We start from the raw sequence: 47865 nt of genomic DNA on the forward strand, positions 1-47865 counted from the left end.
ACAAATGCAGTTTGTAACAACCCTATCCGCCCCGGTGGGTAACTTTGCCCATTTGGACGCAGCCGACTCCACGCACGTAACTGGTGCCCCGATACTCAACTTTTGTAATACCCGTTCTAACGTGGGGAATATCGTAATCAAAGGGGCTAATGCGTACTTAAAACAAGTAAATGTGCAAAACGGAACCACATTAGGCAGTACGAATACGCCCGAATACCGTTTGAGTGAAAAACTGACTATTGAAAACGGTGGAACAGTAAACGCCGGGCGCATAATGGCCAATAATGTTGCTTTTAAAGACACGAATTTCCACCAAAGTAACGTAACCAACACGATTTACGGTAATGACATCCCCGTAATGGGTGGCAAGGCGGACAATATGGATATTTCCGGTACCGCCAAAATTAACAAAAGTGCGCAAAATTCCGCGAACCTTGGGGAAGAACTATGGTGGGATAACCAATACGCGAGTGATTATGACGCTTCCGGGAATAAAAAGACAAATGGCAAAACTTATACCTCGTTTTTACTCAAAAGCAAAACGGCCGGGTGCGACAATTCCGGCGAGTCTGCTTGTGTGAATAGTCAAGGTACTTGGGATAGTTCTTCCTGCGAGTGTATCTGCCCTAGCAATATGGTACTTAAAAACGGGGTTTGCTTGGGCACTTTTAAGGCCAAAGTTATTGATGTGGGGGTCTTGGTTAATTGTCATTATTCGCCCCACTCTGGAAATTTAACAGCAGGCAGAAAAGATTGTTCGGCAGCAGATGCTGACCCTAATGATTGCTACAAGACTGAGGAAGCCCATTATGAACCAGTTTGTTTTGGGGGCGAGCGTTGCTGTGTACACACTTATGAATTTTTTCAGGGAGGTTCTTTGGTTAAATCACCCAAGACTGGTTCAACACAAGAACGCTGGTTATTCTGGGAGGGGGGTACTCGCATTGGCGGACAACAAAATGGACAATATTATTCTGGTGGCTCTATGAAATCTTGCTCTGTCAGCGATTACGATGCCCTTTGTAATTCTAATTGTAAGTTGGGAAGTGAATCTTGTTCCTATAAGTGCTTGATATCAAAAGCCGTGCCCAATGGTTGCCCAAATGGTACTTATAAATATTCAAGTGGAACCTCTTGTAACAACGCCTCTGGTACAGGTAAAGTGCTTACTTGCGTAGCCAATAATTAAGCGTTGTCCATAATTGTCAAAACCCCCGGTTTAGTCCGGGGGTTTTGCGTTCCTAAGGGTCTGCCGTGTGCTGCTTTTGCCCACGTTTCGGCCTTCGGTTGCGTTGCTTTAGTTGAAGCCTTAATGATTAATTAAGGTTAATTTATTATAACTAATTTAAACTAAAACAGCAAATAATATTTTTTACCCGCTTTTTATAGGGCATTTTTGCTTGGGCGCGCGTGCAGGAACGGGTATAAATTAGTAGAATACAATATATGGAAGTAATTATCTTTATACCCATTTTATTTTTATCTATCATCCTGCACGAATTTGCACACGGCTGGGTAGCGCACCGTATGGGCGACGACACGGCCTATCACTCCGGCCGCCTAACCTTAAACCCGCTTAAACACATTGACCCCGTCGGCACGCTCTTGGTGCCTGCGGTGTGTTACTTTTTGCATTTTCCGTTGTTTGGCTGGGCCAAGCCCGTGCCCGTAAATCCGATGCGCTTTCCGCGCCCGCGTAAAGATATGGGCAAGGTGGCGGTGGCAGGCCCGGCGTGTAACTTGCTTTTGGCCCTTATCTGCGTGCTGGTTATGAAGATTTTTCTTTTGGCGCAGAACCATTTTACCGTGCAGACCTTGGAGCAGGTTTTTGTATTTTTACAATATGGGATGTTTATTAACGTATTTTTAGCCGTATTTAATTTAATTCCTATCCCGCCCTTGGACGGCGGGCGCGTGGTGGCGGCCTTGCTTCCGATGCGGGCGGCCTTTAAGTACGAACTGTTTTTCAGCCGCTTTGGGATGTGGGTGGTTTTCGCCCTTATTTTAACGGGTGCGGTGCAATTTATTTTACTGCCGCCCACCCGGATAATCGTCGGATTGTTAGGCAAAATTTTAACCTTGTAGGTTTGCGGAGCGTAAATGATTAACCCTGCGCCGATTAATGTGCATATCAATGTGTTTGAAGGCCCGATGGACCTGTTATTGCACTTAATTAAAAAAGATAACTTGGACATTTGCGACATTAACATCGCCGAAATCACCAAGCAGTACCTGGATTATTTAAACGTAATGAAGGAACTGAACTTGGAGGTGGCCGGGGAGTTTTTGGTAATGGCCAGTACGCTGATGCAAATCAAGGCCAAAACCTTGTTGCCCTCGCAGGCGCCGACGACCGAGGACGAGGGCCCCAACCCCGTAAAGGAACTTATCGCCAAGTTGGTGGAGTACCAAAAATACAAGGAAGCCAGCAAATTTTTGGAAAAAAAGTTTGAGGAAAACAAGGACAATTTTTACCGCTCCGCTCCCATTTTTGACGACGGGGAAAAAATCATTAACCTGCAACTGTTTGATTTGTTATCCGCCGTCAAGCGCGCCTTTGAACGGTTAGACGAGCGCAAACGCATTGAACTTTTAAACGTGGAAGAATTTCCGATTGAAATGAAAATGCAAAAGGTGGTGGATATGTTCAAAAAGCACGAGTGGGTGCTGTTGGACGATATCTTTGTGGGGGAAACCAAAAAGCGCGGCGTGATTACCTGCTTTATGGCACTGTTGGAACTGATGAAGATTAAAAAAATTATTGCCCGGCAGGATGAGCAGCAAGGGCAAATCCGTATTTATTTAAACCCGGAAAACAAAGATAAAGATTTTAAAACCCTTATGCACGGCGACGCTAATTAGCCGCCCGGAGGACTTATGCCAACCGAAGAAAACGTAACACCTGTTCAAGCCGCGGCGCAAACAACGCCCGCGACCGAAAAGCCGGCGGACGAACGGCCCTTTGAACTGGTGCCCACGAGTGAATTTAAGCAGATTGTGGAAACCCTTTTGTTTATTACCGACCGCCCAATAAAACCCTCCCGCATTGCAGACGTAATTGACGGTGTGGATGCGCGGCGCGTGCGCGAGATGATTTTGGAAATCCAAGAAGACTACGCCCAACGCCAAAGCGCTATCCGCGTGGTGGAAATCGGCGGCGGGTTCCAAATGTCCACCAAGCCGGAATTTGGCCGCTGGGTGCGACGCTTGTATAACGAAAAAATGACGACCAAACTTTCCAACGCCGCGTTGGAAACCTTGGCCATCATCGCCTACAAACAGCCGCTTACCCGTGCGGAAATGGAAGCCATCCGCGGCGTGGATGTAGCGGGACCGTTGGAACGCTTGTTGGAGCGCGGGCTCGTGCGCGTGGTGGGCAAAAAAGATACCATTGGCCGCCCAATGGTCTATGGTACGACGGATGAATTTTTACGCATTTTTGGGCTGAACAAAATTTCCGAACTGCCCGACTTGCAGGAGTTTGCTTCCAAAACCTTGCGCGAAAAGCAAGAGGAACTTCCGTTCGGCGAGCCCTTGCCGCCGCTTAAAGAGCCGGCCATTATCCCGCTGGAAGAATTGGAAGGCGAGGAAAAATTGCAGGCGCTGGACGCCTCGTCCGCCGACCCGTTCTTTACGCGCAACAGTTACAACCGCGGGGATATTTTTACCAATGACGCCGCCCCTGAACTTTTAAAGCAGGCCGCCTTGTCCGCCGAGGAAAAAGCCCCGGTGGAGTCTGTCGGCGTGGTTTCAACGGAGCCCGCGCAGGACACGGACCCCGCCTTAAAGGTAAACGAGCAGGTAACCGCGCCCGATAATGCGTTGGCCTCTTTGCAGTCCCGGCGGAAAGAGACGGATAGCAACCCCGCCGACGCGCAACCTGCGCAAGAAAACCAGGAGGATAAATAACTATGAATATTGTTTTGGCCGCCAGCGAGGCGTTTCCGTTTTGCAAAACCGGGGGGCTTGCCGATGTGGTGGGCGCGCTCTGCCAGCAGTTTTCTATGCGCAAGGGCAACAAGGTGCTTTTGTTCCTGCCACACTACCGCAATATTGTGCGGGTATCCTCTTTAAAGGTGGTTCCCGGCGTGTATTTAATCCCGATAGGGGACAGAATAGAGCAGGTTTCGCTTTCTTATATTAACTGGGGCAATGTGTTGGTGTTTTTTGTGGGCAACCGCAAATATTTTGACCGTCCCGAACTCTACCGTACCAAAATGGGCGAATACCCCGACAACGATGAGCGCTTTATTTTGTTTAGCCGCGCGGTGCTGGAAGGGTGTAAGTTTATCGGCTTCCGCCCCGATATCATCCATTGCCACGACTGGCAGACGGGCTTAATTCCCGCCTATTTAAAAACGGTGTATAAGTTGGACGCCTTCTACACCCGCACCCGCAGTTTATATACAATTCATAACATTGCCTACCAAGGGCACTATCCGTATTCCTCGTTCCGCAAGGCGGGCTTCCACCCGGTGGATTACACGCCCGATAAATTTGAATATTACGGGGGAATTAGTTTCTTAAAGAGCGGTATTGTGTTTGCCGATAATATTAATACCGTCAGCCCCAACTACGCGCGCGAAGTTCAAACCGACCCCGCTATGGGTTTTGGATTGGAGGGGCTTTTGCGCTACCGCAGTAAAAACTTTTGCGGTATTGTAAACGGGATTGATACCGATATTTGGGACCCGGAATTGGACCCCGTGTTGCCCATTGGCTACGACGTAAGCGAAGTGGTAAAGGGCAAATTGGCCGCCAAACTGGCCTTGCAGCAGCAATGCAAACTCCCGCAGGAAGCCGACAAGCCGCTTATCGGCATAGTGTCGCGCTTGGATTATCAAAAGGGGTTGGATGTGGTCGTCAATTTGATTGGACGCTTAAAAGACCGCGCGCAGTTTGTGGTGCTGGGTATGGGCGACCCAATGCTGGAAAAGGCGTACCAAAGTTTGGCGCGCAATAATCCCACGTCCGTCAGTTATAACGGCCGCTTGGATGAAGATTTGGCCCACCGTATTTATGCGGGCGCGGACTTGTTCTTAATGCCGTCGCGCTTTGAGCCGTGCGGCCTTTCACAGTTAATTGCTATGCAATACGGTACCTTGCCCGTCGTGTCCAAAGTGGGTGGGCTAGTGGATACCGTAAAGGGCTATGAACCCGGCAAAGAGGATACGGCCACGGGCTTCTTTATTAACAACTTTACCGAAAACGGTATTTACGCCACCTTGGAGGGAGCGCTGGCCCTGTACCAGCACAACCGCCCGGTGTGGACGAAACTCGTCCGCAACGCAATGCGGCAGGATTTATCGTGGGACAAATCGGCCCAGGCCTATTTGGATTTGTACCGCAAAACAATGATTTAGGAGATAAAATGAAGAATATGCGTCGTGTTTTATTTGTACTTTTGGCTTTCGTACTGCTGTCGGTCCCTGCCTTAGCCGGGAACGTAAAGAATCTTATTTGGGTAATTGGGGACGGTATGGGCCCGGAGGCTATCGGCTTTTTTACCGAAGGCGTCCGCTATGCGAACTTGCCGGATTATCCCGAAAAAACCTCCAACTTGGAGCGGATGTTAAATGGCGGTACGTGGGGGCTGTTCTTTAATAACACCTATGATACCTTGGTAACCGATTCCGCCGCCGCGGCTACGCAAATGGCTACGGGCCAACTTTCCCGCCCTGGCGTAATCGGCGAGGATTACAACGGCGCGGCCGCCAAAACCTTACTGGAAATGGCGCGCGAAAAAGGGATGTCCGTCGGCGTGGTTACGGACGTATATGTTACCGACGCCACCCCTGCGGCCTTTACCTCCCACACACAAAACCGCCGCCAGAAAATGGAGATTGCCCGTCAAATGATTGATTTCGGCCCGGAAGTGATTATGGGCGGCGGCCTTAAATATTTTTCCACCGGGGAAAATAAAAAACTTTTAAAACAGGCTAAAAAGAAAGGTTATCATATTGCCACCAACAAAAAGGAACTGGCCAAAATCAAATCTGGTAAAGTGCTGGGGCTGTTTGCCGAGCAAGCTCTGCCGATGACGGTAGAAATGTATATGCACCCGCAAATCCCCACACTTACCGAGCAAACGCAAAAAGCGGTGGAAATTTTGAGCCAGAACCCCAATGGTTTTATTTTAATGGTGGAAGCCGGAAAAATTGACTGGGCCGCCCACGGCAACGACGCGGGCGCGTGGTTTAAGGAAATGCAAAACTTGGATACCTTACTGGGCTATGTGTTGCCTTATGCCGACAAAACGCCCGATACCTTGGTCTATTTAAATGCGGACCACGACACGGGCCTCGGCGCGTTTACCTACCGCCACTTGGGGCAGCAAAAAGTAATGGAAAAAAACGCCCAGGGCGAAGTGCTCTATGACGGCAATGTGGACTACGCTTCCTTTAAAACGTATCACCAGTTTTTACTCCAAAAGCGCAGTTTGTACAATTTAAAGGAGGAGTTGAAAAAACTGTCGCCTGAAAAACGGACCCCGGCCTTATTGCAGGAGCAATTAACCGCCGCTATGGGTTATCCGGTGGATATTTCCGCCTTTAAAAACCCGGAGGATTTGGACGGTCTTTTTAAACAGTTGGACGAAGATCGCGGTATCGTATGGGCTACGCCGTCCCACTCGTCTTTGCCGTTGTTAAGCGTGGCCTATGGCGAGGACGCCGGCGAGTTTTCCGGCCTGTACCACAATACGGACATTTTGCCGCGTATGAAAGCGGCGTTAGGGTGGTAATTTATGGAAGAATTTTTGGAAGAGCCCAAAACGGTTAAAGCCCCCAAACACGTGTTTCACTTGCACCGCAGACTCTTTTTACTGGTGTTTGCGGTGGCGGTTTTGTTGCAAACGGCGGTGTTTGTAAATATGCGGCTGGATACATATTACCAGGAGTTAAACCGCTCGTTTAAAATGATTTTAACCGTAAACGGTACGCCGGACAATGCAAAACTGGCGGAAACGGGCGAATCTTTAAACCAAAAAGAGGACATTGCCGAAGTTCGTCTGTTTTCCCCGCAGGACGCGCTGGAAGCCGTCCGCCGACAAAACCCGCAACTGGCCGATGCTATGCTTTTAATGGGCAAGAATAAAATGCCTGCGTATTACGAACTGCATTTAAATTACAAGGCCATTAACAATATCCGCCCGTTTGCGGATAATTTGTCGGCGGAATATCCGTTCTTAACGCCGCATTATAATTTACAGCACGCGCAACTGCTTTTTTATGTGGGGCTGTGCGCCAAACTGTTAAATTTGGCTGTTGTGTTTGCGCTCTTGTTGTTTTTGGCCTTTATGTTTTTGGTGGAGGCCTATCCGTCGGCCGGGCCGCGTGCACACTTTTTTAGCGGGGCTGTTTCCGGCGTTTTGGCCGGGCTGGCTTCCTGCCTGTTTTTTGCGGTGCTCGTGTATCCTACGGGCTTTTTGGCCGAAGCCGTCAGCCAGTTTACCTCGCTTGGGCGGCAGTTGTTATTATTAGCCTTTTGCGGGCTTTTTGGGTGGACGTTATCTAAATGGCAAAAATTTTAAGCGTTTTATTGGCTCTGTTGGTGTTCGCCTCGCCGCTCTATTGCGACGAGGCCGCCAAGCGTAAGCAGGAGTTGGAAAAACTAAAAAATGCTGCGGCTGAAAAAGAGCGGGAATTGCAAAAATACCGCAAACAGGCGCAGCAGATTTCGCAGGAAATTTCCGCCTTGGAAAACCAAAAAGCGCGCGCCGAACAGCGCAAAAACAAAGTAGAGTCCGACATTACCTATGTAGAGCAAAATTTGCTGTCTATTGAGGATAAACGCGCCGCGTTGGAGCGCAGTATGCCGATGTGGCAGGGGGTGGTGCAAGAGGAATTAACCCAATATTATTTTACGCCCTCTTGCGCGGCTTGCCCGGGCGGGTACAGTTTGGAGCAGGAAATTTTTGTGGACCGTATGGTTACGCACAAGGCCGCCTTTGCCGCTGAACTTAAAAAAGAAAATAAAGAAGCCAAAGAGCGCTTGCACTCGTTTGAGGAGCGCAACAAAAAATTAATGGCGCAGAGTTCCCAAATCAAGCAGGAACAGGCTGTCATTTCGCAATCGTTTAATAAAAAGAAGAAGGATTTGGACGTTACCCAGCGCAAGGCCGACGCCGTGCGCAAGGAAATCAATGAACTGAATAAATCGGCTGCGGAACTTAACAATTTGCTCGCCTCATTTGAGCGAAAACGCAAGGCGGCGGACGCCAAAAAGGCCGCCGCTTCCAAGACCCCGGTCAAAAAATCCACCACGGGCCCGCGCATAGATGCACAGCGCCACTCGTTACCGTGGCCGGTGGCGGGAACGGTTATCAGCAAATTCGGCAAGGAATACCGTGCTGACTTGAATACTTGGATTTTCCGCGACGGGATTAAAATTTCCGCCAAGGCGGGCGAACCTGTCCGCACGGCGGCTGAGGGCAGCGTGATTTACGCCGGGCCCTTCCGCTCGTATGGCAATGTGGTAATTGTGGACCACAATAAAGGGTTCTTTACCATTTACGGATTTTTGAAGGAAATCAGCGCCTCGGTGGGGGATAAACTCCCGGTGCAGGGCGTAATCGGCACGGCGGGGCAGGACACGCAGTCCTCCTCCGGCACGGGCAAGAGTGCGGTATATTTTGAAATCCGCCAAGGTACTACCGCGGTGGACCCGCAGGAGTGGCTGAAATAACTATTTAGAGGATGATATGAAATCAAAAAAATTAAGTCGTTACGCCGTGTTGGCGGCAGTATTGTTTTTTATGGGGACGCTGTTTCCGTACGCGTATGCGGCGGCGGATAACAGTTTAAAGCAACTGCGCACCTTGGTAGATGTGTTGGAATACGTCAAGGAAAACTATGTAGAAGTTACCGATACGGATAAACTCGTTTCCGGCGCGATAAAGGGCGTAGTGGGGGAACTGGACGATTTTTCGCAATATTTGGACCCCAAGGACTATAAGGAACTCAAAAACGACACCCGCGGCGACTTTGGCGGTTTGGGTATCCGCTTGCAGGCGGTGGACGGCTTTATTACGGTAATGACGCCTATGCCGGGCACGCCCGCCTTTAAGGCCGGGGTAATGCCGGGCGACCGCATTGTGGCGGTGGACGATAAGGACGTAAAAAATATGCCCTTGGATGAAGCCGTGGAATTAATGCGTGGCCCCGTGGGCAGTAAAGTAAAAATTACCATTAGCCGCAAGGATGATAAAGGCGAATACAAGAATTTGCCGGACTTTAAATTTAAGCGCGAAAAAATCGTGCCCGAGGTGGTCTATTCCCGTATGCTCCCGGGCAAAGTCGGGTATGTGTATTTGGTGGACTTTTCGGGCCACAGCACCGAAGCCATTAAAAAAGCGTTAAAGGATTTGCAAAAACAAGGGATGACCTCTCTTGTGTTGGATTTGCGCTTTAACCCCGGTGGCTTATTAACGGGTGCGGTGGATATCGCTAAACTCTTTTTGGCGCCGGATGAAATGATTGTCTATACCCAAGGGCGCAAACCCGAGTATTACCAAGAATTTAAAACCTCCGCGCAGCCGGATTACCCGGATATCCCGATGGCGTTGCTCGTCAACCAAGGTTCCGCCAGCGCGAGCGAAATCGTTTCGGGTGCCCTGCAAGACAACGGCCGTGCGTTTATCGTGGGGCAGCGGACCTTTGGCAAAGCCAGCGTACAGCAGGTGATGCCGCTTTCCGGCGGGGCGGGCTTGCGCCTGACGATTGCACATTATTACACGCCGTCCGGTCGTTTAATCCAGCGCGACTACCGCGACAAATCCAAAGCCGACGAGGGCGGTATTGTACCGGATGTGGAAGTTATCTTCCCGGCGGACAAGGAAGCCAAGGTGTTTATGCAGTATAATAATATTGTGCATACGCCCGGTCAAAAAACGCCTGATATGAAGTTTACCGTAGAGGACCCGGTGCTGGATAAAGCCGTGGAAATTCTGACGGGTAAAGTAAGCCTGGAAGATGCCAAAGCCGCTTCTAAAAAGGCGGCCGAAGAGCGCAAAGCCCAAAAGGCGGACAAAAAAAATACCGCTAAAACGGATGATAAAAAAGCCGGGAAAAAGGAAGCCTCTAAATGAAGAAAGATTTTACGATTTTAGGTATTGAATCCACTTGCGATGAAACCTCTGCCGCCCTTTTAAAGGGGGGCAAAGAGATTTTGTCTAATGTTATTTATTCCCAAATTGACGAGCATAAAAAATACCACGGAGTGGTGCCGGAGTTAGCCAGCCGTGCCCACGCCGCCAAAATTGCCACCGTCATCGGCGAGGCCTTAAAGGACCAGCCGATTGATTACGTTGCCTTTGCCAGCGGCCCCGGCTTGCCCGGCGGCTTAATGGTGGGGCGTGTGGCGGCGGAAACGCTTGCAAAATTCAAAAAAGTGCCTATAATAGGAGTAAACCACTTGGAAGGGCATATTTTTGCGTGCGATTTTGAAGGCAACGAAGCCAAAAACAAATTGCAATTTCCGTTGGTGGCATTAGTGGTGTCCGGCGGGCATACGGAATTGTGGTACGTTAGAAACTATGGCGATTATAAAGTATTGGGTAAAACGCGCGACGACGCCGCGGGCGAAGCCTTTGATAAGGTGGCCAAGTTGTTGGGGCTGGCTTATCCGGGCGGGCCGCAGGTATCCAAGCAGGCGCTTTTGGGCAAGCGGGACGCTATCCATTTTCCGCGCCCGCTGTTGCCGGGAACGTGGGAATTTTCGTTCAGCGGTATCAAAACCGCGGTCAGTTACTACCTGCGCGACCATAAAGATTTTTCTATCCCCGATGTCTGCGCCAGTTTTGAAGAAGCAATGGTGGAAACCTTGGTAACCAAAACCCTGTTGGCCGCCAAAAAATATAAGGTAAAACACATTGCCGTAGGCGGCGGGGTGGCAGCGAACTCGCTCCTGCGCGAAAAAATGCAGGAAGCGGCCCAGCAAGCGGGCATAGAGGTCCACTTTGTGGAGCGCAAATTGTCCTCGGATAACGCCGCTATGATTGCCTTGGCCGCTTATAAAAAATTGGAACACGCCGAAAAGACCGGCAAGCCGGTTAAAAAGAATATAGACATTAACCCCAATATGAAGGTACGCAGTTGGGATTAGTGTAAGGAGTCCAAATGATTTTGTGGGTGATGCCCGACGCGGGCGATAAAAGTAAAGACGTTTACGCTTCGTTTATTTCTCTTTTTAAAAAGGAAAATCCGTCCATAGACGTTACCATACGCGTTTTTACGCGCAATGTGCTTTGGCGGCGTATGTTTACCATAAAGCACCCCACACACGAGGAAGAAGTGCCGGATTTGATTCAAATCCCGCACTACTGGACCGCCCTGTTGGTGCGCGAGGGCGTGGCGGAAAACTTGTCGGAACTGGATCCCGGGCTATCCTTAGCCAACTGCTTGGTTCCGCTTAAAGCGCATTGTTACCAGCCGGGTACGAAGGATATTTATTCTTATCCGTGGTGGTTTGATTTAAGCGCGCTGCACTACCGGGCCGACCATTTAAAATTGGTAACCTCCAAGCCTGAGCAGGACCTGGCCACTTGGGACGGGCTTTTGCACACCTGCGAAGCCCTGCGTGAACAATTTAAAGATGTTCCGGGCTATTACCCAATGCAAAACAGCGATTGGCGCGGCTCGCTTTCTATGCGCAACGCCTTGCCGTGTGTATGGGGGCGCGGTTCGGACCTCTTGTCCGCTGACCGCGGCACTACCCTAGTAGGCACAAAGGCGTTTAAAGAAGGTATCCGCGATTATATCAATTTGGCCCTTAAAAACTATATGCCCATTTTGCGCGAGCGCGGTTCGCTGGGGACGGTTGTTTCCGGCAAGGCCAGTATGATGATTTCCCGCAAACAGGGCGTAAGCACCTTTAACGCGCGGCGCGGTATCCGCGTGCGCACGCTCCCGGTGCCGACGACGGGCGATATGTATTTTTCCTATCTGTCCGGGATGAATTTGTTTATCAATACCCAGTCGCAGGAAAAAAAGAACGCCTTAAAATTTATTAAATTCTGCGCCCGCCCGGATATACAACTGCATTATGCTTCTATGATTGACGCCTTCCCGGCGTTTGAAGACGCCTTTGAGCAATTTATTTTCTCCTCTACTCAGCGGCTCAGCACATACAGCAATATTTTGTCCTCTGCGCGTACCTTGCCCAATATCACCATTACGGGCACGATTATGGAGATTTTAAAGCGCGTGCTGGCCGTGTGCGCCACGCAGATTGTAGAGGGCCGTTTCAGCCAAGCCTCCTTGGACAGGGACTTGGACTTAACCGCCAAAGAAATAGAATATTTGTTGTCCATTTACGAGGCCTAGCGTTATGTTTGATAAAAAATCTTATACGCTCTATAAATTTCACAAACAGTTGAACCAGTCGTTCCAAAACAAGCGGGAACTGTTGGAGTGCGCCTTGCCCGCCTTGCGCAATTTGTTTAAGTTGGACCGCGTGTACTTTTTTGACTGGCAGCAGGAGCGCGCGCTGTTATCCCTGCGTATGATGTGCAAAAAGGAATACTGTATGGATATGCAGGAGGATATTTCTGTTTTAAACGAGCCCGTCTTCTTAAAGCAACTGCTGCAAAACGGCGAGGCCGAAACGACCGATTTAAGTTATCCCGCCATTTATGTATTGGTAAAATGGCAGCGCCCGAGTGTGGAATTAAAGGCGGGCGAGGTACACAGTTTTATGCAGGAAAAGGTGGGCGTACTGCGCTTGGAGCGCTTCCGCAAAAACCGCGGTTTTACGCCCGAGGAAAAGGAATTAATCAAGGCCTTGGGACAGGAAATTTCCCACAATTTACGCAATACGGAAATTGACCAGGCCAAAAACCAGCGTTTAAATGTTTCCACCGCGCTGAACGATTTATCTACTATTTTTGCCTCGTCCTTGCGTTTAAACGACGGCCTGGAACTTATTTTAAAGGGTGTGCAAAAATACTTTCGCTTTGACCGTGTCCGCCTGTATTTAACTGACGGAGAGGGCAACAAAATTAAGTCCGTGTTGGGGGTGGATATTTCCGGCCAGGTAACCCACCAGGACGGCGCTTCCTTGCCGCCCGCCGAACAAAATTTACTCAAAGAAGTGTTTGATTCCTCCGCCACTTACCGCTCTACCCGCAGCGTGATTTATATTCCGCTTAAAGTCCAGCGCACGAAAGTCGGTTTTTTGGCGTTTGACAATATTTTGTCGCGCCGCAAGGTGGGGTATTTGGACTTTATTTCCTTACAGCAGTTTGCTACGCAAATGGCGCTGACGATTGACAACGCCCGCCTGTTTGAACGCGTGCAGGAACTTTCCAATTACGACGAACTGACCAAACTTCCGGTGCGCCGCTATTTCAACGAAAAATTTGCGGAAGAAATTTACCGCTCTAAGCGTTTTGATTTAACGATGTGCCTGATTATTATGGATATTGACTGGTTCAAGCAGATTAACGACGGCTACGGACACCAAATCGGCGATTGGGCGTTAAAAGAGGTCAGCCGTGTGATTCGCACCAGCCTGCGCCAGACGGATGTGCCTTGCCGTTTCGGCGGGGACGAAATGGTTATTATGCTTCCGCGTACCAACAGTGAGGAAGCCAAAATTATTGCCAAACGCTTAAAAGAGCGCATTTGCGCCATTACCCTGCCGGACCGTTACACCGACGGAAAGGCCGTGCATTTGAGTATCAGCCAAGGCATTTCCTGCTTTCCGTTTGACGGGGAAACCTCGGAATCCCTTTTGGAAAAGGCCGACAAAGCCCTGTATGTGGTTAAGCAGAACGGGCGCGGCAGTTTTGCGGTGTACCGCGAGGTAGCCGACCAAGTGGCGCAAGCGGGCGACGGCACAGCTAATGCTCGTGGCTCCCAAATGCGGTAAGATTATAAGGACATCTGTGCTTTTCTGTGCCGTCATCCTGGAAAGTCGTAGTCCAGGATCTGTTGTTACAAAAAAAGAAAAATATCAGATACTGGAATGCTCTGCGTCGGCACACCTTCCAATATGGCCCTTATTGACAATTTCTTTTACGCCGTCATCCCCGAGTGTTTTAGTCGGGGATCTGTCGTTTTTTAAGGGAACAACAGCAAAAACAGATTCCCGACTACTACTTTCGGGAATGACGACTGTATTAAAAAAGGAGGTCATCCTGAAACTGGCGGCTTGTAAGGTGCAGCCCTCATTGTTTTCAGGATCTACCGATTGTGTTGTTTAAGGCTGTATTTTTTAAGTGTTTTTATACTGGATTTGCTGTTGATTAAATTAGGGGCTGTTGGTATTTCCCTAATAAGACGGGGAAAAATGCAAAAAACAGTTGACATTTGCCCCAAAAGTTGCAAAAATTTAAGAGTATAGGTTCGGCGTCTGTTTATTTTTATAATCAGCCGCCGTTCCGCGCGCATTGTTTTAAGCGCGGAAAAGATTTGTAAAAAATATAATTTTGAGACGGGAATTAAGTCCCCAAATGGATACATACACAATGAATAGAATCAAAAGTTTATTCCGGGTTTTATCGGGCCGGACGGTGCTTCGCGCCGTTTTGGCTTTGTTGTTAGTCGCGGCTTGCTCGCCGCTGTTTGCCCAACGCGCCGACGTAAGAAAGGCGGGGGTATATTATCAAAATGCAGCCAATACAGATGCGCAGCGCTATTGTGATTGGGGAAACTCGCTTACCACCGAGCGCAGTTTCGTAACGACTCCAAACCCAACCTCCAACCAAAACACTACGGACCCGTGGGTCAGTTCGGCCTTGATTGAATATGACCAGCCCTACCCGTCTGCCGTTGCAAACAACAATTACCCGAACCATTGTTTGGCCTTGTGTATGCAGGTTGTCTGCACCAATAGACCAATGTCTCAGGCTACTTATTCTATTGCATTTCCGTTGCAAAATGTAACTTTTGATATTGTCAAATATTATAATGGCAAAAACATTAAAGATGCGGAAGGCACCCCGGCCATCCGCTCTATTGATTTGTATCCGGATACCAACAGCACCAAATGCGGTTCCTATCACTGCATTGGTTCCAGCGGGGGCAACCCTTGTTCCAGTGCCCAGTATTCTTGTACTGGGAATTTGGCTTGCAGTGCTAAATCTTCTACGGATGCCGCTTGCAAATGGAATAGTGGTAGTGCCAGTTGCACAAAGTTGGACACGAAAGCAACGGGTCATGTTGTGACGGTTAATGTTACGAGTGCTAATGCAGAAAGCATTTGCGGTACCTATGGTGAAAACTGTATGGTATTTAATAACGATGGGGCCGAAGATGGCGACCCTATCACGTTCTGCGCCGCGTGGGACGGCTCTTATGAAATTGCTGGCGAATTTGGTAAGTCCAACGGGGACTTTGCCTTCCGCGCCACTGTGGCTACGGACTTCCCCGGCGATAACGTAGCCGTAGATAAAATTGAATTTAACTCCACGATTGCCTACCCCGGCGAAAACCAAATCCCGATACAGGTGGACGTAACCAACGTACATACCGTGCGCAGTACGCCTACCGTAGTGGGGGATATTACCGCTGTGCCGGCCCAGCCGTACACCTTTGCTTACCGTTTGAGCAAAGATGCGGATGTCCGTATCGCTATTTTGGATGCTTCCAATAGCGACGCTACCAATTATGGTGCCAGCAACACGGCAGATCCCATTACTGGCAATAAACAAATCGTCCGCACCTTGGTGGATTGGCAGCCGCGCGTGGGCGAAGGTATGAAAGGGGTGGAAAGCGATAAGCAAATCGTAGAGTCCGATTCGTGGGACGGCCGCAACGACAGCGGTATGCTCCTGCCTGCGGGCAACTACATTGCGGCTATCCAAGCCAAAACGCAGGACGAATGGCCGGGGATTGATTTCTCCCGCGCCGTTACGCGCCAAGTTTCATTGGATCCCTTGAAATTAACGGATATCACCGTTACGGGCCTTAACAAAAAATCCACCGCGTACGCTTCTATTAATTATGTGCCGACGGAAGCCTCTAAGGTGTATTGGAATATTTACACGCCTGGAACCACCTTTGACGGTACTACCTCCGGCACGAATACGATTAACACCAACTCTTCCCAGCCTACTGGCACGGCTCCGGCGCTTGTAGCCAATACCGGGACCTTGGTGTACAGTTCTGCCGAAGACCGCACCAGCCGTATGAACTTTACCTCTAAATGGGACGGTCTGTGCGGCGTAAAAGATGGTTGTGAGCGCACCTATGCCAAGGGCGAAAAAATGTCCACCGGCGAAACTTGCGGTGAGAATACCTGCACCGAACATTTTGCTAATGGTTCCCCAATGCCGGACGGTAACTATGTATATGTGCTGTGGGCGGAAATCCCGTACAACGGCTGCTATTACAACGCCTTAGGCGGTTCTGGTACGCCGAGTTTTACGGCGGGCGCGGCTTGTACGGCTAATGCGGCTAACAACCATAAACAATTTACGGGCGTAAAGACGCTTAGTTATTACACGGGCCAGGTGGCTATTGAACGCGGCTTTGTGGACATCACTATCCAGCCGGTCAGTTATTCCACTGTGGGTTCCAGCCCGACCGCTTACGGTTTGGACCCGTTCATCTTTAAATATTCTATCGTGCGCGAAGCCAATGTGGTAGCCAAAGTTACCAACTCGGCGGGCGTGGACGTGAAATACTTAACGCCCAAAACGGGTATCACGCAGGTTGCCCAGCAGATGAATACGCTGTCTTGGGACGGTCGCGACGACCAGGGCCGTATGGTAACCCCCGGTACCTATATGTTTGTGGTGGAAAGCAAGGACGCTATGTTCCCCGCGGTAACTAATAAAGCCTCTGCCGTGTTCCCGGTGGATATGTACCGCTTAGTGGACGTGGCCACGACCGACGTGTATGGCGACAGCGACGCCAAGGCCACCATTTCCTATATGTTGTCCAAGGCTATGAACGTACAAATCAACATCTATAATAAAGATGTCGTCATCCCGGCCTACAACACCAAAGGCGGTGATTACAGCGACTTTGTGGTAAATGCCTCTTACTGGGCGACGGGTTACGCCGCCAACTTGGCGAGTGTGCCCGTGTACGAAACGGGTGTAACCACAGCGTATGCTACCTTGACGAATTTATCCGTCGGTACGAATACCACCCTCACGGGTTCGGCTAACCCCTATACCCGCGATACGGTAACGGTGGTGGAAAACCCGAACTATGTGGCGGGTTCCACGGTTACGACGGAACTCCAATACTATGTAACCTTGAAGCGCGAAATCGGTACGCTTTCCACGGGTGTAAACTCTTGGCCGCCCCGTATTTGTAACAAAACGACGGATGCCAATGTATTTACAAATGGTTATGTGGACCCGGCAAAAGTGGCGGCGCAAGATACGAAATGTATCTATGTAAACGACACCACCTTTACCAACTACCCGGCCGATGCCCAAGCGGCGGCCTCGGGCGTGGTGGACGTGCGCTTGCAGCCGGTTAAAACCTTTGACCGCACCTCTACCAAGACGGGCGACGGAATTATGATTACTGAGGAGTGGGATGCGGTATCCTTCTACAACCCGACCTCTACCCAACAGCCCGGCGCGTGCAAAGGCGCTACGAATTTGAAGGACTGCCCGTATGAAACGGTGCCGGACGGACAATATCCGTTCTTTATCTCGGCCCGCTCCAACGAACCGTTTGACCGCTATTATGCGGAATCCGGCGAAAATGATGCGGACGGTAACGCTTATATCGTTGGCGCTCCGTTCAAAACGCCGAACGAAGTAAAACGGGAAGATTTCTGGTACGCTACGGATAAAGTATCCAGCAAAATCAACATTACCCGCGGCTCGGTGTATTTCTTGGACGGCTCTACGGCTGTCTATCCCAATGCGCCGCAGTTGTTCAACGCCTCTACGGGCCCGGTGTTTATCCCACCGTACGAAATTGATTTCTCCGTTTCCCGCGCGGCAACGGTAGAGGTAGCCATTGTGGCCTTGAAGCCCAATATGTGCTACGATACCACTGGTAAGTTGACCTCGCGCAACGCCGCCGCCGGAGCGGTATGCAAATACCTCTCCACGATGACGATTGCCAATACGGGCAACTTTGACCCCAACACCGTGCGCAAAGTGTATTGGGACGGTACGGATAACAACGGTATTTACGTCAAGCCGGGCATCTATGAAGTCCACTTGATTGCCAAAAACTACCCGGACCCGAACCTGTACCAGGAAACGGTTAAGGTCATCCGCTTGAACGCCGACTTGTTAAAAGTGTTTGACTTGTTGGAAGCGGACGGCTATGCGCTCAACCAGCGCAATACCGATATGAAGATTGGCTACCAAATCTCTGTGCCGATGAAGGTGGCTATCCAAATCTTCAAACCCGGTACCACGATTTACGATTACCAAAAGGGTACCTTGCGTAACCCCACCACGGGTACGGAAGTGAAAGATATCCACGAAGTGTTGGTAAAAGCCATTGTGGGTATCCGCCCCGCCACCACGCTTATTGAAGAAGTGTGGGACGGCCGCGACTATGCCCAGCAGGAAGTGCCGGACGGTACTTATCCGTTCCGCTTCGTAACGGCGCTTAACACCGCCGATATTGACAGCGTAACCGGCGAAATTTTGGGTGCGGACGACACCTCCGCCGATGCCGCCAAGTGGAGCATTGAAAAAGTGGCCGATACATACCAGTATCAAAACTTGCACAAGGCCACGGTGGCCATTGGCGACGGGCGCTTCGTATGCGAAGACTGGGAAAAGACGGTTTTCTTCTACCCGAACCCGCTGCGCGTAGCCAGCAAAGGTACGCTGGAAATTACCAAAATGCCGGTGCCCGGTACGGTATCTATTAAATACTTCAACCTGGCGGGCGACTTGGTGCGCGACAGCAACTATACCTGCGTGGACGCCAACAACTACCAGGTAACGATGGGCAGCAGTTTGCAGTTCAACCCGGATAATACGCCGGAAGGCTCTGTAAAACTGGATAACGACGGCTTGGATGCGTTCCCCAACATCCGCAACGCGGCTCTGCGCTGCAAGTGGGATAGAACCAACCAGCACGGCAAAAAGGTGGCCCGCGGCGTGTACTTCGGCCTCGTGGATTTTAGAGCCCAGAACGGCCGCGAACACTGCCAAAAAGTTGTAAAGATTTTGGTTCCGTAACCTAACAGCCCTTGGGGCCAACACCCCAAGGGCCTGCGGACTTTGCGCCGCTGGTGCCGTAAATATATAAAAGGGCCGGAGTACCCGGCAAAAACAGATTTATGAATATAAGAGTAAAAGTTTTAATCGCTTGTTTAACGGTCGGTCTTTTAAGCGCGGGCGCGCAGGCGGAATCTATCAGTTCCAATGCCGGTACCAGCGCCAGCGCGTTCTTAAAGATTGACGCCGGCTCCCCCAGAGCCCAGGCCTTAGGCAATGCCTATGTGTCTATTGCGGACGGCCCGGAAGCCTTGTTTTGGAACCCGGCGGGTGCCGCTTCGGCCACTACGCGCGAACTCCAATTTGCGTACTTGGATTATTTGCAGGGTTATAAAGCGCGTACCTTGGCTTATTTGCAGCCGATTGGCAAAACCATTATCGGCGTAACGCTGAACTATATGGATATGGACGGCTTTGATTTCCGTGGCGAACGTGGGGAATTACAGCCCGAAGTCGGCGTGCCGGTGCAGAACTTTGTGGGCGGTCTTTCTATTGCCCGCGGATTCTTTAACCAAAAACTCCAAATCGGCGGTACGGCCAAATATATTAGCGAAAAACTGGACACCGACCGCTATGATAACGTTGGCTTTGACGTGGGGGCCAAGTTGCGCCTCATCAATTGGTTGGGCCTTGGCGGTGCGCTCGTAAACATTGGCGATAAAGAAGAAATGCCGCGCGGTTTGCGTTTGGGCGCCGACTTAAATACCCGCTATTTTACCGTGTCCGGCGAATATATGAAATACCGCGACGATAAAGCCCGCTATGGTGTGGGGTTGGAAGTCCACATCCCCGAAGATTTGTTGCAGGTGGCCCGCTTTGATTTGCGCGTAGGTTATTATACCCGCACGAATACGGGCACCAACGAAAAGGACTCTTGGGTGGGCGATTTAGGCTTAGCCGAAACCTCCAAGGTGTCCTTCGGGTTCGGTATTTACAGTTCCGAATTGTTTGGTTATGGGGCGTCTATTGATTACGCCGTTACGCCGTTTGGCGCGCTGGGCACCTCGCAGCAGATTGCGTTGGCTATCCAGTTTTAATATATGAAAAACACCTATGAAAGAAAAACTTTTTTAAACAAAAAGGGCCAAACTGCGGTAGAATATATCGTAACGGCGGCCGGGCTTTTAACGGCTCTTATTTCTTTCTATGTGTTGTATTCCCATTTGGTGCCGCAGCAGTTTGACCAAGGGGCAAAAATAATTTTGTCGGATTATAGTGCAGATTAAATTTTAAAAAATCAGGAGGACGTTATATGAAGTTTATTATTGCTTTGCAAAACAAAATGGACGCCTTGAAAGCGCAGGCTTTGGGCTGCCTGAAAAAGAAGGAAGGCCAGAACACGATTGAATACGTATTGATGCTCGTCGTGGTCGTGGGCGTGGCCGGCTTGGCCGGTGTGCTCATTAAGAAATTTATGCCGGATTTGTTTGAACAGGTAAAAGGCAAAATCACCGGCAGTATGAGCGAAATGTAATTTGGAGCCGTATGAAACTTTTTCGTAGGAAGTGTGGACAGGTAACTGCGGAATTAATGCTGATTTTGCCAGTATTTATGCTACTGATTTTCTTTGTGCTTGAATACGGTAATATTGCATACCACACGATTATTATTAACCACGCTTCCTATGAATTTGCCCGTATCGGCTCGTTGGTGGCCGTAAAAAAGCCCAGCGGCAGACCCGACAGAACGGTCATCACGCAGAAGATAAACCATGCGAAAACGCAGGTCTTCGGCTCTGAGGCCGGACGGGTGGGGGTAAACGTAAAGGTGGAAACCACCGGCGTGGACCCCATGTACAGAAAGCACCGCCACGAGGACGTAATTGTAACGGTAACGTATCCCGTGCGGTTAATCTTCCCCGGTACCAGTTATATTCTGGCTACCGAACCGCGGCGCGAGGGGTTGCGCAAGATACAATCCGTTACCCGTATGCCGATTGAAAAAGCGTATTTAAGTTCGGATACGAAATAGATTTGACTTATTATTTTTTAAAGCAGTTTTAAGGAGACTAAATGAAAAAAGGAATTATGCTTCCATTGGTGGTAGCCATTTTGGCGGCCATTGTGTACGCGATGATTGTCAGCAGCGCGGAAAAGAAACTTAACGCATCTAAAAACATCCAACAGGTTTTTGTGCCGATCCGCGACATTAAAGAGCGCGAAGTAATCAAGCGCGACTATATTAAGCCCGTCCCCGTGCCGGCCGCTTACTTGCAGAAGGATGCTTTCACCTACTCCACGCCCGCCGATTTCAAATCTATTGAAAACGCCGTGGCGCGTATCCAAATCCCCAAAGGCAACCAGATTTCCAAGTATGCCGTAACCTCGCTGTCTCCCGAGGCCGGTCTGTCCAGCAAAATCCCGGTGCAAATGAGAGGCTTCGTGCTTACCAACGTGCCGATAGCCACCGCCAGTATGATTAAGCCGGATGATAATGTGGATATTTTGCTTACGTTTGAAGCCACGATGAAGAGCGGACAGCGCCAAACCGTAACGGTTACCTTGTTGCAGAACGTAAAGGTGTTGGGCGTCGGTTCCGACTTGGGCCAGGGATTAGATGCTAAATCCGCCAGCGCAATGAAGAGCAAAGAGGACGACGCCGCGGCTTACTCCGACCAGACGGCTTTGTCTTTGTCGCTTTCCCCGCGCGACGCGCAGTATTTGGCGTTGGCACTCGCCCAGTCTGACGGGGCCGTAACGGTCATCTTGCGTTCGCACGGCGACGTAACGAACTACTTGATGGAAGTAGCCACCTTTGAAAAATTATTTCAATAAATAGGACAAACCAATGATGAATAAAAAGTTTATCTCAAAAGTTTTTCTGGCCGTCTTGCTTTTAGGTGTGCTGTTGCCGTCTGGCGCGTTTGCCAAACAAACGCGGCTGGTGGCGGTCAGCGCCGATGTGGTAGAAATTAGCGGTACGATGCAGAGCGTAAAGGGGTTCTCTTGGAACCAACTCTTTGACTTTGAAGAAGCCGCTATCCCCGGTGTGCTGTCCTTGGGCGAATTTGAACGCAAAACGGCGGTTGCTACCCGCCTGCGCTTAATGGAAACCGAAGGCCGCGCCCAGGTGCTTTCCAACCCAAAGATTGTAACGTCTTCCGGCAACGCCGCCAAAATCAACGTAGGCGGTAAGATCCCGATACCGGTGGTGAACAACCAGGGCGTCGGCTCCCAGTTGGAAGAATACGGTATTTTGCTTAACGTTTTGCCTACCATTTTGCCGGAACGCAACAACCTGATTGACTTGCAGGTTCAGTTGGAGGTTTCCACGGTGGACTATTCCAGAACGGTGGTAATCGGTACAGCTACGGCCCCTTCTTTTACGAACCGCAATGTGGAAACCCACGTGGAAATTAACAGCGGCGAAACCTTGGTTATCGGCGGATTGAAGAACAGTTCCCGCAACGTGTCCGAGGATCGCGTGCCGTTCTTGGGCAGGATCCCGCTTATCGGCTTACTCTTTAAGAACAAAGACGTAACCGAAGAGCAACGCTCGCTCTTCTTGTTTATCACGGTTGAAATTGTGGAATAGTTTTTATGGCAGAAGAACAAGACACCCCTAAAAATGAAGCAAAAATTATCGCGTTTGCCGGGCCTAAGGAAGGCGCCGGCAAAACCACGCTGGTACTGAACTTGGCCCTTGGCTGGGCGGGTATTCAAAAGCGTCCGGTGCTGATTGTCCCGCTGGACCCCTTGGCCCGTCAGGAGCATAGTTTCTATTTGGATATCAAAAAACCGGTCAGCGTGTCCGATATTTTGCAAACGCTGGGCAATACCTCTATCGCTGTGGTGGGGGGATTATTGCGCGGTAAAATTTCTATGTCCCAATGGGGCGTGGGCGTGCTGCCGCTGGGCAATACGCGTGCGCAGGTGTCTGCCATCAGCCCGAAGATTTTAATCCCTATTTTATCCCGTTTGTCGCAAACCTTTGATATCTTCTTGGATGTGGAATCCAGTTTCCCGATGCAGGCGTTCTCGTTTGATATTGCCGACAAGATTTTTTGGGTGTCGCAAGCCACGCGCACGCACTTAAATTCCACCGTCCAACTTTTTAACGATTATAAAGAACAGCATTATCCTTTGGACCGCGTGAGCATTATCTGCAACGCCTACGATATGCCCGGTTCTATTCCCTACGAAGAGGTGGAACGCTTTTACTCCTCCCTCGGGCGCGAAATGGACGTGTTTTTGCCGTGGGATGAGGACGTAATGGCTACGGCCAACCGCAAGGAAGTGGAAATTATCACCAACCCACAATCCGAGTGGGTAAAGGGCTTGCGCTTGGTATTGGCCAAAATCCGCGATTTAAAACCGGCCCCTAAGGATTGGGTGGCGTCGGTGTCCGACGAAGAATTTGCCCAAGCCTCCAAGGAAATTTGGAGCCCGGTACTGTTTGACGACGGCAAAACCACCACGGCGGAAAGCCACGTGGCCGAGCCGGAAGAAGAAGCCGGAAAGACTAAATTGTCTTTCTGGGACGATTTAAAACAAAAAATCCATAAAGAAGTGGTGCACACGCTGGAAATTGAACACATCGTCGTCAGCGACGAAAGTTCCGCCAGCGCGCAGACCCGCAAACGTGTGGCCGCGATTGTAGATGATATTTTGCAAAAACAGCCCAACTTGCAGTTCTCTCGCGACCAGCGCACGCGCTTCTCTTCGGAACTCTTGGACGAAATTTTGGGCTTGGGGCCGCTGGAAGTGTTAATGCGCGACCCGGCCGTAACCGAAATTATGGTCAACGCCTTTGATAAGATTTTTATTGAACAAAAAGGTAAGTTGACCTTAACCAAATACAAATTCCGCAATAACGAGCAGGTCGTGCAGGTTATCAAACGTATCGTGGCTCCGTTGGGCCGCCGTATTGACGAATCTGTGCCGCTCGTGGACGCCCGTTTGAAGGACGGTTCCCGTGTAAACGCTATTATTGCGCCGCTGGCCGTTTCCGGCCCGACGCTGACAATCCGCCGCTTCTCGCAAAAGCCCTTCGGACCCGAAGATTACTACCGCTTCGGCACGATTAGCCCGGAGTGTATGGCGTTTATTGAAAAATGCGTCCGCATCCGCAAAAACATTATTGTCTGCGGCGGTACGGGTACCGGTAAAACTACCTTTTTGAACGCCATTTCCGGTTATATTTCCCATAACGAACGTATCATCACCGTAGAAGATACCGCGGAACTCCGTTTGCAGCAGCCGCACTGGGTATCCTTGGAAAGCCGTCCGCCAAACGTGGAAGGCAAGGGTGCTATTACGATTCAGGATTTGGTAAAAAACTGCTTGCGTATGCGTCCTGACCGCATTGTGGTCGGGGAGTGCCGCGGCGGCGAAGCGTTGGATATGTTGCAGGCGATGAACACGGGCCACGAAGGTTCTTTGACCACGATTCACGCCAACACGCCGCGCGACGGTGTGTCCCGCTTGGAAGCAATGTGTATGCAGACGGGCGCCGATTTGCCGATTTATGTAATCCGCGAAATGATTGCCTCCGCCGTCAACCTGATTGTCCAGTTGTCGCGTTTTTCGGACGGTTCCAGAAAGGTAACCTATATTACCGAAATGCACGGACAAAAGGATAACGAAATCCAATCCACCGACCTGTTCCGCTATGTGCAGACGGGCGTGGACGAAAACGGCAAGGTACAGGGCGTTTTCGCGCCGACAGGCGAACTGCCGACGTTCTTTGGCGATTTTGCCGCCAAAGGCCAGCCGGTGGATAAGGAAATCTTTTTAAAGAACGCCGTGCCCGTGGGCCCGGACGGAGACCCGGACTTAAATGCCGTACACCGCTTGCAGGCGCAAATGGCGGCCGGAAAGCAAACTCCGCCTCCGCCGCCGGCTGCTCCGGTTAAGGCATAAAAATTTTAGTTAAAAGAACAAGGATTATGACGAAGAAAATTCAAGTGTTGTGTTTGGCCCTTATGTTGCTGTCGTTTTTGTTGGCGCCTGCTGGTGTGTTTGCCCGCGCGCTTAATAAAAACGACCGCGCGCGCATCCAATGCGCCCAGGAAAAAATGCGCATTATGGCGGAATTTTTTGACGTCAGCCTGCCCGCCGATAAAAAGGTATATAAACTGCCGGACCAGTGCGGTGCGGCGGCGGGTAAAGTGGTGCAAATGCCCAAGTGGTTCGCTTCCGAACTGGCGCGTATGGATAAAAACAAAGTTATCTATGTGCCCAACGAAGGAACATATAGCGAGGTGGACTTGTGGCGCCAGGCGTTTTCCAATGTGTATTATTTCTTGGACCGCGCCGATAAATCCTTGGACCCCACACAGCCCGTGGTGCTGGATCAACTGTCCCGCGGGTTCGTCAGCGACCGTATCCGCTTGGTGGCCGCCTTGGACCGTTTGAATAAAGATTTGCTGCGCGGCAAACAGCCCCTTATTATGAAGGACAGTATGGAAGGCCGCGCGCGCTCTATGCTTTCTACGCTGGAACTGATGAACAGCGAATTTTTCAGCACGATTGAATCTTTTTCCAGTCCACTTTCCCAGCGTGAAAACAAATACCGCCAGTCCGTTATCGGCGTAGTGGTGCTGTCCAATCACTTGTTTTCCCAATTCTTTGCGGCGCCTATTCCGGCCTATCCGCCCAAACCTGATATTTACAAAACGACTGCCGCGGAACGCTTTATCAATTTGATTATGCTCTTGTTGGGATCGGCGTTGGCCGGGTTTGCGGTCTATTTATTGTTAGACGGCAAAAAGGAAACCATTGCCAAATTAGTGGCCGATTACCGCCAAAAAAGCGTGGCGTGGGCCGAGGATTTTAACCGCCAGTTCGTAACCATTGATATCAAATACATTGTGTTTGGTACGGTGGGCGTATTTGCGCTGTTTGGGCTGTTCTTGGGCTTAATGGTGGGCGGCTTCTTTGGCGTGTTTGTCTTTTTAATGGTCGTGCTGTTGGGGGCGTTTGTCAGTATCCGTATGCCGGCGGCCGTGTTGGACGCGCTTAAAAAGAGCCGCGGCAAACGCGTGAACAAACAGTTAATGGACTCGCTTATTTTGCTTTCTAACTCCTTGCGCTCCGGTATGGATATTGTGCAGGGGTTTGAACTCGTGTCCAAGGATATGCTCCCGCCGATTGCCGACGAGTTCGGCTTGGTGGTAAAAAATTACCAGTTGGGTACTCCCTTTGAAAAAGCCTTGGACGGCCTTTCCGACCGCGTGGAAAGCCGTATGCTTTCGTATATTATCAAGGCTATTATTATCCAGCGCCAGGTCGGTGGTAACTTAACGGTTATTTTCGCCCGCTTGGTGGAAAACATCCGCGAAGAAAGCAAACTGGAAGAAAAATTGCAGGCGATGACCGCCCAGCAGAAAATCCAGTCCATCGTGGTCAGCATTATGCCGTTTGTGATGATGCTGGTAATGTTTATCTTCAACCCGACGCAAATGATTTCGTTCTACACCAGCCCGGTGGGGATGTTTGTGTTCTTATTCTGCGTCATTTGGATTGGTATCGGTATGAAGGTACTTAAAAAAATGGGAGAAGTGCGGGTATAATTATGAACAGTTTAGCGTTTACGTTAGGGCTCAATTTACTGTTGGCGGTGGGGATGTTTGCCGTTTTCTTGACGATTTTCGGCTTGCTGGCCCCTAAACCTAAAAAAGAGGAAATCGTGGACGTGGCGGTCCGCCGCTTTAAATCCACTTCCAGTTTTGCACGTTTAAAACCGGAAGAGAAAATTATGGACCGCTTGGCGGTGTTCTGCCTGCATAACTTCCACTTGGAAAAGAGTTTGGAAGAGTTGCATATGCAACTGGGCAGCCCCGATAACCCGCAGCCCGTGGATATTTTATATACTAAAATTATCGCTTCTTTGGCTATTCCGGCGGCGATGATGCTTTTGTTTCAGGCCATTTGGCCCGTTTTCTTGGTGCCGCTGTGCTTTATGGTGCCGGACGTGCTCATTAAAAGCAAAATCCAAAAGCGTCAGGCGGAAATTCTGGGCAACTTCTCCACGACGGTGGACTTGGCGGCCCTGATTATTGAATCCGGTCTAGACTATTTGACCGCCTTTGAAAGAATTATCAAAATTGCCAAAGAAAAAACGATTTTGGAAGAGGAACTGGAAAAAACGATTAACGAAATTAAACTGGGTTATTCCCGCAGGGAAGCGTTGGAACGCTTTTCCGCGCGTACCGGGGTGGCCGAAGTGCGCTCTCTGGTCAGTTTGATTATCCAGTCCGATGAACTCGGTACCAGTTTGGTGGATTTGTTGCGTAACTTCTCGTCTGACTTGCGCTCCCGCCGTTTGAGTCGCGCCGAAAAGTTGGCCGCGCAGGCGTCCACCAAAATGTTGTTTCCGCTGTTTATGTTCATTTTCCCGACGATTTTTATTTTAATTTTAGCCCCGATGATTAGCGGTTTGGTCAGCGGCGGCGCAGGTTTTTAGAGGATAAACATATGAAAAAATATTTCACCTTGGCTTTTGTTTTAGCCCTTGCTCCCGCGTGGTTGCAAGCGGCCAATACGTTCCGCAAGGAAGTTCCCGTCCGCCAGCACGGCAAGGAAGAGGGGATGCTCTTGGATTTGAGCAAAATTTCTATGGGCACCTTGAACGATGTGGAAGAGAAAAAACAGTATCTTTCTACCGTACAGTTGGAAAAACAGCGTATCCAAAACTATACGCTTCGTATGGTATATGAAAACGCCTACCGCCTGTATAAATACGGCGATTACCAGCGCGCGCAGGAAATGGCCCAAACCATTTTAAGCATTGACCCGAACTTTAAACAGGCCCAAACGCTCGCCAAACAGGCCAGTCATATGGGCACTTACGGCACCACGTCCGAGGCCGAAGTAATTGAGGCCAAATTCCAGGAAACCATTCGTCTCTACGACAGCGGCCGCTTGGTGGAAGCCAATGACAAATTAAACGAAATTTTGACGATTCAGCCCGGCAACTCCAAGGCCCAGTCTTGGAAGCGCAAAATTGATTACGACATTGCCAAAGAATATACCCGCCGCGGCGACGAAGCCTATCAAAACGATAACTACCAGGCCGCCTTGGATGCGTGGTATAATGCCCTTTTGATGCGCAAGGACGACCCGAAACTCGTCTCCAAAATTGCCGAAACGGAAAACAAACTGCGCAAACAGCAGGTGGAAGAATCTATGAAGCAGGCCTTGGAATTTTATAACAAAGGCCAGTATGTGGAATCTTACGCCGTGTTTGAACGCATTACGAAAATCCAGCCCGGCGACCCGCGCGTGCAAAAATATATGTCTCAGTTAAAAAACGAAATTGCCGCGGGTTACTATCAGGCGGGCAACCGCTCGTATAACGCAAACCGCTTTGACCAAGCCGTTTCGTACTGGACGAACGCCAAAAAATGGGGCGCCGATACGACGACGATGGACGGCCTTATCAAACGGGCCCGCAACGCCAAGGAAAACCATTTGCGCGTAAAACAACAGCAGGCCGTTACCAAGGCCGAACAGGCCGCCAAAAAGGCGGAAGACGCCGCCAATAAAGCCGAACAAAAGGCCGAAGAAACTCTGCCGGAACAGCCCGAAACCGTGGTGGTGGACGGCAATGTGCCCGGTATGACGGGCGGTACGGTTATCCCCGGCGCTTCTACGGGCGGAATCGGCTCTTCTGTCGGTACCGTAGGGGCGAACGAAACCTTGCCGACTTTAACGGGTACGACCACGAACCCGGTGTCTGCCGAAGCGAGCAACGCTTCCCGCGCCAAATTTATTGAAGGGTTGGATGCGTACAACCAAGACGATTACGAACGCGCCCGCCAGGCTTGGATTGTGGCCAAGCAACTGGACCCGGGCAACAGCGATGCGGACTTGGGCTTGCGCAAACTGGAAGAGTTAATGAAATAGGAGCGGTGTTTTTGATATGAAACTGACATCCAAATGGCTTTTGTGGTTCGTCTTGGTAACGGTATATGCGTCCGTTATCGGCGGGTTGTTCTATTACAATTTGTTTAAATTTGTCTTTGACAAAAAACTCCAAAACGAAATGGTGGAAATGGTCCGCTTCCGCGCGCCGTCCTTGGTGCAGTGGTTGGCCTCCCGCCCTAAGGGCGCGGCTACCTTCCGCGAGGCCGAAATTATGAAGGGCCTCCAACGCAACGATAACCGCATCCGCAGTTTGGTGTATTTGAACTACGACGGCTCTATCCGCTGGCACGAAAATACCAAGTTTTTGGGTATGTCGTATGCCGATTACAATGCTTCCGTGGGCTTTGATTCCAATGCCGCGGTGCAGGCGATTCGGGACGGACTTCCCCGCGCTATTTTAACGTCCAGCGGCGAATATTACGATATGGCTATCCCGCTTTTGGCCAAGGGCAACGCCGTGGCCGGGGTCGTCAACGTAACCGTTTCACGCGAGAACGCCCAAAAGTTAATCCAATCCTCTATGGTGCGCTATGCGTGCGGTGCGTTTATTATGATTTTGCTCATTGGCGGCGTGCTGTATTTGTTCTTATTGCTTAAAATTATCCGCCCGCTGGGTGCGTTAAAGGATAGCGTAGAGGCCGTTTCGCTTAATAATTTAACGCTTTCTTTTCCGTCGCGCAAGGATGAAATCGGCGGCGTGGCGCAGGCTGTTTCGGGCTTGCTCGTCAAAATCCGCGAAGATATCAAGAGTATGGAAAACGTGGAAATTATGACGCTGGAAAAGGAACAACGCTGGTGGAAGACCATTTTGGCTGTAACGGTGCCGAAAGGTTCCCGCGCGTTAGTTATTGACGAAAACAACAACATCTTATATACTAACTTTGAACTGAAAGTGCCGGGCAAAGAAAAAGTACACTTGTTGGACATTTTTGACGGACGCCAGCAGGAAATCATCCAGGTAGTGGGCGAAGCGCTTGAAAACCCGACCAAGGTACTGCGCGGCACAGTTGTAAATAAAAATGTAAAATGTTTGGTAAAAGCCGTTCAACTGCCCGACGATGCAGGCAAAAACCGCATTGTGCTGGTACTGGAACCCGAAAAATAAGATTTAGGAGAAGATATGAAAGTAGAAATCAAAAAAATTAATATTTCAGCGTTGTTGTTTTCTGTTTTCCCATTGGCTGTATTTGTGGTGATGCTGTTAAGCGCGTTTATGGAAATGTTCAACCCCGACTTTTCCTTTACGGTTGCCTATGTAATGGGCCTTATTATGCGCGCTATCCAAGGCACGCTGTTGTTCTTGGTTTCGTCGGTGCTGTTTGCGCTGGCTTACAATTTGTTGTGCTCTATCGGTATCCGCGGGGTACACGTAGAGTTGGAAGATAAATAAAAAGGAGAATAAGGGTTAATGAAAAAACTCATTGTCATTTTAGTAGTTTGTGCCGTCGCGGGACTCGCGTTTGCCGCCCCGGCCAAAAAAGCGGTCAAAACCGCTAAAAAAGCGCCTGCCAAGGCGGAGTTCGTTATTATTGAAGCGGACGAATACAAAGCGGGGCAGGAAGACCCCCAACTGACGGCCGGTATCGCCCAGTTTTTGGAAATGGAACCGACTGTAACCAAGGTATCTTATAAAGATGCCGCGGACGATGAAAGATTGGCCGGCTTGGATTACAGTTTCTTGCCGCTTTATTTGATTAAAAAGACCGATGCCATCCGCACCAAATTGGAAAAACACCTGCAATACGGTTACGCCCAAGAAAATGCGGAATACATCATTTTGCCGCACCAAACCCGCCAAGGCGTGTTTAACAACAAAACCGCCAAACCGGGCGTAATGGAAATTTTTGTAATGTCCCAATGCCCTTATGGCGTTATGGCCGAAAACTTGGTTATCCAAGCCCAAAAAGACGGTAAAATGCCTGCGGGAAAAGATATCCGCGTGCGCTATATCGTTAATTACAGCGACAAAGACGGTTTTTCCAGCCTGCACGGTTCCGGCGAGTGGGAAGAAGACATCCGCCAACTGTTAATTGCCAAATACTACCCGGAAAAATTCTGGAAATATTTGGAAATCCGCAACAAAGACTACCGTTCCAGCCGCTGGGATAAAGCGATGGATGAAGCCGGTATCAATTCCAAAAAAATTATGAAGAAATTTGATACCGAAGGGGTGGAACTTTTGAAGGCCGAAGCCAAATACACGCAGGAATACGGCATTAACGCCTCTCCGTCCTTTGTGTGGGAAGGCAAAGTGCAGTTGGATTTCGGTTCCGCAGCGGAAATTGAAGGCTTTGGGTTCTTGAACCCCAACGCCGCTAAATCCGGCGCGGCCGCGGCTCCTGCCGGCAGTTGCTAACCTGATTTTGACAAATTACGGGGGCAGGGAAAACACTTCCCCGCCCCCGTTTTGCAAAGTACCCCGGCGGTAGGCCCCCGGCTTACGGCCCGGATATTTTGAAGGACAAATACAAATTTTATGAAGACAAAGGGAAGTCTGTTTCGCGGTTTATTTTCCAACGCGGTTTTTGTGCTGATTTTAATTTCCATTGTGCCGGTGCTCATTATCGGGTATCACTTAATGGATGTAAACAGCCGCGTGCTGAAAAATGAAATTTCGCAAAAACAGCAAACGGTGGCCAGCCGTTTGGCGGCGGCGGTGCGTTTTAACATTACGCACAATACGCAGTATTTTTCCGTCTTTGTGGATTTGCACAGTGATTTTGGCGGCCACAATTTTATTAACGGCGCCGATTTAAAATACCTGCGCCGCAGCGACCCATCCGTTTTGTATCTGGCGGCATTGGACCCGGCGGGCAAGTTGTTGCTGTCCTCCGGCGAACGGGCGGAAAACGTAAATTGGGCGCAGGAAATAAAATCCATTTTGCAAGCGTGTGTAAAAGAGAAAAAGCCGTATTACTTGGGGGGCGTCTATCCGTCCGAGGATGGGCTTTTTATGTTAATGGCGTTTCCTATCCGCCAGCGGTTAAACGACAGCCGCGTATCGGGCGTTTTAGTGGCGGAAACGGGTCTTGCGGAGTTGGGTAAAATGTTGTTGCAGGTCTATCCAATGGATATGAACGCCGTGATTGCCACGCGCGAAGGGCAGATTATTTCGTTTAACGGGGCCCCCGGCGGCCTAGCCACCGATCCCCAGCCCGAAATGACGGCCCGCGTGCGCGAAATCAGCAACCTTTTGGGCAGTGCGCACAGTCGGGAACTCTCGCTGTCCAACGGAGAAAAGATTTTGGTGGCCTCGGCCGAGTTACCGCTTTCCGGCTGGCGGGTGTATGTGGACCAACCTGCGGATGTAACCTTGCAGTTGCTTAAAGAGAGCACTTTCCACTCGCTGTGGGACGTAACGCTTTTGGTATTAGTGATGTTGCTGTTTGTGGTAGTGGTGAGTTATTGGGTAATTAAACCGATTACGCGCCCTTTGGAGCGGCTGCGCCGGGCGGCGGTTAAACAGCGCGAAAACGGCGATTATGTCGTGCGCCAAGAGGATTTGGATATTCCCAATAACGAAATTGGCGAACTGGCGCAGGCGTTTGTGGATATGTCGGGCGCGTTGCACACACGGCGGCAGGAGTTGATTGGCGCGCAAACGGAACTGGCGCAAATGAACCAAGCGCTGGAAAAACGCGTAGAGGAACGTACGCACGAATTAAAGGCCGCCACACGGGAACTGGTAAAATCCGAACGCTTGGCCGCTATCGGGCAAATGGCGTCTATCATCAGCCACGAAATCCGTAACCCGCTGGCTGTCATCAGCAACGCCACGCGCCTAATCAAAATGCTGGTGCGCACGCCGGACGCCAAGTTGCTTAAACAGTTTGGCATTATTGAGGCGGAAATTAAGCAGGCCAACAGCATTATCAGCGAGGTGTTAGGCTATGCCCGCACGCGCGATTTGATTTTAAGCACGATTGATTTGAACAGTTATCTGCGCGAAATTTTGCTTTCATACCCGTTTATTCCGGGTATTACGTTAAAGGACGAATTGGACCCGGAATCGGTGCGTATTAAAGTGGACGCGGAGGAAATCAAACAGGCCATCCGCAATATTGTGTCCAACGCTGTGGAAGCAATGAACGGCGGCGGTACGCTGACCGTTGGCACGAAGGTAGGCCGCCGCGTGGTGTGCATTTACATTGCCGATACGGGCCCCGGCATCAGCGAGGAAGTCCGCCATAAAATGTTTGCGCCGTTCTTTACCACCAAGGCCCGCGGAACCGGGCTTGGCTTGGCCGTCGTGGGCAAGGCCATTAGCCGCCACAAGGGCAAACTGTTTATTCAAAGCGAAGTAGGCAAGGGAACCTGCTTCCAAATTTATCTGAAAATTTATAAAAAACCCGGAGACACGAGTTATGGAGAAGCAAGTTAAAATTTTGGTAGTGGATGACGACAACAACCTGCGCGAAACGCTGGTGGATTTGCTGGAAATTGAGGGCTATAAAGTCTATCAGGCCGGTACCGCGGCGGAGTGCTTGGAGTTGTGCGCCAGCGAGTTTTTTAACGTGATTTTAATGGACTACAACCTGCCCGACGAAACGGGTATGGAACTCATCCGTAAAATCCGCTCCTTTAACCAAGATACGCAGATTATTATGATTACGGCCTATGCCTCGTTAAACGCCATTATGGAGGCTATGCAGGAGTCCGTTTACGACTTTTTAATTAAGCCGGTGGATTTTGACTATTTAAAGCGCACCATTAACCGTGCGTTGGATAAGTATTTCTTGGAGCAGAGCAACAAGGAATTGCTCGCCCAGTTAAAAACGCGCAACGACGATTTGGACCGCTTGAATAATATGAAGTCCAAATTCTTTTCCATTGTGTCGCACGACTTGTCCAACTCGTTAATGACGCTTAAAATGAGTTTTGATATGCTCAAAAAGAAACTCACGCCCGACGACGACCAAAAGAAAAAAATGATGTTTATGGACGAGTCTATCGGCCAAATTGAGCATTTGATTAAGGACTTGGTGGACTGGGCCGCCATTGAAAAGGGCAAACTGCGCATTGAAAAAGCCCGCTTTGAACTAACGGAAAGTTTAAAGAAGACGGCGGAAATCTTCCGGGCCAAGGGGGCCAAGCGCAATATCCGCGTTACGTTTGAAAGTTGCGGCGCGGTGCCTGTGTTTGCCGACGAGAAACGTATCCGCCAAGTGATTTCCAATATTTTGGAAAACGCCGTGCGCCATACGCCGGATAATGGCACGATTGAAATTGTTGTTAGCAAAATAGATGAAAAAAATGTTAAAGTGTCAGTAGCGGACTCTGGGGACGGTATTGACCCCCAGCAGGCGCCCAATTTGTTTACCAGTTTTACGCAAGTAGGCGACAAAAGCCGTGTCGGCCGCTTGGGGTTAGGCTTATCCATTGCCAAGGATATCGTCGTAAACCACGGCGGGCGCATTTGGGCCCATAGCGAGGGCCTGGGGAAAGGGGCTTCGTTTAATTTTACGCTGCCTATTATGAATTCGTAACATTTTACAACGTGTAGGGGAGTTGCTATGAACAAGAAGAAAAAAGTAACGGTACTGATTGCGGACGACCAAACGCTCTTCCGGGAAGGGATTAAAGATGTATTAACCGGGGAGAAATGGATTGAAGTGGTGGGGGAAGCCGCCGACGGACTGGAAGCGGTTGCCAAGGCTAAAAAATTAAAACCCGACGTGGTTTTAATGGATATCAAATTGCCGAAGATGGACGGTATTAACGCTACGCGCCAAATCCGCCAGCAGTGCCCCGAAGTAAATGTGCTGATGCTTTCCAGTTTTGAGGACGAAGCGCACGTCTTGGACGCTATTCAGGCGGGGGCCAACGGCTATTTGTCCAAAATGCTTCCGGCCGCCGAACTCGTCAACTCTATTAAAACCTTCACCAGCGAGGGGTTAATGATTCCCCAGCAGTTAATGGGCAAACTCCTCCACGGCCTGCGCAAAATGGGCGATAACGGTATGCCCTCCCAGGCCACGCTGACGAAAACTGAAATTAAGGTAATGGACTATTTGGGTAAAGGGTTAAGCAACAAGGAGCTGGCCAAAGAGTTGGGGTGCAGTGTAAAAACGATTAAAAACCACTTAAACAGCGCTTTTCATAAATTGGGCGTAAGCAGCCGCACGGAAGCGGTGGTAAAAGCCATTGAAAAGGGGCTGATTTCGTCGGAAGGCAGAACCGTGTCCGACGATATGGACGGAGAATAATCTATGCCGGTAAAGAGGCCGCCAGTTTTATTACTTCGCCGCCGCGGGCAAGCCACTATTGAATATGTGCTGATGCTTGCCACGGTGGTGGTGGTGCTTTCGGCCTTTTTAACGGCGTTTCACACGCACATTGTGCGGTTTTTGTTTATCTTTATCGGGCAGTTACTGGCAAGTTAAAAATGTTTAATTGGCAGCGTATAAAACACAAACTCCAAGAGAAAAAGGCGCAAATCCTGTTGCCTTCGGTGCTTCTTGCGCCTATTTTTATCTTGGTTATCTATTTGCTATTTGAAACCGCCAAGGTATCTATGGCCAAGGTGCGCGAACAGTTCGCCTTGGATAACGCCGCCTATACGCAGGTATCTGCCGCCAGCACTTATTTGAACGCGCTGGGGATGGTAAACGGTCCGCTCCCTTACCGTGTAATGCTGTATTACAAGGACCAAAAGGTCAACGCTACCGAAGAGGCCAAACGTCAGGGCCGCCCGGCGCAGGTTAGCGTGTTTGAACTTTTTTACCACGGCGGCGGTATTCCGGCTATTGGGCCCGATTACGAAACGGGCATTAACGCGCCGCCCCGCGCCGAATCCACCGATTGGGGCCTGCGCTACGACCCGGCCATTACCACTAAGGACGAAAACCACTATCCCCGCTCGGATTGGGAAAAGGAATCGCCCAAAGAACCGTCGTCCGGCGAGTGGGTGCCGGTGATGAGCCGCGAACTTGTGGAAAATTATTACATCCCGGGCGTGGACTTTGCCAAAAACGTTATCCAATACTATTTGGAAATGTTTTTGTATGTCGGTTCTACGTACGATTCCCAGACGTATGTGTATAAGCAAAACAGCAAAAATGCCGTTATGTACCGCTCGGTGTATTATTTAAACGTAAGCAACTGCAAACGCTCCGATTGCGCCCGCCAAAGCGCGGCCAAACTGCGCAACTATTTGCCGCTTAACGCACAGCCCTTTTACTTAAATAACGTGCGCTTCTTCTTATCCGATTCGTCCCGCTCCGGGGCGCACTACGGCGCGTACAACTTGGATTTTAATATGGAAGAAAACGTAAAGACTAAGATGTTCCAGTTTGCGTATTTGGACCCGGGTTCCCGCACGCGTTTGCGCCAGTTCGGGCACGGTATCCTGCTGAAACAAAACTATACGTTGCCTAAAAACCATTTTAATATTAACTTGGAACAAAAATATAAACCGTTTGTGCGTACCACCGTTAAATTGCAGTGCCCGCGCGCCAATAACAACTGCGTGTGGCCGAACCCGTTGCCTAAGTACAACGTAACGCTGGCGCCTTAATTTATGATGATAAAGAACTTTTCTCTCTTTCGCTCCCGTCGTGGGCAGGCCACTACCGAAGTGGTCCTGCTGTTTCCCATTTTCGTTATTTTCATTTTGTTTATTATCAAAATCTTCGGGTTGCTGATTTTGAGCCAAAAAATGGAAATCGCGGGGTATTATGCCGGGCGGCGTTTCCAGTTGCAGTCGCACGTTACGGACTATTACGCCAATACGTGGGATAAACGCTTTTTGCAGAAAGACATCCAAAAAAAGGTGGAAAACTACCTAGGTTTTGATAACCCCGGTATGCGGAAATTTTTGAGTTTAAACGAACTCAAATTGGACATTAACACCTCGGGCACTTGGACGAAGGTGGTTATCACGGCCCGCACGCGCCCGCCGCGGATTCGCTTTCTGTGCAAATACAACCGCGACCAAGTCTGCCAACAGGACGCCAAATGCGTAAAAGGTTATAACTATTTGTGCGAGACAGGGGGCGAGGTCGTCAGCACCAAATATGTAGGTGCGAACGAGCGTCCTTCGCCGTACCAACGCCCGGAAGGACGGTAACGGTATAGGAAATACCCTTGACAAGGGGGTATTTTCTGCCTATACTAAAAGTAGGTAAATGTAACTCTGTGTTTGAGCGCACCCCCGGGTGCGGGTCAACAAGAGTAGTTTTTATTATTATGTTAAGGGGTTTTGTATGTTTAAGTTAAAGCCGGGAAATGTCTTCCAAAAGATGAATAAAATGGACCGCAAACAGGCCTATACCTTGGGGGCGATTGTGGTGGTGGTGTTTGTGGCGTTAATTACAATGGCTTCCTTTTTGGGCAAGGCGGACGATTCGTCCTTTGACGGGTTCAATTCCCGCGGGTACGATTTGGCCCAAATGCCCTTTGTAAATGACGAGGCCGAAGAATATTTGTTAGCCTCCAAATACCCCGATATGCAGGGCAACAATTCTACTATGCTTTACAGTTCTTCTGAAAAAGAGGAACGCCAGGCAGAGGATGCCGCGCAGGCCGAGGAAGAAGAAGCCTCTACCGATACAGCAGCGGAATCTTCGTCTGCTGATTCGTCTTATTCCGGCTATTCCGGGCGCGGTTATTCGGGCCGCGGCGGAGCCAGAACGCCTACGCAAATCGGTCAGTTGGGTTCGGCCAGTATGCGTAGCACGGGCGGAAGCGGTATCAGCGCCACTTGGGGTGCGCCCAAGGGGGACTTTTCTCCCTATAAAAGCCAAGATAAAGGCACCGAATCGCCCTTGCAGTTAAAGAACACGGACGCCAAAAAGGCCTTGTCCCAGTTTGCGCGCGGCAGTGCGGCGGCGGCCGGGTTAAAGGACGGTAAAAGCATCAATGCCAAACGCGCGTTAATGGGCGCCGGGATTAAAGGCAGCGAAGCGTTTTCCGAAACTGGCGGCGTGGATTTGAGCAAGACGGCTGGCCTTAATTTGGATACCAATGCCCCTGTGTCGTCTGCGGATTTGAGCAATTTGGATAAAAAGATTGACGATGCCAATCAAAGAGGTAAGGACGAAAAAAAGAAAGAAGAAGAAAAATTTGGCAACTCTTTGGCTAACGATTTGTGGAAACAGGTGCTTACCAAGGTGGTGGATATCGGTATGCAGCAGTTAAGCCAGGGCATTGATACTTGGATGGCCAATATGTCGGCCAACAAGGCGGGTAACAATTATGCGTCGGAACTGGGTAAAGAACTTTTAAACAAAGATGTTTCCGCCTTGACCCCCGAAGAAAAAGCATTAGTTACTTCGGCTTTGGGTAAGTCGGATTTAGGAACAGGTACGGTGCGCGACGCGTGGAAGAATAACGGAGTAAAACAATCAGAGCAAAAAGTTCCCACGATGCCCACGAAACCGAGCAAACAGGATTATATGACCTCTTCTTCGGACAACGGTTCGGAACAGGTGTTGGATAAAACGCGTTGGAACGCGGCCAAAGAGCAATATCAGAAAGATAAACAAGCATATGACAAATACAACTCGGAGCAGAAAGATGAGGCCGTTGCATTTGGTAAAATGATGAAGCCTACTTTGGCCCAAGGGTCGGATAAAATGTCCCGCCAATACCAAAGCACGCGTGTTGCGGCGTATAATTCCCGTGCCAAGCATAGTAAGCAAGAAGTGGTGGAAGTAACGCCAATGCAAAAATCGTCGGACGGGAAACTTGACACATCGTGGTGGACGGACGAGATGAAGAAGAACCACGAGGATATGAAACGCAAAGCAGAAGAGTATCGCCAACAGAAGGAGCGGGACTGGCAAGAATACATCAAAAAGCACCGGCAGCAGAAGCCGCCGTGGAAACGTGGATAAAATTTAGTTTTTAAGTTAGGAGGAATTTATGAATATCTTTAAATGGCTGACAGGCCGGGCCGGAAAAATGGCTCTTTCCGCCGCGCAAGCGGTGGGTCTTTCCGCCGTGGTGGGGGTGGCGGGTATTGCCGCTTGGCAATATTTGGATACGCCCTCCGACAACACGGCCTTCAATCCCGCCGCCCAGTACGACCCGGGCGAGGTGGTTTATGTCGCCGGGGCTTCGGGCGGTTCCTATGGGGCCAATGGCGAAGTGGAATCCGCTTTCCGCGCCAAACCCTCTAAGGCGATTGAAATGACCGAAAAAATGACCTTGGCGCAAAAACAGGCGCAGGCTATGGAGGATGACGTAATTCCTTCCGTGTCCGTGTCTCCTACGCCGTCTGCCTATCAAATGGGCGCAACCGAGGGCTTGGGGATGAACGCCAACGACGGTAAAGGGGAACGCTTGGACGGTAACCCCTTGGCGGCCATACAGGGCACGATGAACGGTATGAAGGATGTTATCAGCCGCGCGCAAGAGCAAGCCCAAGCGCAGGCCAATGCACAGGGAGAAAAGCCTGGGGCTCCTACCTTAGCGAGCGCCAAACGCACCAGCGCAGGCTCCTCTAACGCAGGGCACGGTCAGGCGTTTAATTCCTCCTTTGTAATTCAGGACAGCGGCAAATCCGCCAGTTCCCGCGCCGCGGCCGCGGCAGGCTCGCCCGAAGAAGTGGGTAACATTTTTGCTTCCGCGCAAGCACAGGCCAACCGCACGGTAGAGGGGATGCAAATGCGTTCCCGCTCCAACTTTGGCCCGGGCAATAACTCCTTGGGGGCGGATAAAGATTTGTCCGTCGGCGATGCGCGCTCCTCCAAAGAGGGAAAAGATTTAGTCTTTATTCAAAAGCGTTCCGCCGATGCGGCCCGTAACCGCAACCGCTCCGCCAACGAAGGCTCCCGCGCGTTCTTGGCCAGCACTAAGGTTTCGGGCGGTATGCGCATTGTGGGCGACACCGTGGCTATCGGCCAAGGGCAGGGCTCTAAGGATTTTGACAATGTACACGAAGCCAATTTGCGCGGTATCGGTAGTTGGACTTCAAGTGCGGTGGACGAAGCCACCCAGCGTATGATTGACCGCCAAAACCTGCAAAAATGGCTTTGGAAAGCGATTGCCACCTGCTTGGCCGCAATGATTGCGATTCCACTCCTCAAAAAAATTCCGCTTTGGGGAACGATTTTAGCGGTTGCTGTGATGGTTGCCGCTTTGGCTGTTGCGGCTACGGCGATTGTTAAGGGCGGCCAGTTTGCCCATAAATGGGGCGGCTCGGGTATGTCCACGGCCGTGATAATTGTGGGCGGCTTAATGGCCGCAGGTGTGGCCGTTTCGTTTATTTTACACAATGCTTTTGCTAAATTTTACAAACTCATTGGCCAAAAATTGGGCTTGTCTGGCGCGTCCGAAGCCGCCGCTTCTGGCGGTGCGGGGGGAGCAGGTGGTGCTGCGGGAGGATCCCAGTTGGCTGGTTCCAGTGCGTTCCAGGCTGGCGTGCCTGGGGCTCCGCCACCAATTTATTAATGGATTTTGACTTATGCAAATTGGAAAATTGATTATTGAGCCGTGGAATAAACACAATGCTATTTGGCGCATAGTCGCGCTTTTGCTGGTAGCGTTGTGGGCGGTATGGGGCGCGGTAATTTATTACGAAAGCGCCCAACTGACCGCCAAAGTGCGCGCAGAGAAAGAAGCACAGCAGCGCGAGGAGGAACGCTTGGAAAGAGCGGCCTCTTACCGCCGCGCCGCTTTGCAACGGCAAGCGCAGCCGTCCGGCGTGCAAAACGCTGTGGACGCGTTTAAACGGTAAGGAGAAAATTATGAATGTATTTAAATTTTTAAAAAGCGTCTCCGGCAAAGTGCAACTGACGGTGCTGAATACCTCCGTTACCGCACTAGCCGTGGGCGGTTTGGCTTCGGCTACCTTGTTTGGCGTAGGCGCCGAACAGGGCAAGCAGGAGTTAGCCGTCCGTTCCTTGTCCTCGGTGGCGGGCTCTGCCTCGTCCTACGAGGGGTTACAGGAAAGACACGGGCAACTGACCTCTATTAACATCGTAGATTCCAGCAACAAACTGGCCAACCCCGACGATGTAGCCCGCTTGGGCGATAACGGCTCGGCCAGCCGCTTTGGGCTGGATAAAGTGGATAATGTGGCGGGTTCCTTGGGGCAGGCCGTGCAATTATCCGGATCCGACGGTTTAAATATGAACGCCAACGTCGCCACCGTGCAGGAAAATAAGGCCACTGGCGAAGCGCGCCGCTATTCTGCGGGTGGGGCGGTGAACGAAGCGGCCCGCCGCGCGGGTGCGGCTAATAATGCTTCCCGCCCGGTAAATACCTTAACGCGCGCCTCTATGGGTTCCGTGTCCGGCGGAAATGTGTTCAACCAAGCCTCCGGCGCGTTGGGCGGTGCCCGCGCAACAGGTTCTACGTCTGGCGGAAGCGACTATCAATTTTCGGGCGCAATGCCCAGCGGCTCCAACTTGGTATCCGCTATGGATACGGGTTCCGGCGCCAGAGGGCAAAATTCCGGCTTTATGGCCGGCGGCAGAAGAACGACCGTTTCCAACGGTAAATTTTCCCGCGGCGGAAACGATTTGCAGGCTATTGCCAAACGCTCCGCCGATGTGGCCGGAAACAGCCACCGCGGCGCGAACGAAGGGGCTACGGCCTTTTTAGCGGGGTCCAATAACTCGGGCGGTATGCGCGTAGAGGGCGGTGTGGACGTCGGCACGACGGGTTCCGCTGATTTTAAAACGCCGACCAACAAACGCTTGAAATCTGTCGGCAAGGCTACCCAAAAGGTGGAAGACGAAGCCAAAGCGCGCCAAAAGGCCCGCAATACGCTTACTATTTTGCTCTTGGCCAGCGTGGCGACCACGGCGGCTGCGGCGATGTTTGGGTATGGTTTAATCCGCGCCGGGAGAACGGCTATTCCCGTGGGCGTGTGGTCCATTGTGGCTGGGCTTGCAATTATTGCGGCCGCGGCGGCGACTTCTATCGCTACCCTGGTAAAGGCCGGGCAGTATGCCTCGCGCTTTGGGGGCGGTTCGCTCCCCTTGGTGGCGGGTATTCTCAGCGGCTTGTGCGTCAGCGCACTGGGCTTTACGATTGCGGCTGCTTTCTCCGGCAAAGAAAGCCCGATTGTTAAATTTATGGATAAAATCACGGGCGTAATGAAAAAGTTTGCTATGAAGGAAGGCAAAACGATGCTTAAAGCCGAAGGCATCAATATGCTTCGCCAGCAAGGTACTAAGATTATAAAAGGTAAATAACCTAATAGGCGGGGGCGTACACCGTCCCCGCCCTTTTGCGTGAAAATTATGGCAGAACCAAATAAACCGACCGAACAGGAAGAAGATATAAAACCGTTGCCACTCTTGTGGCAAGAGGTTAAAAATCTCGCGCGCTCCAAAAATGTGCGTATTGTGGCGGCGGTTTTTTTGGTTTTACTGTTTTTAGGTTCCGTGGTCCCCGTGGGCAAAATTCCGTTCCTGCGCAATTTGGCGTGGGCTATGGGGTACTCCGCCGAGGAAACGGAAAATATTTCCTTTTTAAAGGCGCTTTTAACCTGGAACGAGCATACCAAAATTATGAACGGCGAACGCCCGGACCCCGACGGCTCCAATGTTTTTGCGGGCGATTCGGGCTCGTTAAAGGACCAACTGGAAAAGGCCAAGGCCTCCCAACTGTTTAATTTGCGTGCGTTAAACGCTTCTTTGGCGCGCCAAGGCCGCAGGGGCGATGCGCTCGCCACTGCATACAGCCAGGTGGATACGGGCGACGGAATAAAGCGCCCGGGCGTAGTGGTCCCCGGGAACGGTGTAGCCAACACGCAGGCTAATTCTACCCAGCAGGCCGAGGTGTATTTCGGCACGGACTCTTCCGCTCTTGCGCGTAACCCCAAGGACGGGTTTGATTCGTCCCAAACGCTTAAAAAAATTGCCAACGCCAATATTGCGGGTGGCAGCGGTACCGATTGGTTTATGCACGCCGTGGATAAGGCCCGTAGTGTGGATTCGGGCGTTACTGCGCTTACCCAAACGCTCAAAAACGGCGGTTCTATGACCCCGCTTAACATTAATTCGGATTTTGACACCAACAAGGCCCGCAAGGACTTGTATTATGTGTGGCTGACGAGTCTGGCGGCCAAACGCGCCAAGCACCCCGGTTTAAGCAAAATGCTGGCGGGTGCGGGCTTTAACGGGGCGGAAATGCCCAAGCGCGTGTTTGATTCCTCGGGTATGGCCGGAGGGATGGGCATTGACCCCGATAGCGTAGTGGCGGAAATGGACAGTATTAAAATGGCACTGCACCAGGAAGAAATGTGTAACGCTTCCTTAAAAGATACGGGCGGGAGTATTGACGCGCAAATTTCCAGTTCGTACGAAGCCATTAAAAGTTTGCCGGGTTCTTTTCCGGCCAGTTGCGACGATGTAAACGGCAATTTCACCAATAACTTGGCGGGCATCCGCAACAGTTGTAAAGCGGTGGAAAAGGCTTATTCCAATTTAAGCAGTACCTGCGGCGTAAAAATGAAGAACGCCCAGACCGAAAAATGCACCACCCTGCGCTTGGAAGACAAATACGATACGTATTCCAATTATTGCGAGCAGGAAAAGGAACGCTGCCAAACCTTGGCCACGCTGGAAGAACAGCAGGCCTGTATGCAGGCGCGCAAGAAATCGGCCGATTACGAGGGCGTGCGCCCGTCGGACATTGAGTCCACGGTTAATGATACGTTTGCCCGCGGGGCGGATTTCTTCCCGGAGCCGGAGTGGGGCTCGTCTATCGGGGACAGTTTGCAGGATAATAAATTAACCCCTTGAAAAAAGGCGATTTAATTGTATAATAGAAGTAAGGGAGTACGCATAAAGAAAGTTGTTACGGAATGGGCATCCAGTTCCGAACAACGGATTTCTTTATTTATGTATCGGGATAAAAAATATCCCCCGGCCCTATAAAAAAGGGCCTAACCCAGCAGTTTTATTTTAATAGGAGGCACTTATGCCAGAGGAAAAAGATAAAAAGAAGTCTTTGTTCCCCTTTTTAGGCGCGTCTGACGCTAAGAAGGATAATAAAGACAGTTTTACCTTTAGCGATAAGATTAAGAACAGCAAGCCTATGGGTTCTAAATCTTTTGCTAATCGTGTTTCCTCCAAAATCGGGAGCGACGGCAAACCCAGAAAAACTCTCTTTGAGAGAACCAGACGGGACGCGCCGTTCTTCATCGCCGCTTTGGTGGCGCTCTTGTTACTGCCGTTCTTGTATAAGTACAGCGGGCAAGTGAGCGAAGAACCTATGGTTACTCCCGGGAGTGAGGAATCCGTGTTTGACCCCGAACGGTACGGCTTTGATACCGCCACGGGCAACCCGGACGGTCAAATCGCCCAGTTTGCGGGGCGCGATTCGCTTAGTTTGATTAAAATGGGCGACGACACCACCGCTTCGGACGAAGTAACCAATGATTATATTCCTTCCCACGACGGGTACGATGCTTCGCAAGAATCCTCTACCAGCACGGAAGTGGAAGAGAATAACACCAACATTTATAAACGTGCCGCGGCTCCCGCCACGCGTGCGGCCTTCCGCCGTGCGGCCACGAAAATCAATCCGCTTTCTTCCGCTGGTTTAGCCACCCGCGGCGGCAGCAGATTGGGAGTAGGTATGTGGGGCGGCGGTATGAAAACGGCTGCCCGCAAAGTGGGTGCCTCCGGTCCGCGCAACAGCCCCAAGCCGGTTTCCTTGCAGCCCTTGCAGGCGGCGGGTAAACCGTCCAGAGTCTCTTTTGGTAACGGGTCTGCGGCCGAAGCCAGACGCTCCAAAGACGCTATGTCCAAAGCCAATGCTATGCAGGCGTTGATGGACGCGCAGATGAAACCTGTCCAACCCGGCAAAATCGGTGGTTTGGGCGGCGGTAGTTTTGGCCCCGGCGGCGGTAAAGGCAATTTGGACCGCAAATTTACCTACAACGGCAAAGAACCCTGGTGGTGGGATATGATGAAGACCCGCGCCCAGAAAGAGTGGCAGGCTAACTTTGACCGCAAGTGGGATTGGATTAAATGGAAAGACAAAATGTTGCAGGGCTTCCTCAACGGTGTCTTATCCTGCTTGGCCACGGGTACCGACGATTGGTCTATGGGTAAAATGTTCGGCGCCGCAGAGGGCGCTGGAAAAGAGACTACTTGCTGTGGTGTGAAGGCAAAAAATTGGGAAGGCTTTGCTGGCGTTGGTGTTCCTTTTAATAAAAAGACCTGTGACGGTTTAAAAAAGAAACCTGAGTACAAAGAAGCTTGTGCCTCTGGTTGGGACGAAGGTAACAAAAATGCTGTTACTATGGGCCCGATTGCCCAGCGTGTGGACTGCCTGAGCAATGGCTTGGGCGGTGCATTTGGCAAAATGTGGAATAACCTCTTTGGTAAAAACAAAGGCACGTTTGCCGAAACGGGCGACTGCAATACTTTTGCCAAAGACGGCCTCTATACGGCTGATTTTGACAGCACCAAAGATGCCAGCAAATGGACGGTCTTCCATTACGTAGTAGGTATTCCTACTGCCAGATTGTCCGCTTACTATCAAATGACGCCTACCAAACAAGCGCAAGAATTGGTGGTGGGTTACATTGATAGAGGTGCTAAATTTAACAGCAACATCCCGGCAATGACGAACCGCAAGGACTTTGTGCCGTTGTTTGTGGAAAGTGTTGCTATTAAGAATAAAAAAATTAGAAAAGATAAACCCGCGGCTAATAAGGCCTCTACGGGTATGGCTACCGCTGATGCCGCTAACGGCAACGAAGTAGCCCCCGAAGATGTAGATGCTTTGGGCGCTCAGCCGATGATGAAATACACTGCTTTTTTGGGTGTATTGCGCAAAGGCGGCGTAATGAAAGATGCGGGCGAAACCGATGCCAAAGATTCCTTGACTGTTTCCACCAAAGGTGCCAAACAGGGCAAAGGCTTTGTAACCGGTGCGCGCTGCCCGTATCCGCTGGTGCGTATCACCTGCGAAAACCACGCCACGGTTTCCAGCCAGGGCGCCAAGATTGACGGTATGCCGTATGCCCACTTGACGTTTACCAACGGTATGACGGGTGAACAGGCTTACAACGCTATGAAGTCCCGCTTCCTGATTTCGTATATGATTCAGGGCGACGATAATGATGTAGCGTCCGCGATTACCACATCTACGGGTATGGCGCAAGGCCAGTATTACGATATCCCGCATATGGATATCAAACCGTACAAGGGTTCGTGGAGCCAGCAAATGACGGGCAACGGCTTTGTAACCAACTCGTTGGGTACGGAACGCAATGCCAAGACTTTGGCCACGGGTTACCAAGTAATTGCTAACTCCGCCAATATCAAAGCGTTGCGCGGTTCGGACAGAACCAACCCGTCCCGCCGCACGATTATCACGTGGGAAATCCGCCAGTGCGACAGCCTGTCCGTGGATGGCGAAAGCATCAATAAAGGCGGCTGCCAAAACGGCGTAATCAAACTGCGCGACGAGAAAGGCAAAGTTACAGGTATTTTGGGCCAAGACCGCCCGGGCCGCGTAGTCAGCACCGCTACCTGCGTGTATGACGACGGCGGAAACAATTATGTCGGTTTCCCGGTGAACTTGGATGATAAAGATGATCAGGAACCTGTACCGCCTCAGCAGGACCCCAAACCGCAGAATCCGCAAGAAAAAATCTTGCAGTTTGCGGATAATATGAACGGCAGCAAAGGTATTCCGTCTAAATACCAGGAACGCACGGGCTTGCTTAACATCCCGACGCTTTCTGTAAACGGTAAAGGCGGTCCTAAACCGTTCAATGAAGCCGTGAACACTAAAGCGTGCTTGGCTGTGGGTGTGGCCCGCGGTGGCGGTTCTGCCCCCTTGTTACAGCAAGATGTGGCGGCTGATTATATTAACAGTGTAATTGCCCGCACGAACGCTTCGCAGGCTTTTACGGCGGCGAATGCCAAGTTCGTACACTCCGGCAAAGTGAGTGTGCCGCAGTTGGTGGACGCTATGACGGTGGCTTATGCGCAGGATAAAAATGCAAAGGTACCGCTGGAAGTAGTCTGCTCTTTGGGTAAAACCATTGGGTACAACTCCTACGACCCGCAAATGATGAAATTACGTGCTCCGTGGAGAAATACGTTTGGTGCGTTTGCCGCTTATACGAGTGCCGATTCCTCGTATTTCCCGGCTCCGCTTACGTTGCAGAACGCCAAGAACTTGGACTTAGCCAATATGTCTGAGGCACAACTTAAAAAATTAATTATTGCCGATAGACGCTTCTTGGGCTGCGGTGCGGTAAAGCAGGGTAATGGCGCAACCATTAAGGCTATGGATAGTGTCAGACCTTACCACTATGGCCGCTACAACTGGAACGAAATGAGAACGGGCGATAAGGCGGATGTGCCGTTTATTGGACAGAGCGGCCGCGACGGCTATTTGGCTGCCTTGGAACGTGGTGGTTGGGTAACCAATGCTAGCGACCCCAAAGCCTATCCGTTGCACGCCATTGCGGAAGCGGTTGGTTTCCAACGCAAAGAATCCGTAACCAAGCAGGAATTGGCGGCCAGTTCCAACAAGACGATTGACGCCTTGAACCGCAGAGCCTATTTAACGAAGTATATGCACTTGTTTAACGAAAGTGCGGCAGACCCGTGCGGTTTAGGAGATGGTGTAATGCCCGTAGAAGATGCTTTGCGCTATATTGGGGCACTGTGCATTAACGGTAAAAATGCAAAACCGAGCAACAGCAACAATAGAGTGTGTGGCAGATATTACGGAGTGGCTGGTGAATCCACAACCAGTACCTATGATTCTAATGACACGCTTGATGTGGATAAAATTGATATAGAGTAAGTAGCGTATGTATATCAAAGGCCCCGGGGGGATAAAACCTCCCGGGGTTTTTTCTTTGTCCTTTTTTGGGGCGGCGTTGTCATCCCGGGGCCCGCATACGAGCGGGAA

General features: G+C 50.6%; 38 protein-coding genes. All 38 read left to right on the forward strand.

The features are described 5' to 3' along the window. Positions 1–1189: hypothetical protein (locus B2118_RS05620; protein ID WP_428053990.1), on the forward strand; the 1189-nt coding region annotated here is incomplete at its 5' end. A gap of 257 nt (positions 1190–1446) precedes the next feature. Beyond that, the gene (locus B2118_RS05625; protein WP_428053992.1) at positions 1447–2085 is read left to right on the forward strand and encodes a site-2 protease family protein; all 639 of its coding nucleotides are present in this window, start codon (positions 1447–1449) and stop codon (positions 2083–2085) included. Positions 2086–2100: 15 nt separating this feature from the next. Further along, positions 2101–2862 carry a segregation and condensation protein A gene (locus B2118_RS05630; RefSeq protein ID WP_428053994.1) on the forward strand — a complete coding sequence of 254 codons (762 nt, stop codon included), beginning with the start codon at positions 2101–2103 and terminating at the stop codon, positions 2860–2862. A gap of 15 nt (positions 2863–2877) precedes the next feature. Then, positions 2878–3909: an SMC-Scp complex subunit ScpB gene (scpB, locus tag B2118_RS05635; RefSeq protein ID WP_428053996.1), complete on the forward strand. Its 1032-nt coding sequence runs from the start codon at positions 2878–2880 to the stop codon at positions 3907–3909. Between the two features lie 2 nt (positions 3910–3911). Continuing rightward, positions 3912–5363: a glycogen synthase gene (locus tag B2118_RS05640; protein ID WP_428053998.1), complete on the forward strand. Its 1452-nt coding sequence runs from the start codon at positions 3912–3914 to the stop codon at positions 5361–5363. 8 nt (positions 5364–5371) lie between these two features. Continuing rightward, complete coding sequence (locus tag B2118_RS05645) at positions 5372–6742, forward strand: alkaline phosphatase (RefSeq protein WP_428054000.1); 1371 nt, start codon at positions 5372–5374, stop codon at positions 6740–6742. Between the two features lie 3 nt (positions 6743–6745). Beyond that, a complete protein-coding gene (locus B2118_RS05650; protein ID WP_428054002.1) occupies positions 6746–7531 on the forward strand; it encodes a hypothetical protein in 786 nt (261 codons plus the stop codon). Further along, positions 7516–8685: a murein hydrolase activator EnvC family protein gene (locus B2118_RS05655; RefSeq protein ID WP_428054004.1), complete on the forward strand. Its 1170-nt coding sequence runs from the start codon at positions 7516–7518 to the stop codon at positions 8683–8685. The genes B2118_RS05650 and B2118_RS05655 overlap by 16 nt, the downstream gene beginning before the upstream one ends. 16 nt (positions 8686–8701) lie before the next feature. Then, positions 8702–10087, forward strand: coding sequence for a S41 family peptidase (locus B2118_RS05660; protein ID WP_428054006.1), 1386 nt, complete (start codon positions 8702–8704; stop codon positions 10085–10087). Beyond that, positions 10084–11103, forward strand: a complete 1020-nt coding sequence (gene tsaD / locus B2118_RS05665; RefSeq protein ID WP_428054008.1) for a tRNA (adenosine(37)-N6)-threonylcarbamoyltransferase complex transferase subunit TsaD — start codon at positions 10084–10086, stop codon at positions 11101–11103. Before B2118_RS05660 ends, tsaD begins: the two co-directional genes overlap by 4 nt. Before the next feature lie 14 nt (positions 11104–11117). Further along, positions 11118–12323 (forward strand): extracellular solute-binding protein, encoded by a 1206-nt coding sequence (locus tag B2118_RS05670; RefSeq protein WP_428054010.1) that lies wholly within the window; start codon positions 11118–11120, stop codon positions 12321–12323. Positions 12324–12327: 4 nt separating this feature from the next. Beyond that, positions 12328–13869: a GGDEF domain-containing protein gene (locus B2118_RS05675; RefSeq protein ID WP_428054012.1), complete on the forward strand. Its 1542-nt coding sequence runs from the start codon at positions 12328–12330 to the stop codon at positions 13867–13869. 598 nt (positions 13870–14467) lie between these two features. Further along, positions 14468–19114 (forward strand): hypothetical protein, encoded by a 4647-nt coding sequence (locus B2118_RS05680; RefSeq protein WP_428054014.1) that lies wholly within the window; start codon positions 14468–14470, stop codon positions 19112–19114. A gap of 101 nt (positions 19115–19215) precedes the next feature. Continuing rightward, on the forward strand, positions 19216–20190 hold the full coding sequence (locus B2118_RS05685) for a hypothetical protein (RefSeq protein ID WP_428054016.1): 975 nt from the start codon (positions 19216–19218) through the stop codon (positions 20188–20190). 3 nt (positions 20191–20193) lie between these two features. Beyond that, positions 20194–20379, forward strand: a complete 186-nt coding sequence (locus B2118_RS05690) for a hypothetical protein (protein ID WP_428054018.1) — start codon at positions 20194–20196, stop codon at positions 20377–20379. Positions 20380–20405: 26 nt separating this feature from the next. Next, the gene (locus tag B2118_RS05695) at positions 20406–20627 is read left to right on the forward strand and encodes a hypothetical protein (RefSeq protein WP_428054020.1); all 222 of its coding nucleotides are present in this window, start codon (positions 20406–20408) and stop codon (positions 20625–20627) included. An 11-nt stretch (positions 20628–20638) separates the two neighbouring features. Then, positions 20639–21124, forward strand: coding sequence for a TadE family protein (locus B2118_RS05700; protein ID WP_428054022.1), 486 nt, complete (start codon positions 20639–20641; stop codon positions 21122–21124). 41 nt (positions 21125–21165) lie between these two features. Next, positions 21166–21927, forward strand: a complete 762-nt coding sequence (gene cpaB / locus B2118_RS05705) for a Flp pilus assembly protein CpaB (RefSeq protein WP_428054024.1) — start codon at positions 21166–21168, stop codon at positions 21925–21927. Between the two features lie 13 nt (positions 21928–21940). After that, entirely contained in the window at positions 21941–22687 is a 747-nt protein-coding gene (locus B2118_RS05710) for a hypothetical protein (protein ID WP_428054026.1), read from the forward strand. Positions 22688–22692: 5 nt separating this feature from the next. Next, on the forward strand, positions 22693–25014 hold the full coding sequence (locus tag B2118_RS05715) for an ATPase, T2SS/T4P/T4SS family (RefSeq protein WP_428054028.1): 2322 nt from the start codon (positions 22693–22695) through the stop codon (positions 25012–25014). 26 nt (positions 25015–25040) lie between these two features. Then, positions 25041–26666 carry a type II secretion system F family protein gene (locus B2118_RS05720; protein WP_428054030.1) on the forward strand — a complete coding sequence of 542 codons (1626 nt, stop codon included), beginning with the start codon at positions 25041–25043 and terminating at the stop codon, positions 26664–26666. Between the two features lie 2 nt (positions 26667–26668). Then, a complete protein-coding gene (locus B2118_RS05725) occupies positions 26669–27559 on the forward strand; it encodes a type II secretion system F family protein (RefSeq protein ID WP_428054032.1) in 891 nt (296 codons plus the stop codon). A gap of 11 nt (positions 27560–27570) precedes the next feature. Further along, complete coding sequence (locus B2118_RS05730) at positions 27571–29001, forward strand: hypothetical protein (RefSeq protein WP_428054034.1); 1431 nt, start codon at positions 27571–27573, stop codon at positions 28999–29001. Between the two features lie 16 nt (positions 29002–29017). After that, entirely contained in the window at positions 29018–30127 is a 1110-nt protein-coding gene (locus B2118_RS05735) for a HAMP domain-containing protein (RefSeq protein WP_428054036.1), read from the forward strand. Between the two features lie 15 nt (positions 30128–30142). Further along, positions 30143–30412: a hypothetical protein gene (locus B2118_RS05740; RefSeq protein ID WP_428054038.1), complete on the forward strand. Its 270-nt coding sequence runs from the start codon at positions 30143–30145 to the stop codon at positions 30410–30412. Between the two features lie 18 nt (positions 30413–30430). Further along, positions 30431–31378 carry a DsbA family protein gene (locus tag B2118_RS05745; protein ID WP_428054040.1) on the forward strand — a complete coding sequence of 316 codons (948 nt, stop codon included), beginning with the start codon at positions 30431–30433 and terminating at the stop codon, positions 31376–31378. A gap of 120 nt (positions 31379–31498) precedes the next feature. Further along, positions 31499–33403, forward strand: coding sequence for an ATP-binding protein (locus B2118_RS05750; protein WP_428054043.1), 1905 nt, complete (start codon positions 31499–31501; stop codon positions 33401–33403). Next, positions 33387–34508, forward strand: coding sequence for an ATP-binding protein (locus B2118_RS05755; RefSeq protein ID WP_428054045.1), 1122 nt, complete (start codon positions 33387–33389; stop codon positions 34506–34508). The genes B2118_RS05750 and B2118_RS05755 overlap by 17 nt, the downstream gene beginning before the upstream one ends. 27 nt (positions 34509–34535) lie before the next feature. Further along, positions 34536–35228, forward strand: coding sequence for a response regulator (locus B2118_RS05760; protein WP_428054047.1), 693 nt, complete (start codon positions 34536–34538; stop codon positions 35226–35228). Between the two features lie 3 nt (positions 35229–35231). Further along, entirely contained in the window at positions 35232–35405 is a 174-nt protein-coding gene (locus tag B2118_RS05765) for a class III signal peptide-containing protein (RefSeq protein WP_428054049.1), read from the forward strand. Positions 35406–35407: 2 nt separating this feature from the next. Continuing rightward, on the forward strand, positions 35408–36538 hold the full coding sequence (locus tag B2118_RS05770; RefSeq protein WP_428054051.1) for a hypothetical protein: 1131 nt from the start codon (positions 35408–35410) through the stop codon (positions 36536–36538). A 3-nt stretch (positions 36539–36541) separates the two neighbouring features. Beyond that, positions 36542–37090, forward strand: a complete 549-nt coding sequence (locus B2118_RS05775; RefSeq protein WP_428054053.1) for a hypothetical protein — start codon at positions 36542–36544, stop codon at positions 37088–37090. Between the two features lie 136 nt (positions 37091–37226). Continuing rightward, complete coding sequence (locus B2118_RS05780) at positions 37227–38858, forward strand: hypothetical protein (RefSeq protein ID WP_428054055.1); 1632 nt, start codon at positions 37227–37229, stop codon at positions 38856–38858. A gap of 28 nt (positions 38859–38886) precedes the next feature. Beyond that, positions 38887–40416 carry a hypothetical protein gene (locus B2118_RS05785; RefSeq protein ID WP_428054057.1) on the forward strand — a complete coding sequence of 510 codons (1530 nt, stop codon included), beginning with the start codon at positions 38887–38889 and terminating at the stop codon, positions 40414–40416. 13 nt (positions 40417–40429) lie between these two features. Continuing rightward, complete coding sequence (locus tag B2118_RS05790; protein WP_428054059.1) at positions 40430–40702, forward strand: hypothetical protein; 273 nt, start codon at positions 40430–40432, stop codon at positions 40700–40702. A 10-nt stretch (positions 40703–40712) separates the two neighbouring features. Next, on the forward strand, positions 40713–42167 hold the full coding sequence (locus B2118_RS05795; protein ID WP_428054061.1) for a hypothetical protein: 1455 nt from the start codon (positions 40713–40715) through the stop codon (positions 42165–42167). A 48-nt stretch (positions 42168–42215) separates the two neighbouring features. After that, complete coding sequence (locus B2118_RS05800; RefSeq protein WP_428054063.1) at positions 42216–43721, forward strand: hypothetical protein; 1506 nt, start codon at positions 42216–42218, stop codon at positions 43719–43721. A gap of 178 nt (positions 43722–43899) precedes the next feature. Continuing rightward, a complete protein-coding gene (locus B2118_RS05805) occupies positions 43900–47757 on the forward strand; it encodes a hypothetical protein (RefSeq protein ID WP_428054065.1) in 3858 nt (1285 codons plus the stop codon). The last annotated feature ends 108 nt before the right edge of the window (positions 47758–47865 follow it).

Origin of the sequence: Candidatus Avelusimicrobium stercoris, from assembly GCF_002437085.1 — a bacterium.
GTDB lineage: Bacteria > Elusimicrobiota > Elusimicrobia > Elusimicrobiales > Elusimicrobiaceae > Avelusimicrobium > Avelusimicrobium stercoris.

Bases quoted from the DNA above. Each gene is read 5' to 3' on its own strand.
- B2118_RS05625 (WP_428053992.1), top strand. From the start codon at position 1,447: ATGGAAGTAATTATCTTTATACCCATTTTATTTTTATCTATCATCCTG.
- B2118_RS05630 (WP_428053994.1), top strand. From the start codon at position 2,101: ATGATTAACCCTGCGCCGATTAATGTGCATATCAATGTGTTTGAAGGC.
- scpB (WP_428053996.1), top strand. From the start codon at position 2,878: ATGCCAACCGAAGAAAACGTAACACCTGTTCAAGCCGCGGCGCAAACA.
- B2118_RS05640 (WP_428053998.1), top strand. From the start codon at position 3,912: ATGAATATTGTTTTGGCCGCCAGCGAGGCGTTTCCGTTTTGCAAAACC.
- B2118_RS05645 (WP_428054000.1), top strand. From the start codon at position 5,372: ATGAAGAATATGCGTCGTGTTTTATTTGTACTTTTGGCTTTCGTACTG.
- B2118_RS05650 (WP_428054002.1), top strand. From the start codon at position 6,746: ATGGAAGAATTTTTGGAAGAGCCCAAAACGGTTAAAGCCCCCAAACAC.
- B2118_RS05655 (WP_428054004.1), top strand. From the start codon at position 7,516: ATGGCAAAAATTTTAAGCGTTTTATTGGCTCTGTTGGTGTTCGCCTCG.
- B2118_RS05660 (WP_428054006.1), top strand. From the start codon at position 8,702: ATGAAATCAAAAAAATTAAGTCGTTACGCCGTGTTGGCGGCAGTATTG.
- tsaD (WP_428054008.1), top strand. From the start codon at position 10,084: ATGAAGAAAGATTTTACGATTTTAGGTATTGAATCCACTTGCGATGAA.
- B2118_RS05670 (WP_428054010.1), top strand. From the start codon at position 11,118: ATGATTTTGTGGGTGATGCCCGACGCGGGCGATAAAAGTAAAGACGTT.
- B2118_RS05675 (WP_428054012.1), top strand. From the start codon at position 12,328: ATGTTTGATAAAAAATCTTATACGCTCTATAAATTTCACAAACAGTTG.
- B2118_RS05680 (WP_428054014.1), top strand. From the start codon at position 14,468: ATGAATAGAATCAAAAGTTTATTCCGGGTTTTATCGGGCCGGACGGTG.
- B2118_RS05685 (WP_428054016.1), top strand. From the start codon at position 19,216: ATGAATATAAGAGTAAAAGTTTTAATCGCTTGTTTAACGGTCGGTCTT.
- B2118_RS05690 (WP_428054018.1), top strand. From the start codon at position 20,194: ATGAAAAACACCTATGAAAGAAAAACTTTTTTAAACAAAAAGGGCCAA.
- B2118_RS05695 (WP_428054020.1), top strand. From the start codon at position 20,406: ATGAAGTTTATTATTGCTTTGCAAAACAAAATGGACGCCTTGAAAGCG.
- B2118_RS05700 (WP_428054022.1), top strand. From the start codon at position 20,639: ATGAAACTTTTTCGTAGGAAGTGTGGACAGGTAACTGCGGAATTAATG.
- cpaB (WP_428054024.1), top strand. From the start codon at position 21,166: ATGAAAAAAGGAATTATGCTTCCATTGGTGGTAGCCATTTTGGCGGCC.
- B2118_RS05710 (WP_428054026.1), top strand. From the start codon at position 21,941: ATGATGAATAAAAAGTTTATCTCAAAAGTTTTTCTGGCCGTCTTGCTT.
- B2118_RS05715 (WP_428054028.1), top strand. From the start codon at position 22,693: ATGGCAGAAGAACAAGACACCCCTAAAAATGAAGCAAAAATTATCGCG.
- B2118_RS05720 (WP_428054030.1), top strand. From the start codon at position 25,041: ATGACGAAGAAAATTCAAGTGTTGTGTTTGGCCCTTATGTTGCTGTCG.
- B2118_RS05725 (WP_428054032.1), top strand. From the start codon at position 26,669: ATGAACAGTTTAGCGTTTACGTTAGGGCTCAATTTACTGTTGGCGGTG.
- B2118_RS05730 (WP_428054034.1), top strand. From the start codon at position 27,571: ATGAAAAAATATTTCACCTTGGCTTTTGTTTTAGCCCTTGCTCCCGCG.
- B2118_RS05735 (WP_428054036.1), top strand. From the start codon at position 29,018: ATGAAACTGACATCCAAATGGCTTTTGTGGTTCGTCTTGGTAACGGTA.
- B2118_RS05740 (WP_428054038.1), top strand. From the start codon at position 30,143: ATGAAAGTAGAAATCAAAAAAATTAATATTTCAGCGTTGTTGTTTTCT.
- B2118_RS05745 (WP_428054040.1), top strand. From the start codon at position 30,431: ATGAAAAAACTCATTGTCATTTTAGTAGTTTGTGCCGTCGCGGGACTC.
- B2118_RS05750 (WP_428054043.1), top strand. From the start codon at position 31,499: ATGAAGACAAAGGGAAGTCTGTTTCGCGGTTTATTTTCCAACGCGGTT.
- B2118_RS05755 (WP_428054045.1), top strand. From the start codon at position 33,387: ATGGAGAAGCAAGTTAAAATTTTGGTAGTGGATGACGACAACAACCTG.
- B2118_RS05760 (WP_428054047.1), top strand. From the start codon at position 34,536: ATGAACAAGAAGAAAAAAGTAACGGTACTGATTGCGGACGACCAAACG.
- B2118_RS05765 (WP_428054049.1), top strand. From the start codon at position 35,232: ATGCCGGTAAAGAGGCCGCCAGTTTTATTACTTCGCCGCCGCGGGCAA.
- B2118_RS05770 (WP_428054051.1), top strand. From the start codon at position 35,408: ATGTTTAATTGGCAGCGTATAAAACACAAACTCCAAGAGAAAAAGGCG.
- B2118_RS05775 (WP_428054053.1), top strand. From the start codon at position 36,542: ATGATGATAAAGAACTTTTCTCTCTTTCGCTCCCGTCGTGGGCAGGCC.
- B2118_RS05780 (WP_428054055.1), top strand. From the start codon at position 37,227: ATGTTTAAGTTAAAGCCGGGAAATGTCTTCCAAAAGATGAATAAAATG.
- B2118_RS05785 (WP_428054057.1), top strand. From the start codon at position 38,887: ATGAATATCTTTAAATGGCTGACAGGCCGGGCCGGAAAAATGGCTCTT.
- B2118_RS05790 (WP_428054059.1), top strand. From the start codon at position 40,430: ATGCAAATTGGAAAATTGATTATTGAGCCGTGGAATAAACACAATGCT.
- B2118_RS05795 (WP_428054061.1), top strand. From the start codon at position 40,713: ATGAATGTATTTAAATTTTTAAAAAGCGTCTCCGGCAAAGTGCAACTG.
- B2118_RS05800 (WP_428054063.1), top strand. From the start codon at position 42,216: ATGGCAGAACCAAATAAACCGACCGAACAGGAAGAAGATATAAAACCG.
- B2118_RS05805 (WP_428054065.1), top strand. From the start codon at position 43,900: ATGCCAGAGGAAAAAGATAAAAAGAAGTCTTTGTTCCCCTTTTTAGGC.